Here is a 56354-nt window from a genome sequence, read left to right as displayed (position 1 = left end):
AGTACCCTGGCAAAGATGCTGCTCGGTTTGTTGCCGCCTACCAGCGGCGATGTGCTGGTCAATGGCAAACATCTGGCGGCGACTGATCGGAAGGAAATGTCCCGGCACATTCAGCCGATATTCCAGGACCCGTATTCCTCGCTGAACCCGCGCAAGACACTGCGCGAAATCGTTACCCTGCCGCTGATCGTGCATGACATCGGCAGCACCGCCGAGCGGCGCAAGAAGACCGAAGAGATGCTTGAGGTGGTCGGCCTGCCCAAACGGGTCATCGACAGCTATCCGAGCCAACTGTCCGGCGGCCAGCGGCAACGGGTGGCAATTGCCCGTGCGTTGATCATGCGCCCTGACGTGTTGATCTGCGACGAACCCACCTCTGCGCTGGACGTTTCGGTGCAAGCGCAGATTCTCAACCTGTTGCAAGACCTCAAGCGCGAATTCGGCCTGACCTATCTACTGATCAGCCATAACCTGGCGGTCATCGAACACCTCGCAGACCGGGTCGCGGTGATGTACCTGGGGCGCATTGTCGAGGAGCGCACGCGCGAGTCATTGTTCGCAGAGCCCGGTCATCCGTATACCCGCGCCTTGCTGGACTCGGTGCTCACCCCCGATCCGCGCCTGGGCATTCCCGACATCGGCCTGCACGGCACCTTCCCCAACCCCATGTCACCGCCGTCCGGTTGCGCTTTCCATCCGCGTTGCCCGAGTTGCTTCGCCCCCTGCAAAACGGCCTATCCGGCCAATGGTCCGCTTATCGGCGGCAACGTGCGTTGCCACCTTCACGACAATTCTGCCCAAACACTGGAGCTTGTCCACTCATGAGTCGTTCACTGGCCATCAGCAACACCACAGAGCAATTTGACAACGGCGAATTTTTCAATCTGCTCGAACGTAGCGTCGCCTTGCACACCGAAAGCCAGGCAGCGGACAGCCAGCCTGAGTTGTATCGCTACCTCAATGACTTCATCACCCCGCATGTCGAGGCGATGGGCTTCAGCGTCAAGATCTATGACAACCCGGTGGCAGAGCGCGGTCCCTTCATGATCGCCACACGCATTGAACATCCAGAACTGCCGACCGTTCTCAGTTACGGCCACGGCGACGTGGTGCGCGGCTATGAGGCGCAATGGCGTGAAGGCCTGTCGCCGTGGCAAGTCACGGTCGAAGGCGATCGCTGGTACGGCCGCGGAACGGCGGATAACAAAGGCCAGCATCTGATCAACCTGACCGCGCTTGAGCAAACGCTCAAGGCTCGCGACGGCAAGCTGGGTTTCAACGTCAAACTGCTGCTGGAAATGGGCGAAGAAGAAGGCTCGCCGGGCTTGAATGCATTTTGTGCCGCACACCGTGAAGAGCTCACGGCGGATGTGTTCATCGCGTCTGACGGCCCACGGCTGGCGGCATCACGACCGACGATTTTTCTCGGCTCGCGCGGGGTGTTCAATTTCGAGTTGATAGTCAACTTGCGCGAAGGCGCTCATCACTCTGGCAACTGGGGAGGGCTGCTGGCCAACCCCGGCATCATTCTGGCCAATGCCATCGCGAGCATGGTCGATGAACACGGCCGGGTGAAAGTGGCGGGGTTGATGCCGCAGGTACTGCCGGAAGCGGTTCGCCAGGCGCTGGCCGATATTGAAGTGGGTGGCGGGCCGGGCGATCCGGACATCGACGCCAACTGGGGTAACCCGCAGCTGTCGCTGAGCGAAAAAGTCTTTGGCTGGAACACCCTCGACGTCATCGCCTTCAAGACCGGCAATCCCGAGGCCCCGGTGCATGCAATCCCCGGCAAGGCCAACGCCCACTGCCATATCCGCTTCGTGGTGGACAGCGACTACACGACCTTTATCCCGGCAGTGCGCGCCCACCTGGATGCCCATGGTTTCAGTCATGTAGAGGTCAAGCAAAGCCGCATCGACGTGATGCACGCCACCCGGCTCGACCCGCAAAGCCCGTGGGTCAAATGGGCGCTCGACTCTCTGGCACAGACCACCGGTAAAAAACCTGCGCTGTTGCCTAACCTCGGCGGCTCGCTGCCCAACGACGTGTTCGCGGACGTGCTCGGTCTGCCAACATTGTGGGTGCCGCACTCTTACCCGGCCTGCTCGCAACATGCGCCGAACGAGCATTTGCTGGCGCCGGTGGTCAAGGAAAGCCTGCAAATCATGGCGGGGCTGTTCTGGGACCTGGGCAACGACGCAGCACGCCTGACTCATGAACATCAGTTACGGGGGCTGGGGCAATGAGCGCCACTCCCCAACAGGCGCTGGACTGGCTTGCCGGCCAGCGCCAAGCCATGGAATCGCTGCTGCAGCGTATCGTCGACACAGACTCCAACAGCTATGACAAGGCGGGCGTCGACGCTGTGGGCGCGCTGCTCGCGGCTGAACTGGAAGCCGACGGCATCCTGCTCAAGCGCATTCCGGTCGATGGTTTTGGCGACGTGATACTCGCCGAAGTGCCAGGCGAATCTGGAAAGCCGGTGCTGTTGCTGGGCCATCGCGACACGGTGTTCCCCAAAGGCACCACCACGACTCGCGGCTACAGCCGTGACGCCAACCTCGCCTATGGCCCCGGTGTCGCCGACATGAAAGGCGGCTTGGTGCTCAATTGCTTCGCCCTCATGGCACTCAAGCGCGCCGGTCAGTTGCCCTATCCGGTGCAGGTTCTGTACACCGGTGACGAAGAAATCGGCTCCGGCAGCGCCCGATCCCATATTGAAAGCGCCGCCCGTGCCGCCCGCGCCGTACTCAATACCGAGCCGGGCCGGGCCAGCGGCAATGTAGTCAGCGCCCGCAAAGGTGGCGCGACATTGATCATCGAGGTCAGCGGCCGTGCGGCGCATTCCGGGGTCAACCACGCTGATGGCGCCAGCGCCATCGAAGCGCTGGCACGCAAGATCATCAAGCTGCACGCCTTGACCGATTATTCGGCAGGTATCACCACCAACGTTGGCCTGATATCCGGTGGCACCTCCAGCAATACCGTCGCGCCCAGTGCCTCGGCCAAACTGGATGTTCGCTTTATTGAACTCAAACACTGGGAGCCGATATTGGCCAGGATCCAGGCCATCGTCGCCGAAGAGGAGTTGCCGGGCACCAGCGCCATTCTCAAGGAGGCGACGACCTTCTTACCAATGGAGGCGCGGCACAGCACTCGGCTGCTGCAGATCTATCAACAGCAGGCGCTGGCCCTGGGTTTCAGTGTCGAAGGTGAGTTCACCGGCGGTTGCGCCGACTCCGGATTCACCGCCAGCCTGGGCATTCCAACGCTGTGTGGCCTCGGGCCGGTGGGTGGCAAGGTCCACACCGATCGTGAATACCTGGAACTGGACACGCTGGTGCCTCGCGCTCTGGCCTTGGTGGCGACCATTCTGGCTGTCGGCGAGAGCAACTGAGGTAATGGGGCTCTACGAATCGCCGGGGATAGGGTGTTCACGCAGTCACGCCCCGGCGTTGAAGGTTGATGTCATCACCGGATGGCATACCACCGACGAGATGACATTCTACAAAACAAGCCTGCGGTAATCCGCCAGCACACTGCCCAGATAGGCATTGAAACGCCCGGCGGCGGCGCCATCGATCACGCGATGATCCCAGCTCAGGCTCAATGGCAGAATGTTCCGCGTGACAACCTGCCCATCCTCCAGGGCGAGTCTCTCGACACTTTTACCCACCCCCAGGATCGCCACTTCGGGCGCATTGATGATCGGCGTGAAATAAGTCCCGCCGATCCCGCCCAACGATGAGATGGAAAAGCACCCACCGCTCATATCGGCAACGCTCAACTTGCCCGCACGGGCCTTGGCCGCCAGTTCCGACATTTCCCGGGCAATCGCCAGCACGCCTTTCTGGTCTACATCCTTGATCACAGGGACTACCAACCCCTGCGGCGTATCGGCGGCAAACCCAATATGGAAGTAACGCTTAAACACCAGTTCGTCGCCATTGAGGCTGGCATTGAACTCCGGAAACTTTTTCAGCGCCGCCGCACAGGCTTTCATCAATAAGGCCAGCAACGTGATCTTTACTCCTCCTTGTGCTTTTTCCTGGTTCATCTGCACACGGAACTGTTCCAGCAATGTGATATCCGCATCGTCATGATTGGTAACGTGAGGAATCATCACCCAGTTGCGGTGCAAGTTGGCGCCACTGATTTTCTTGATCCGGGATAGCGCCTTATTTTCCACCGGCCCATATTTGGCGAAATCAACCACCGGCCAAGGTAATAAAGCACCCAACGGCTGAGCATTGGCCGCCGGCGCCTGGGCGGTCAGAGCCCCTTTTACATGGGCCAGGACATCATCCTTAGTGATGCGATGACGCGCTCCCGTGCCCTGAATGGCCTTGAGTGAAACACCCAGTTCCCGAGAGAACTTGCGCACCGAGGGCGATGCCAGCGGCAAGTCCGTTAGTGAACCATTGGTTTCGGTTGGCGATGGCGCCGCAACGACCCACTCGGGTTCGGCGCAGGTTGCAACGGCTTCGGCTACAGGTGCGACATCCGATTGTGGAAGCACCGACAATGGGCGATCAATCTCGATAAAGGCAATCGACGATCCTTCGCTGACCTTGTCATCCAGCTTGACCGCCAATGATTGCAACACGCCCGTTTGCGGCGAAGGAATCTCCATGGACGCCTTGTCGGTCTCGACGATGATCAGGGGCTGCCCTTCGACTACCGCATTGCCCACCTTGACCAGGATTTCAATGACACCGACATCCTTGGCATCGCCGATGTCGGGCATTCGAACTTCATGCACATTCTTCATAACCGTTTCCTGAAAATTCGACTCGACCTGAAGCCCCGGCTTCAAGCGTCCCAAGGGACTACTGCGTCAACGTCAATGGCGTAGCGCGCAATCGCCTCGGCACAGACACTGGCGTCCAGACGCCCCTCCTGCACCAGTGAGGTCAGCGCACTCAAGACAATCTGGTGGCGGTCCACTTCGAAGAACCTGCGCAACTGGTTGCGGGTATCACTGCGGCCAAAGCCGTCGGTGCCGAGCACGGTGTAACGGGCATCGAGATAACTGGCGATCAACTGGGGCAAAGCGCGCACGTAATCGGTGCAGGCAATGATCGGCGCCGAGTCGTCGAGGCATTCTTGAACATGACTGCATTTCGCAGGTTGTCCGGGATGCAGGCGATTCCAGCGCTCCACTTCCCGGGCATCTCGGGCCAGCTCGGTGAAGCTGGTGACGCTCCAGACCTGACTGTCGATGCTCCAGTCGCGGGCCAGCAACTCGGCGGCGGCAATGACTTCGCGTAGGATAGTGCCGGAGCCCAACAGCTGAACGCTGCCGCGCGCGTCTTCGACTTCATGCCGGGCGAACAAGTACATGCCTTTGATAACCGCCTGTTCGACACCTTCGGGAAGGTTGGGCTGCGGGTAGTTCTCGTTCATCAAGGTGACGTAGTAAAACTCGTCGACCTGGCGCTCCAGCATCTGGCGCATACCGTGATCCAGAATCACCGCAAACTCACCGGCGAACGCGGGATCGTAGGCGCGACAGTTGGGCACCATCGACGCCATCACGTGACTGTTACCGTCTTGGTGCTGCAAGCCTTCGCCGCCCAGGGTTGTGCGCCCCGCAGTCGCGCCGAGCAGGAACCCGCGAGCGCGCTGATCCGCCGCTGCCCAGATCAGGTCGCCGATGCGCTGGAAGCCGAACATCGAGTAATAGATGTAGAACGGCAACATCGGCAGGCCATGCACCGAGTAGCTGGTCGCGGCAGCCACCCAGGAACTGATGGCGCCGGCCTCGCTGATGCCCTCTTCGAGAATCTGCCCGTCCAGGGCTTCTCGATAACTCAGGATCGAACCAATGTCCTCCGGCTCATAACGCTGCCCCACGCTGGAGTAGATGCCGATCTGTTTGAACAGGCTGGCCATGCCGAAGGTACGCGCTTCATCCGCCACGATCGGTACGATGCGCGGCCCCAGTTGCTTGTCCCGCAGCAATCCGCTGAGCATCCGCACGAAGGCCATGGTGGTGGACATTTCCTTGCCTTCGGCGGCGATGGCAAACACGGCGTAGCTGTCTACATCGGGTACGGCCAATGACTCGCAGGTCGAAGGTCGCGTAGGCATGTAACCGCCCAACGCACGGCGGCGTTCATGCAGGTAGCGCATTTCGGCACTGTCGTCGCCCGGTTTGAAGAAGCTCAGAGAGATGGCCTGTTCATCGGTCAACGGCAGGTTGAAACGGTTGCGAAATGCGATCAACGCCTCATTATCGAGTTTCTTCTGCTGGTGCACGGTCATCTTGCCCTGCCCGGCGTCGCCCATGCCGAAGCCCTTCTTGGTCTGGGCTAGGATGACCGTAGGCTTCTTACCCTCGAGCATTGCGCTTTGATACGCGGCAAAGATTTTCACCAGGTCATGACCACCGCGCTTGAGGCGGTCGATCTGCTCGTCGGTCAGGCCTTGGGCCAAATGCGCCAGGGCTTCGTCCTGGCCGAAGAAATGCTCGCGGTTGAAGCGCCCATCCTTGGCCGCGAACGTCTGGAACTGGCCATCGACCGTAGCCGACAATGCCCGGACCAGCGCGCCGTCTTTATCCCGGGCAAACAATCCGTCCCAGTCGGAGCCCCAGACCAGTTTGATGACGTTCCAGCCGGCCCCGCCGAACAGCGACTCCAGCTCATCGATGATGCGACCGTTGCCACGCACCGGACCGTCTAGGCGCTGAAGGTTGCAGTTGACCACCCACACCAGATTATCCAGCCCTTCACGCGCCGCCAGGGTCAGTGCCGACATGCTTTCCGGCTCATCCATTTCACCGTCGCCAAACACCCCCCAGACGGTTCGCCCCGAGGTATTTTGCAGGCCGCGGTGCTCCAGATAACGCATGAAACGCGCCTGGTAGATCGAGCTTATCGGACCGATGCCCATCGAGCCGGTCGGGAACTGCCAGAAGTCCGGCATCAACCACGGGTGCGGGTAACTCGACAAACCCCGAGCGCCATTGGCACGTGCGCTGATCTCTTGCCGATAATGTTGCAGATCCTGTTCCTCGAGGCGCCCTTCCAGAAAGGCCCGCGCATAAACGCCCGGTGCCGAGTGCGGCTGGTAAAACACCAGATCACCGCCGCGAGTGTCGGTGCGCGCCTTAAAAAAATGGTTGAAGCCCACTTCAAACAAATCGGCGGCGCTGGCGTAACTGGCGATGTGGCCACCCAGTTCCCCATAGGTCTGGTTGGCCCTGGCGACCATGACCAGCGCGTTCCAGCGCATGATCGACGCCAGTCGCTCTTCCAGCGCCAAGTCGCCCGGAAACACCGGCTGCTGCTCGACGCTGATCGTATTGATATAGGGCGTGCCGTGGCTGGGCCGCCAACCGATCTCGGAAGTGCTGGCCACGGCCACCAGCATGTCGAGGATCTGTTTTGCCCGGACCGTGCCGCCGTGGGCGATGACGGACAGCAACGCCTCCTGCCACTCGGCCATTTCCTGTGCATCTTCAGCTGTCTGGCCCGGCAATTGGGTCTGGATATCGGATGGGCTCATGAGCAACTCCTGCAGGTGTCGGGTAACACTTCAAGGTGGTGCGAACGGTTCACTCGGGCGAGGCTTTTCACCTGTTCTACCGCCGCAATGACCGAACGTTCGGCCGCCCCGTCTGAAGCAATCGGGTAGATGCAGGGCTGACCAATGGAAAGGTCGTGCAATAAACGCTCATCCAGTTCACCGAGCACTACAAAACAGTAGTCACCCTTGGCCACTCGCACTTCAGCGAGCTGGCCAGGCACCGTGTTCACAGCATCGACATGGATCAGTGCGACATTGTCAAAACAGCTGAAACCCTGATGGATCAAGTCAATATGATCGCTATCAAGCCCGCACGCGATGACCACGATACGTGTGCAATTTGAAGGCTCGCGCATCCACTTCAGGGCGGTGGTACGACAGTCGGCAGCTTGGCTCATAGGCGTTGCCTTTGTTGTTTGGGGGGTGGATTCAACAGGCGAATTGGCGCGGACACTGGCTAAATGACGCCGCGCGCCTGCAGCACGCTTTTCGCCAGACAGCGGGTCGCCGAAAGCACTTTTTCAACCTGTTGATCCATCGCTGCGGTGGATGAGGCTATCGTTCCCAGTTCGACGACGCGCAACGGGTGACCGCGCACGGACCCCAGCCAGGTCAAGCCGGGAACCGTGCCGACTTCGACATCCAGTAAAAAACTTCCGTGGGAGACAGAGCGCAACAGTTGGCTGGCATAACATGCGTAGCCCCCAGCAGATTGCTCCGGGCTAGACCCGACCAGCAACCAGTCGACCATCAACTCCTCGGATTGCTTGACGGCTAGATAAGCCACCTGGTCCCAGTCATCTATCGCCACGTGCAGCTTGTCGATCATGTATTTGGGCAACGCGGCGCTGGTAACGATGACCACTCCGGCATCCGCCGAAGGTTCCTTGATCCAGACTGCGGATTGCGATATCGCATGCATGGCGGTACTCCCGGCGGTTTGGTAGGAGCAGCTTGCTCCGGGCGGCGATCCGACGATGTGGCCTGACATTCAACATTGATGCCGACTAACCCACCGCTTCGTGAGCAAGCTCGCTCCACAGGTTATTGGCGTTAATCAGCCGTTGCGGAACAGGAAACTGTAGGCGTTCAGCGCAGGTGCCCCGCCCAGGTGTGCGTAAAGCACTTTCGAGCCTTCGGGGAACTCGCCACGGCGGACCATTTCGATCATCCCGTGCATGGATTTGCCTTCATACACTGGGTCGGTCAACACACCTTCAAGGCTGCCGCACAGACGAATGGCTTCCAGCGTACCTTCGTTGGGCAAACCATATTCCGGGTAGGCGAAGCGTGTATCGAGCACCACGTCGTCTTCGGTGATCTCACGACCCAGTTCCACCAGCTCAGCGGTGTGCCGGGCGATACGCAGGATCTGTGCCTTGGTTTTCTCTGGCTTGGCCGAGGCATCAATGCCGATAACGTTCTTCGAACGGCCGTCCGCGGCGAAACCAACGACCATGCCGGCCTGGGTACTGCCGGTCACGGAGCAGACCACGATGTAGTCGAACTTGAACCCCAGTTGTTTTTCCTGCTCCCGCACTTCCTCGGCAAAGCCGACAAACCCGAGGCCGCCGTAGGGATGTTCGGAACAACCCGCCGGTATCGGGAACGGCTTGCCACCCCGCTCCACCACATCGTTCATGGCCTTCTCCCAACTGGGCCGGATGCCGATGTCGAACCCGGCGGCGTCCAGTCGTACATCCGCGCCCATGATGCGAGACATCTCGATATTGCCAACGCGGTCATACACCGCATCGGAGTAGTTCACCCAGTTTTCCTGAACCAGCACGCACTTCATGCCCAGATGTGCGGCGACGGCAGCGACCTGGCGGGTCTGGTTTGACTGGATCCCGCCGATGGACACCAGGGTGTCGCAGCCCTGTTCGAGTGCCTCGGGAATCAGGTATTCGAGCTTGCGCGTCTTGTTGCCGCCGAAGGCCAGGCCACTGTTGCAATCTTCACGTTTGGCATACAGCTCGACCTTGCCACCCAGATGTTCACTGAGGCGTTTCAAGGGAGTGATGGGAGAAGGACCGAAGGTCAACGGATAACGTTTAAAACGATTCAGGTTCATGACTCTGCTCCTTGATTATCGGATATCCAAGCGCCAGACCGAAAGGCAAAGGCTGCATTCCAGCCTCTTTCAGGGAGGGCTTCGATGAGTTCAATATTAAGAAGAATTCGAAAAATATGTGTTGCAAGTTTTCATTATCTAAAGAACTATTATTTGACACCAATTAAACAAAACATATTTTTATTGCGTAGAAATCATTATGAGCGCAACAAATACTCACAAGAAAACCGGCACCGCAGGCGCGGAGCCACACCCGCTTGATCGGACCGACCGCGCCATTCTCAAGAACCTGCAGCGGGATGCTTCCATCTCCAACGTGGCGCTTGCCGAGAAGGTGAAACTGAGCGCGCCAGCGTGTTTGAGGCGTGTGGAGCGTCTCAAGCAGGTCGGCCTGATCAAAGGCATCGTCGCCCTGCTGGACAATGAAGCGCTGGATGCGGGAATGGTGGTCTTGATCGGCGTGGTGCTGGACCGCTCCACACCGGAATCCTTCGCAGCCTTCGAAGCCGCGGCGCAAAAGGTGTTCGGCTGCATGGAATGCCATGTGGTGACGGGGGAATTCGACTACTTCATGTTGATACGAACCAAGGACAGCAACAGTTTCAACCGGCTCCACGCGGAGCAATTGCTTTACCTGCCTGGGGTTCGCCAGATTCGTTCGTTCATGGGGTTGCGCCAGGTCTTGTCGACAACCCACATCCCCCTTTGAGGCTCAAATTAGCCCGAGCAGGCGTCGGTCTGCAATCCGGTGTCCCAGAAACATCAGCATCCATCAAAGAACGACGTGATGTCCGCATCCAATAGCAGGGTCAGTTGTTCGATCCTCTGCCAAAGACGACACATAAAGAAGCCCGCAGATGCGGCAGGTAGCAGTGCTCATAATGCTGATTCCCTTGTAAACGTTGACGCGAAAGTGGTCCTCTCTTACGGGCTTAGCCCGCGCATTGGCGGGCATGCCGTGGAGCGGCTTTTACGGCCTATTTACGTTGGTTGTTCAACCAGGTCAAAACGGTTCCATCGACACGAGTCAGCGTAAAGCCACCTACGTGACCGACCACATGATCAGGGAAATGGGTTGTGACGATATCGTTATCAACGAAGCTCACCAAGAGTGGGATTTCCCTAGAGCGTCAACCACTCTCTCCACCAAAGATCGAAGGACCACATTAGCTGAAATCCTTGAACTACCCACTGTGTGGATACCGCACTCCTATCCAGCGTGCTCGCAACACGCGGCCAACGAACATTTGCTCGGTAGCGTCGCACGCGAAGCCTTGCAACTGATGGCAGGTGTTCTGTGGGATCTGGGCGATGACTTCGAGCGATTGAACGCCCAGTAAGTCGACACCATAAGCCAAATGTTTTGGAGATAGATATGGACCACCCTTTCAAAGCCCAACGAGCCTTGTTTCCATCTTTGGAAACTAAAGTACAACTCTCCAGTTGCTCACAGAGTGCGCTAGCAGTTCCGGTCCGCAAGGCCGTGGTCGATTACCTAGACAGCCTTGTAGAACGCGGTATGGACTGGGGGCTTTGGATGGGTAAAGTCGCCGCCGCGAAAGCTGAATTCGCCAGACTCATCAATGCGGACGCCGATGAAATTGCCGTGTGTGCCAGCGTAACCGATGCTGCCGCCAGTGTTGCCAGCGCTCTGGATTTCAGTGGCCCGCGCAATCGTATCGTGGTCGGGGAACTCGACTTTCCTTCAGTTGGCCAGCTGTGGCATGCCCAGCGCCGTAACGGCGCAGAAGTACACTTCGTCGATGCCATTGATCATTGTGTCGGTGCTCAAGCCTACCTTTCTGCAATTGACGAGCGCACCAAGCTGGTTTCGGTGTCACAAGTAGGTTTTTACAACGGCTATCGTCAGGACGTACTAGCTATTACTCAACACGCCCATCAGCAAGGCGCGTTAGTGTTCGTTGATGCCTACCAGTCAGCCGGCAGTGAGCCTATAGATGTCAAAGCCAGCGGCGTGGATATGCTGGCCAGCGGCATGCAGAAGTATCTGCTGGGCGTGCCGGGCATCGCCTTCCTCTATATATGCGGTCAGTGATGGACGAATCTGTATCGCCGCGATCAATGAGCTGAATTTCGAACGCGTAGCATGCGCTCTGCAAGGGGTTTGCGAGAAATAGAACGCGGCAATGACAACTAAATAACGCTTGGGCATACTTGCTCTGATACTCCAACACTCAAAGCAGTGGCCATTATTGCCCCCCGCAATGCGACCCTGGCCGGGCCGTTCGAGCTGAGGACTGAAGTTTCTGGGCCCCTCAACTGATCGACTCCAGTCAGGGCCGATCAGTCCGCTTTGAGCCGACTGCACCCCGTCTCGCACAACGGCCATCCTAAGCCTCCAACAATGGAGGCTTAGACATGAACGTATCAAACATTTCCTCGTACCAGCCTTGGAGCAAAGGCAAACTGGTCGGTCAGAAATCACCGCTTCGTCTGCGTGACATCTGGGGCATCAGGATCAGACTTGAGCTTTCTGAAAACGTGAGAGATCTAGCGCTTTTCGATCTGGCAATCGAGAGCAAACTCCGTGCATGCGATCTGACTAAGTTACGTGTTCGTGATGTCGCGCATGGAAGTCACGTGTCAGCGCGGGCCATCGTCATGCAGCAAAAGACTCAACTGCCTGTGCAATTCGAGATCACTGCACACACCCGACTCGCCGTGGAGGAATGGATACAACAGGCCCGCCTCAGGAATGAGGACTTCTTGTTTCCAAGTCGGATACGCACCTCGGACCACCTTTCCACGCGGCAATATTCACGCATTGTAAAAGCGTGGGTAGATGACTTGGCCGGACGGATACCCAGCGGCTAGTTTTTCGAATGCTCGCTTGCCGCTACACTCCTGAAGTACCCATTAAGACTCAGCTCCTGCAGGAAGCGCCGAGACAAAAGTAACTATCTTGATCTCGTCCTCAGCAAACCCCAAAAAATTACGTACTTCAAGCCGGTGACCAAAGACATACCGTGGCATAGTCGCCATATTGTGAAGCTAACTCATGGCGGGACGGACGCGGCGGCCAATTTTGAGATCTACCACCTGCGCTGCCCGAGGGAGGTGCAATTTGCCTATGCCAATGATGTGCAACCGGGTGCCTAGAGGTGCCTTAGCAGAGGCTTGAGCCGTGTGCTGGGGAACTCGCATGCACGGTTCTTAGGGGGCTGGACGCGAGCAACCGCGTCTGACTACCCGACCAGCAGATCCGGCCATGGGCTCTTGGACGCAAGAACTGGTTCTTCGCAGGATCGTTGCGCAGTGGCAAACGCGCGGCGGCGCTGATAAGCCTGATCCAGTCGGCCAAACTCAACGGGCATGACCCATATGCTTACTTAAAAGACGTTCTGGCGCGACTGCCAATGCAGCGAGCAAGTGAGATTGCCGAGTTGTTGCCGCATAACTGGATGTCGTTGCGCAACTTGTGATCCCCGTTCGTTTACGACCGATCACCTTCTTGACGGATTCGGGATATTAGGAAGGGCAGTGTCACCGGGCCGTTGATGGAAGGTAGCCACCTATTTCTGGGATTATTTCAGGCAACTGAAGCGTGAAGCAAACCGATCAGGGACTTGTCAGAACTCCTGGATCAATGTGGACTTACGAGGCCCACTCCACACCCACCTCGGTCGCCAGAAACTGCGCGGCGAACAGATCCAGATGCGCCCCACCAGCATTTTTGAACAGCGTCACCTGCCCTGCCTCAAGGTTAGGTATTTCAAACCCTTGGCACAACTCGAACAGATCGGCACGCACATCGGCCCAACTGATCAAACCGCTGACGACCGGTTGCAACAGGTCACCACTGTGCCGGCTGACCTCGCGCGAATCGACATAAATCTGCGCCCGTGCAATCGTCGCGTCGTCGGCCTCGCGCATATCTTCCTGCCAACTGCCAACCAGATTGACATGGGCGCCGGCCTTGAGCAACGCGCCCTTGATCAGCGGTTGCTGGCTCATGGTCGCACTGCAGACCACATCAGCTAACGGTAGGGCTTGATCCAGGTCAGTGACCACCTGGCAGTCGATACCGGACGCCTGTAGGCGCGCAGCTAGTGCTTCGGCGCGCGGCATCGTACGGTTCCACAGCAAGACCCGCGTCAGTGACGGCCGTATTTGGATGAAGGCCTCGACCAAGGGTCCGGCCATGTCACCTGCGCCGATCATCAGTAGCGTCGAGACGTTGACAGGCGCCAGCAGCTCCAGCCCCAGTGCCGAGTCGGCGGCGGTCTTGCGCAACGTCAGCGCGGCACCGTCGGCAATGAACAAGGGCGTACCGGTGCGCCCGTCGAAGGCAGCGTAAATGCCTTGCACCGTGGGCAACGGCACCCGAGCCCGAACGTTGTCCGGGAACACCGAGAGCAGCTTGACCCCCATCATGCGCTGCCCACTCCAGGCCGGGAGCAGCAAAAAATTATTACCGCTCCCCGCACCCGGTTCATCCATGCAGACGTCTTCACTGATCGGCATAGGCTGCAGATGCGCCTCGCGCAGCGCCTGCACCAGGCGGCGATAGTCCAGCAGACGGTGGACCCGCTGCGCATCGATCCACAGCAGCGTACTAGCTTCACTCATAAAACCAATCCCAGACGCATCGCATCAAGCATGGCGGCGTGCACATTACGACTGCTCAGTGCATCGCCGATACGGTACAGCGCAAACCCGTCGCGCCCCCCCATAGGCTGCGGCTTAAGTTGCAGAAATTGAGGGATCTCCAACACCCCATCGTTGCAGGACATTCCCCGAAGCCCTTCAAACACTTCGTCCAGTGGGGCGGTACCCCGTTCCACCACCACCTTGTCGGCGCGCCGCTCAAGCAATGTGCCCGTCAACTCATGACGAAACGTCGCCATCAGGCCACCTTCGGCATGACGGCTGACTCGGATCAGATGGTGATCACCTGTCACGTCGATGCCGTGCTGGGCATATTGCTTGCGATAGATCGCCCGGGACGAATACTCCATTTCCATCGCCAGACTTTCGTCGATTCCCACCAGTGATACCTTCGCGCCTTGCTCGGCAAGGTGCAGCGCCGTGGACACGCCTTCATGGCGGCCGCTGCCGTCGTACAACAGATAATGCCCGCTGACCGGTGCCGTGCTCGCCAGCACGTCCCAAATGCTGAGACAGTGTTCAGCACCTTCCAGCCAGTCAAGATCCGGTAGTCCACCGGTGGCGACAATCACGACCTCGGGCGATTCGGCCACGACCTCTTCGACGCCGGCATAGACGTCATAGCGCACCTCTACACCCAGGCGTTGCAATTCAGCCACACGCCAGTCGACGATGCCGATCAGATCACGCCGCCAGGTAGCCCGAACCGCCAATAGCAGTTGCCCGCCCGCCTGGCTACCGGCTTCCAGCACCAGCACTCGATGTCCACGTTCGGCCGCCACCCGTGCGGCCTCAAGTCCCGCTGGCCCGGCGCCTATCACCAGAACTTTGCGCGATGGCTGTGAGGACCGCTCGATCACCTGAGGCAACTGCGTCTCGCGCCCTGAAGCCGGGTTGTGGATGCAGTTGACCTTCTTGTGCATGCAGTACGAAGCGCCCACGCAGGGGCGGATATTGGCCTCTTCGCCGCGCATCAGTTTGTTGACCAGTTGCGGGTCGGCCATGTGCGCGCGAGTCATGGCAACCATGTCCAGCAATCCCTCACCGATGGCGTAACGCGCCGTAGCCAGGTCGGCAATACGCGCGGCATGGAACACCGGCAGGCAGACCTCGCGACGAAACGCGCCAACGTTGTGCAGGAACGGTGCGCTGGGCGAAGCCATGCCCGGCATGTTCTGTTCGGCGAGGGCGATGACGGTGTCCATGCGCCCGAAGATGCAGTTGAAATAGTCCACCAGCCCTTCACGCTGGAACAGTTGGGCCAAGGCTATGCCTTCTTCAAAACCGAGGCCATCGTCGATACCTTCATCGATGACAAAGCGGATGCCGACGATCATCTTCTCGCCGACCTGCCGGCGAATTTCCTCGTAGACCATCAGCCCGAAGCGCGCACGGTTCTCCAACGAACCGCCGAAACGGTCATGGCGCTGATTGGTACGCGGCGAAAAAAACTGTCCCAGCAGGTGCCCGCCGGTCAGGGTTTCCAACCCATCCAGGCCGCCCTCCAGGCAACGCTTTGCAGCAGCCCCGTAAGCCTTGACGATGCGCCGGATGTCGTGCTCGTCCATTTCACGGGAAAACGCCCGGTGCTGGGTCTCCCGGGAGCGCGATGGTGCAATGCTGGGCAACCAGTTATACGACGTGGCATCGGCCCGCCGCCCCAAGTGAGAAATCTGGCACATCAACGCGGCGCCATGCCGATGGATACGCTCGGAAAACTGCTGGAATGGCGCAATAATCCCATCGCTGGACAAGTCCAGCTGTCCGCTGCCACCCCAACTGGAGTCGGCATCTACCATTGACGAACCACCGAACATAGTCAGTGCGATGCCGCCTTTGGCCTTTTCCTCGTGATAGCGCTGGTAACGCTCCAGCGGCAACCCGCCCTCCTCCAGAAAGGGCGCGTGGCTGGTGCTCATGATGCGGTTGCGCAGAGTCAAGTGTTTGAGTTGCAAAGGCGCGAGCAAGGGGTCCTGCTTGCGGCCCGGAACAATCAACGGCGAACTGGACATCGACCACCTCGTGGCGATTAGCGGGCGTATTTTTCGGCAGCGTGCAGCAAGCTTGCGCGCAGGATCTCGATCATGCTATCGATCTGCTCGCGGGTGATAATCAGCGGCGGCGACAGCACACACATGCTGCCAATGGGCCGCACGATCAGACCCAGTTCATAGCATTGGCGGTCGACGTACTGGGCGATCTCGCGGTCCAGTTCCGTAGCCGCCGGCGTGGTTTCGCCCGCAGCGCACTCGATGCAGCCGAGCAGGCCGATGCTGCGCACATCACCCACCAGCGCCAAGCCGGCCAGGCTCTGCAGGCGCTCCTGAAAATACGGAATGATGTCCCGGACATGTTCCAGCAGATGGTCGTCGTCGAACACCTGCATGTTGGCCAGTGCTGCCGCGCAGCTGACCGGGTGCCCGCTGAAGGTATAGCCGTTGCTGTAGCAACTGCCGTTAGCATTGTCGCCACTCACACGATCAAGCACTGCGTCGCTAATCACAAAGCCCCCCAGCGGCACATAGCCGGAGGTGACGCCTTTGGCGAAGGTGATGATATCCGGGGTGATGTCGAACAACTCTTGCGAGGCGAACCAGTGCCCGCAACGACCGAAGCCGGTGACCACCTCATCACTGATGTAGAGGATGTCGTGACGCCGGCAGATATCCAGAATGCGACGGTGGTAGCCCTTGGGCGGGATCAGGATGCCGCCAGAGGCCAGCACCGGCTCGGCAATGAAAGCGCCGATATTGTCCACGCCAATGGACGCAAGGCGGTCTTCGAACTCAGCCAGTAACTGCTCGAGAAATTGGGCCTCAGAGGTGCCCGCCGGCTGGCGATACAGGTTCGGCGCGCTGAGAAACGAAAGCTCCGGCAGTGCCAGGTCAAAATTCGGTCGATTACCGGCGCGCCCCGAGCAAGCAGCAGTCAGATGCGTGCTGCCATGGTAGCCGTCGATGCGACACAGAATGCCCTTCTTGTTCGGCCGGCCCAGCACATTGTTGTAGAACTGCACGAAGCGCAGCGCCGAATCCACCGCCGTCGAGCCGCCGGTGGTAAAGAACACCCGGTTCAGATCGCCCGGCGCCACTTCGGCGATACGCTGGGCAAGCTCTGCCGAGGGGCCGTTCATGGAGTACCAGGGCGTGTTGTAGCACAACTGCATCGCCTGCTGCGCCAGGGCGTCAGCGATTTCCTTGCGCTGGTAGCCGATCTGCGTACACCACATGCCAGCCGGGCCGTCGATCAGCTTGTGGCCCTGAGCGTCGAACACGTAGACGCCCTCACCCTTCATCAGCAAAGGCCGGGTGCTCCGACCCAGCTCGGTCATGTCTTCGGCGGGCACCAGCAGATGTTGGCGAGCGGCCTGACGCAGTTGAGTGGCGTCAAGCGGGAGATTGAGGCGTTCAGACATGGCGAAACTCCTTTAAGGGCAGAACGATCGGGGCGCATCTAGGGCGCGGGCAATGAGAATTCGTCAGGAAAAAAACCGGCCATGTAGGCGTAGCAAAGCCTGCGCGACGCCTCTCGCTGGGCAGGTCCCGTCTCGCCGGTGACATGGTTGAACGTCCAGCAGCCGTCGCTCAGGGCATACAGGCCAAAAGCGATTTGCGCAGCCGGCAGGTCCAGTTGTCTATCAACGGCCAGCGCCTCAACCAGTTCGGTTATGGAGGCCAGCGAGCGCCGCTTGAGCTCACCGCAACGTGCCCGATAAGCCGATACCCGCGAGGTCTCGGCCCAGAAGGCCATCCACACGGCGACGTTTTTGGGTTTGGCGATGCGCTTGTCAAAGTCCAGGTCGATGACTAACCGCAGGCGTTCGGCCACGGTGGCAGTATTGGGTGCCAGAATCTTGTCCCAGAGCACTTCGTATTCCTTGACCAGCATATCGAGCGCCGCCAGCAGCAGGCGCTCCTTACTCTTGAAATGGAACGCGACCACACCGTAGCTGCAACCCGCTTCTACGGCGATGTCATTCATGGTGATACCCGACAGGCCCTTGCGAGCGATGACCGTGACTGTCGCCGCGAGCAATTGCTCCTGGCGCTCAGCGACCTGATCGAATTTGTTGGCAGGCTTTGCAGTGACTTTAACCAATCTATTTCCCCCAGCATTGTAGTGGGCCGTCAGCAGCCCCAGTTGCCATGTGCCAGAGAAGATAGACTGACTGGACAATCAATATCAAGTGGTTGACTAATCAATCAACGACGAATAGTTTGAGTGGCACGCAGGTCAGCTGCGTCAGGGGTTCGAGAAAACAGCCATGCATTTTTTCGGGGATGATCAGATGACGCACAGCAAAGACCCAGATGACACCTGCAACGGTTTTTCACGCCGACGCTTTCTGGAAGTGGCCACGGTTCTGGGTGCCAGTGCCGCCATGGCTTCAGCATTACAACCGGGCATGGCGTTCGCTGCCCCCGCGACGCCCAAGGCTGGCGGCCACGCCCGCTTCGCCATCAACGACGGCGCACCCAGCGATAGCTACGACCCTGCTGGCTGGTTGACCTCTTTTGCTCAGGCTGCATTTGGCGGCACCCTCACCAATGGCCTGACGGAACTGGCGGTCGACGGTTCGATCGTGGCGGCACTCGCCGAGAGCTATCAGGCCAATGGCGACCTGACGGTGTGGACCTTCACCCTTCGCCCGGGCCTGGTGTTCCATGACGGCCGCCCGGTCACCCCCAATGATGTGATTGCCTCGTATCGTCACCACATGAGCAAGGACTCCACCTCCGGGGTCAAAGCCTCACTCGATACCCTCACCGACATCAGCGCCAAGGGCGAGCACGATGTGGTGTTTACCCTCAGTGGTGGCAACGCCGACTTCCCGTACACCGTGTCCGATAACCACCTGGCGATCATGCCAGCCAACGCTGACGGCACCCTGGACTGGCAAAAGGGCGTCGCCACCGGTCCGTACATGGTCGAAAGCTTTCAGCCAGGCACCGTGCTAAAAATGAAGCGCAACCCGCACTATTTCAAGAAAGGCCTACCCTGGTTCGATTCAGTTGAGTTCGTCAGCATTGCCGACGTGGCGGCGCGCACCAATGCCCTGGTTACGGGCGAAGTCGACTACATGGTTGACGCCGATATCAAGACCCTGGCCATGCTGGAACGCAACCCCAAAGTTCACGTTTTACGCACCGCTGGCGTGCGGCACTTCAGCTTCGACATGAACGCCAAAGTCGCGCCCTTCGACAAGCCTGAGGTGCGCCTGGCCATGAAGTACGCCATGGACCGTGAGGCCATTCTCAAGAAGGTTTTCCTGGGCAACGCCAAAATCGCTGACGACAACCCCATCGCACCGCAGATCAAGTTCGCCACACAACCCAAACCGCTGCACACCTATAACCCGGACAAAGCTCGCGCCCTGCTCAAACAGGCGGGCCTGGACAGCATTGAAGTGGATCTATCGGTCGCCGATACCGCTTTCCCCGGCGCTGTCGATGCCGCGCTGTTGTACAAGGACTCGGCGGCCAAGGCTGGCATCACCATCAATGTGATCCGCGAGGCAGATGACAGCTACTGGGACAAAATCTGGCAGCACAAGCCGTTTGTCGCCTGCGACTGGCTGGGTAAACCGACCCTGGACGCCATGTTCACCACGTCCTATGCCAGCAACGGACCATGGAACGACACTGGCTGGGCCAATCCGACTTTTGACCAGTTACTGGTACAAGGCCGCGGCGAGTCCGATCCGGTAAAACGCCAGGCCATTTATGCGCAGATGCAGCAAATCTTGCATGACGATGGCGGGGCCATTGTGATGGTGTACGCACAATTCATCGACGCCGTGTCGGACAAGATCGCCCATGGCCCGCTGGGCAATATGTTGCAGTGCGACAACTTCCGCATGGCCGAGCGCTGGTGGATGGCCTGAGTCGACTGCGCACCCTGTACTGACACACTGCACGGCATGGGGCCGTGCGGCTGGCAAACTCGGGAAATAACCATGGACAGTGCGCTTTCAAACCCGGTATTGCGAACCACTGTGCAACGCCTGGGCATGGGCCTGGCAACGCTGGCGGCGGTATCGCTGCTGGTGTTTTCAGCGGTATTGCTGCTGCCCGGCGACTTCGCTAAGGCTACCCTCGGCCGCTCCGCCACCCCTGAAACGGTGGCGGCCCTCCAACGCCAACTGGGCTTGGACCAACCGTACAGCGAACGTTACCTGCACTGGGTGGGCGGCGCGCTGACCGGCGACTTCGGCCTATCGTTCACTTCCCGCGCCGGTGAGCCACGTCCGGTCATGGGCATCGTCGCACCCCGCCTGAAAAACACCCTGTTGCTGGCCGGCATCACAGCACTGGTGGCGGTTCCGCTGGCGCTGCTGCTCGGTATTCTTGCCGCAATCAAGCGTAACAGCTGGCTCGACCGGTTGTTCAACCTGACGACGCTGGTGAGTATTTCGTTTCCAGAATTCTTCGTGGCCTACACGCTGATGCTTTTGTTTGCGGTCAAGCTGCCGTGGTTCTACTCACTGGCTCGCATTACTCCCGGCATGAGCGTCGGCGACATCGCCTTGCACCTTGCGCTCCCGGTGCTGACCCTGACTCTGGGCATTGTCGCGCACATGATGCGCATGACCCGCTCAGCCATCGTCAGCCTGCTGACCAGCCCCTATATAGAGATGGCCACGCTCAAGGGCATTGCCCCATGGAGGATCATTCTGCGCCATGCCTTACCCAATGCCTGGGCACCGATCAGCGCGGTGGTGGCCTTCAACCTCGCTTATCTGGTGGTCGGCGTGGTCGTCGTGGAAGTGGTGTTCGTCTACCCCGGTGTCGGTCAGACCATGGTCGACGCAGTACGCTCGCGAGACATTCCAGTGGTGCAGGCCTGCGCGCTGATCTTCGCCGCCACCTACATCGCCCTCAACCTGGTGGCCGACATCGTTGCCATCACCACCAACCCACGGTTGCTGCACCCGCGATGACAGACGAGACCCCACCCATGACGGTACTTTATACGGCCCCGATCGAACGTGTGACGGTCAGTCGCTGGCAGCGCTTGAAGCGCAAACCCTGGATGGTCTACCTGTGTGCGGCGATCGTTATCGGCTACCTGCTGGTGGCGTTGTTGGCGCCCTGGCTTGCGCCCCACGGCGAAGCAGAGGTCATCAGCGACCAACCGTATGCTCCCTGGAGCAGCGAGTTCTGGCTGGGTACCGACCAGATCGGTCGCGACGTGCTCAGCCGCCTGATCTACGGCACACGCAACTCGGTGGGCATCGCGGTGCTCACCACCCTGCTGGCGTTTGCCGTCGGTGCCAGCCTGGGCGTGTTCGCCGCGATTCGTGGCGGCTGGATAGATAACCTGCTGTCCGCCGCCATCGAAACCTTGATGGCGATACCGCAACTGATTCTGGCCCTGATTCTGCTGGCAGCGCTTGGTCCGTCGATTCCCAATATCGTACTGATCATCGCCGTGATCAACGCCACGCAAATCTACAGGCTGGCACGCACCACTGCACGCAACGTGGTGGTGATGGATTTTGTCGAGGCCGCACGGCTGCGCGGTGAAGGCACAGCATGGATACTGCGCCGTGAGATCCTCCCCAATATCCTGCCGGCTCTGATCGCCGAGTTCGGCCTGCGCTTCTGTTTTGCCTTCCTTACCATCTCGACCCTGTCATTCCTGGGTCTGGGCATCCAGCCGCCCTCTGCCGACTGGGGCACCATGGTGCGCGAAGGCGCGACCTTCATCAGCTACGGCGACATCACTCCGCTGATTCCGGCCGGTGCCATCGCCCTGCTGACCCTGGCGGTGAACGTGGTGGTCGACCATTTCCTCGACCCGACCGACGAGCACCGACCATGAGCACCGAGCTGCTGCGCATCTGCAACCTGACCCTGGACGCACGTAACGGTAACGACTGGCAGCCCATCGTGCAGGAAATCGACCTGACTCTGGCGCGTGGCGAGGTACTGGGCCTGATAGGCGAGTCCGGCGCTGGCAAATCCAGCCTGGGCCTGGCAGCCGCCGGATTTACCCGCGCCGGCTGCCGGGTGCGTACAGGCGAGGTCTGGTTCGACGGTGTCGATCTGATCAAGGCCGGCGACAAGCACTGCCAGCAACTGCGCGGGCGACGTATCGCCTATGTCGCGCAGAGCGCCGCCGCTGCTTTCAACCCGGCACGGCGCCTGCTCGACCAGACCATCGAAAGCGCCCTGCTGCACGGCATACCCCGTGACGAAGCCGAAGCCACCGCACGGCAGCTATACCGCCAACTCAGTCTGCCTGACCCGGATCACTTCGGTGGGCGCTATCCGCACCAGGCCTCCGGTGGTCAGTTGCAGCGAGCGATGACCGCCATGGCGATGATCTGCAAACCCGATCTGATCATCTTCGACGAACCGACCACTGCGCTCGACGTCACCACCCAGGTCGACGTACTGACGGCAATCCGCAACGCTATTGCGCAGTCTGGGAGTGCCGCTCTGTACATCACCCATGATCTGGCTGTGGTGGCGCAAATGGCCCAACGCATCATGGTACTCAAGCGCGGCAAACTGGTGGAACAGGCGCCCACCCGGCAAATGCTTGAAGCCCCGACCCAGGCTTACACGCGCAGCCTGTGGGCGGTGCGCCAGTTGACCAAGGCAGTGGAGCCTGAGGCAAGCTCCCAGATCTTGCGCATCGAACGACTCAGCGCTCACTACGGACACGTGAAGGTGCTCGACGACATAAACATTGATGTGCCCCAGGGTCGCACCACCGCAATCATCGGCGAGTCTGGCTCAGGAAAGTCCACACTCGCCCGCTGCATCACCGGCTTACTGGCGGTGAGCGGCGGGACGGTGCAGTTTGCCGGGCACCCCCTGACAGCGCGTTACGCTGAACGGCCGCTGGAGCAATTGCGGCAGATCCAGTTGGTTTACCAAAGCGCCGACACTGCCCTGAACCCGAAACAGACCGTGCGTGAATTGCTCGGGCGGCCATTGGCGTTTTATCACGCCCTGGGCGGGGCAGCGCTGCAGCAGCGTCTGCGCGAACTGATGGAGATGATCGAGCTGAGCCCCGATCACCTCTCGCGCCTGCCCGGCGAACTCTCGGGCGGACAAAAGCAGCGCGTGGCGATTGCCCGTGCCCTGGCGGCCGAGCCACGCCTGATCATCTGCGACGAAGTGACCTCGGCATTGGACAAGCTGATCCAGCAAGGCATCATCAACCTGCTGTTGCGCCTACAGAAGGAACTGGGGGTGTCGTACCTGTTTATCACCCACGACATTGCGACCGTACGCGCGATTGCCGACCGCATTGTGGTAATGCACCAAGGCCAGGTGGTGGAACAAGGCACCCGCGAACAGGTGCTCAACCCGCCTCATCCAGCCTATACCGAGCATTTGCTGGCGTGTGAACCGCAGATGACCGAAGGATGGCTGGATGCGCGGATCTGAGGGGCACGCCCGTTGTTATTAGCCAGCAGATCTAAAGCTTAGATAAGAGCGTGATTTTCGTTCTGATGCACATATTTGATTACGCAACCAACCAAAATGCGCGACTGGCACACAGCTTCATATGCGAGACCTGGATGCGTCGGAACAGGCCACCGATCGGCAGACCTTCTTCGCTCCAGTCGAATTGAAAGGCCTCACCGAGTGCAAACGTCAGCGGTACAAAGGCCCGTAAAGACTTGCCTTGCTCGCCGCGCCACGCGCGTATGAAGGCGGTGAGCTCGCTGTAGCCGCCGTCGTAACCCTCCGCCTTGATCTGTTCGAAGAGTGCTTTGACGCTCCTGCGGTTGTGCTTTGCCCGAAACGAATCGGCCTTGAGCGCCTGCTCCAGCGTCTGGTGAAATGGATTGAGTTTGTTGAAGGCTGCGCACCGCTGGTACGCCGGCTGAGTGGCTTCGGGCGCTCTGACCCATTTTCGAATGGTGTTTCTCGACAGCCCGGTACGCTTGGCTATCTGATGCAGCGACAGCTTGTCGCGAAAGTACATGCGCCGAATTTTCCCCAACATTTCCATGCTGATCACCCTGTGTTCTCCTGCTCGGAAAGTGAGCAAATACGTGTCGCTACCGTCCGAACACAGCACCTCAGCTTGAGCTCAAGGCATTGCAAACAATCCGTATTGTCACGTCAAAATTCTCCTCAGTGAGTGCATCGATTGGAGAACGATCTTTTAGTCGGTCGCAGGGTGTGCAAAGAGCACTATAAAGCCTCCATGTATCCGCAGCCTGAGACTGCATTAGCAACGTAAAAACCAGCTTTTGCCGCAATGGATCGAGCTGCCAATCCGGCACTCGCAACCCACGATCACCCAGACCGATCGCCAACAGCCGACCCGCCTTGATCTCCCGACTCACCTGCTCACGCGACATACCCGCCAGCCGCGCAAAATCAGGCACCGTCAGATTAGTCGGCGCCTCATATGCAGCTAGCATGGCAAGACGCTTGCGTTGTATTTCCGAAACCGCCGGTTCAACTACTACCTTCTCCGGGGCGACCAGCTGCGCAGCAACATCAGACGAAGAATCAATTCTCTTACGCGTGGCGGCCACGTCATAACGCAACGAACTGCCGACCGCCCCCACCGCCTCTGGCAATGACGCCGCCCCCTCTAACCGAATGGTCAGCGGCGAACTCGCCGCTTCATGCTTGCCCCGCGCCCACAGGTCCAAACGATTGGCCCAATCCTGCATCATGGTTCGCCGCTGCTCGACGTACCTGGCATGGTTATAGGTCGCACTGACTTGGTCAGGGTCAGCATGGGAAAGTTGGGCGTCAATCCAGTTCTTGGGGTAGCCAATCTCATTCAGCGCCGTGGAGATAGTCGCTCGCATTCCATGGCCGGTGAGTTGGTCAGCGTATCCCATTCGATGCAGGGCATAATTCAAGGTGTTTTCACTAATGCGTAACTGGAGATTGCTGCGATGAGAGAACAAAAATCGCTGTGCGGGCACGACCTGATCCAAAAGATGGCGAACGATTTCCAGCGCCTGTACAGAGAGCGGGACAATATAGGGTGGTATTTCACCTCCTGCCTTATCGCACTTGCGCATCTTTAGTTGGAGCTGCTTGACCACCTCCGGCGGAACGACCCACAGCTGCTTCTCCAAGTCGAACTGATCCGGCGTGGCATAACGCAGCTCACCCGTTCTAACACCTGTCAGCAGCAACAAACGTAACCCGAGTGTCGTCTGAAGTTGACCGCCGTAATTTCGCATCTTCGATAGCAACTCCGGCAGCTGCTCCATACGCAAATAAGGGTTGTTAGCCACGGGAGGCTTGGGATGCGCCACGACGTCTAGGTCCGAGGCAGGATTCAGCTCCAGCCCTCCGACTTTTACCAGAGAGTAGCGAAACATCTGGTTGAACCAGGTCCGGCATTTTTCAGCCATGGTGAAGGCTTTGCGTTGCTCGATGGTGCTGAGGATGCCCAGCAGGTCGTGCCGGGTGATGCTTTTGATTGGACGCTCACCCAAGGTGGGCAAGACGTCTTTTTTGAAGACCCTGAGGATCTGCGATAGCGTGCTCTGGCGCCCCTCCTTCAGGCTCAGGCGACGGAAGTCGATCCACTCGTTGTAGACCGCCAGGAAGGTTTGTTTTACTTCGGCTTCGGCCTCAATACGCCGCCACTTGCGGTGGTCACACGGGTTTATGTTCTGGGCAATGAGCTTGCGCGCTTCGTCACGGCGCTCACGCGCTTGTTCAGGCTGACTTCGGGGTAGGCGCCGAAGGACATGCGCTGCTGGCGCCCTCCCCAGTAGTAGCGAAACAACCACCGCTTATTACCGATCGCGGTCACCATCAGTGACAGGCCATCAAAGTCGCCGAGCGTGTAGTTTTTACCCGTAGCTCGGGCGTGTCGAATGGTGAATTCTGATAGAGGCATGGTGAGCTCCTGTGAGAGAGTCAGCACCTGATGCTCGTCTGGTGACCTGAGAGGATCCAGCAACAATACGAATTCGAGTCTGTCCGTTAGACAGTACTTAAAACGATACTTAAACGTACCGGATTGCGTTGGATTTCAGTGGTTTCCCGCGGAAACGAAAAAAGACGCCTAAGCGTCTATTTCGTGGATCCCAGCGCCCATTGGACATCTGCGGATCAAATTTTGGAGCGGGAAACGAGACTCGAACTCGCGACCCCGACCTTGGCAAGGTCGTGCTCTACCAACTGAGCTATTCCCGCATCTTGGTGACGGGGCCATTCTATAGATTCAAATAGCCGCGTCAACCCTTTGATTCAAAACTTATTTTTTATCTGTGGTGGTTCTCAGATGAGGCCAGGCCGCTCTCATGTATTGCACCATTGACCACAATGTCAGGCCGGCTGCCAGCAACAGCAAGACGTAGCCCACGATCACCCAAAAAGTAAACGCCGGTGGATTGGCCAGGAGGATGACCAGCGCCAGCATTTGCGCGGCGGTCTTCCATTTACCCAGGTTGGAGACCGCAACCTGCGCCCTCGCCCCCAGTTCAGCCATCCATTCGCGCAGTGCAGAGATCACGATCTCGCGACCGATAATCACCGCAGCCGGCAGCGTCAGCCACAGATTGGCGTGTGCCTGAACCAGCAACACCAGCGCGACCGCGACCATCAATTTATCTGCAACCGGGTCGAGAAACGCACCAAACGGGGTGCTTTGCTCAAGACGCCGGGCCAGATATCCATCGAGCCAATCCGTTGCCGCCGCAAAAGCGAAGACCGAACTGGCCGCCATGTAGCTCCAGTGATAAGGCAGATAAAACAGCAAAATGAAGATCGGAATCAGGAGGACACGTAGAACGGTGATCAGATTAGGAATATTCATCGGCACAACTGGCTACGAGGTGAGCGGGCATTCTACTCGCTGTGCAGGTTTGCATAAATCGACTCTGCGAGCTTTTTACTGATTCCGGGCGCTTTGGCTATTTCTTCGATGCTTGCGCGTGACAATTCCTGTAACCCTCCGAAGTGTTTGAGCAGGTCCCGACGGCGCGTAGGCCCAACCCCGGCGACGCCTTCAAGCGTCGACGTACGCCGGGTTTTACCACGTCGCGCGCGGTGTCCGGTGATCGCAAAACGGTGGGCTTCATCCCGAATCTGCTGAATAAGGTGCAATGCTGGCGAATCCCCCGGCAAGGTGAACTCGTGCGCCGCATCGTTGAGGTACAGAGTTTCGAAACCGGCTTTGCGCGTCGCACCTTTGGCCACGCCTAGAAGAATCAGGTCAGGAACCGCCAATTCATTGAGCACGTCCCGCGCCATGGACAGCTGGCCTTTGCCGCCATCGACCAACAGGATATCAGGCAACTTGCCCTCGCCGTCCTTGAGTCGGCTGAAGCGTCGGGTCAGCGCCTGGTGCATGGCGGCATAATCGTCTCCAGCGGTGATGCCTTCAATGTTGTAGCGTCGATAATCTGACTTGATCGGCCCTTCAGGACCAAATACCACGCACGATGCGACCGTTGCCTCGCCACTTGAATGGCTGATGTCGTAGCACTCAAGGCGCAGCGGCGGCTCGTCGAGCTTCAACACCTTCGCCAATGCATCGAAGCGGGCCGCGACATGCTGGCGATTGGCAAGCCGTGCCGACAAGGCCTGTTCTGCGTTGGTAACAGCCATCTGCTGCCAGCGCGCGCGCGTACCGCGAACACGATGACTGATGATCAGTTCGCGACCACGAGACTCTTCGATCGCATCAATCAGTGTCGGGAAATCATCGTGAAGCACATTGACGATGACTTCGCCGGGAAGCTCGCGATCCACACCGCCCAGGAAATATTGCGAAAGGAACGCAGACATGACCTCGCCCACCTCCTCCTCGATACCCACCTGAGGAAAGAAATTCTTGCTGCCCAGAACGCGCCCACCGCGCACGCTGATCAGATGTACACAGGCGCCGCCGGGATTGACGAAAGCAGCCACTACATCCACATCGCCAGTGCCGCCCTCCATGCTTTGCTGATCCTGCACACGCCGCAGCAGTGCGATCTGATCGCGCAATTCAGCTGCCCGCTCAAAGTCCAGGCTCATGGCAGCCTTTTCCATCAACGTGTTCAGCTCGTCGGTCAACGTGTTACTGCGACCTTCGAGGAACATCACGGAGTGACGAACATCTTCGGCGTAGACCTGCGGCTCCACCAGGCCGACACACGGGCCCTTGCAGCGCTTGATCTGGTATTGAAGGCACGGACGCGTGCGGTTCTTGTAGTAGCTGTCTTCGCACTGGCGAACCAGAAAGGTCTTCTGCATCAAGCTCAGGCTTTCGCGAACGGCACCCGCGCTCGGGTACGGACCGAAATAGCGACCTTTGGTTTTTTTCGCGCCCCGGTGAATGCTCAGGCGCGGAAAGTCGCCGTCCGACAAGTACACATAGGGATAGGATTTGTCATCGCGCAGCAGGATGTTATAGGGCGGTCGCCACTCTTTGATGAGTGTCTGCTCAAGCAGCAACGCCTCGGTTTCATTGGCGGTAATCGTTGTCTCGATCTGGGCAATACGAGCAACGAGCGCGCTGGTCTTGGGGGCGTGGCCGGTTTTGCGGAAATAACTGGCGAGGCGGTTCTTAAGATTCTTGGCCTTGCCCACATAAAGCAGGCGTGCCTCGGCATCGAACATGCGATACACGCCAGGGCGGCCGCTGCAGGTAGAAAGAAAAGCACTGGGATCGAACGGTTGGTTCATTTCAGGCGCTGGCATCGACCATGCCGTGACGTACTGCCAATAAAGCCAGTTCAACATCGCTGCTGATCGAAAGCTTCTCAAAGATACGGTAACGGTAGGTATTGACGGTTTTAGGTGACAGACATAGTTTGTCGGAGATCACCTGAACTTTCTGACAACCCACGATCATCAAGGCGATCTGTATTTCACGCTCAGAGAGCAAATCGAACGGAGAATTATTCACTTGCGGCTGGAATGACTTGATCGCCAACTGCTGGGCTATCTGCGGGCTGATATAGCGCTGACCGGCAAATACAAGACGAATGGCCTGGACCATTTCGGCCAGGCCGGCGCCTTTGGTCATGTAACCGGCGGCACCTGCCTGGAGCAAACGCGTAGGGAATGGATCGTCCTCACAAACGGTTACCGCGACGACTTTTATTTCCGGATGGCTGCGCAGCATTTTGCGGGTAGCCTCAAGGCCTCCGATGCCGGGCATCTTCACGTCCATCAGAACCACATCGGGTTTGAGCTCACGCGCCTTCTTCAGCGACTCCTCTCCAGAGTCAGCCTGACCGACGACCTGCAGACCATCTATATCGGCCAGCATGCGTGTGATGCCTGTCCGAACAAGATCATGGTCATCGACAACTAGCACCTTAATCAAGCAGACACCTCGCGAAACGGACATGACGAATGCTCGTCACCATAGCAAAAACAGCGAGTCAGACCTAGCTTAAAGCGAAGTCTGACTCATATAGAGGTGGTAACGGCAGATATAGCTTTTTGCTACTTATACGGTTGAACGACTTGATTTCCCAGCTTCACCCCGTAATCACGGGGAAAGACTCAATTGCTGTCACGATTTCCGGGCTTGGCATGAATTGCATAGGACGCCGACAGCTCGGCCATGGTCGTGGTCAAACGTCGAATGGCATCCTGATCTTCCTTGAGTAGTGATCTGTAACTCCCTAGTACCTTCTCCTCGGCATTGCTCAAATTATCGACAGGGATGGGTGTCGGCGTGCCAGTCAGGACGTAAAGCACATCAACGCCTTTGGCCGCGACTGCTGCGAGGTAGTCGGCCTTGGGAGCACGATCGCCGCTTTCGTATTTGCCTTGAGCGTTCGCTTCGACACCACCGATTTCTCCGAAGGCACGCTGAGAAAGCCCCAGTCGTTCTCTTTCTTTTCTAAGCCGGTAACCAATTCCACTCATTTGAATGCATAATCCTGTTGACCCCATCCTTACGAATGGTAGAATCTAGATAAATTAAACTGATTTGAACGGTTTTGAACTATGCCCGGAATACGTACCGCTGCACAAGCCAAGGCCTGGCTAGAACAACAAGGTAAATCTGTTCAAGAGTTTGCGCGCGAGAACAGCATCGACCCTGCGACCACCTACCAAGTGCTGGCGGGACGCAAGAAAGGCCGACGTGGGGAAGCCCACAAAGTCGCGGTATTACTCGGGATGAAGATCGGCAGTATCCCCACGGCTGTCGAGGCGCAGCCTCAGCAAATGGCTGACTGATTGCAAATTGCCGTACGGTCATGCGGTAGTGATGCCTGGACGTCCGGGGCTATTGAATAGATAGCGCCTCTGGGCTCGATTGGATTTTCTGATTGAATCCACACCGCAGGCTGCAGTAAGCTTGCAGCACTTTAACGGAGATGCTTCATGTCCCAGCCAATCTCATCGATGCACCACTCTGCCAGCGTAGATCGCTCGGTGGCGTGCTTCATCGAGTGCCGCGGCTTGAACAGCATTGATCTCCCGAACAGCTTTTATTTTGGGTATTGGTATAGCCACTGGCGCGCCTGATACCTACCTGGCGCCCACACTAACGGGGACGCCAACCAGAGAAATCTCTACCCCCGGTCGGCTACCCGATCGGGGGTTTTGTTTTTCAGCCCCTGAACTTTTGCCCCAGAACATTGAATCCATCGAGGAATACGACATGACTTACAACACTTATTACCGTTACGACAGCCGCTTCGCCTGGCGATTTAGCAACCTCCGTTCGGGACAGCCAGCCGCCTCCGATCGGTCACTTACAGGTGGCAGCCAGTTGCACACAGCCAATACGGCAAATTGTCGAACACATCAGTAGGACCTGAGCGGGAACGCCCGCCAGTCCAGGAAGCCCTATATGAACTCTTCTGTCTCAGTCAAATCATCCGATCTGTCGCCGAGCAATCTCACCGTACTCGACAGCGTCCCGGCGCCCCGGCGCCTGCCCAGCCCCCTACAGCTCAAGTCTCAATTGCCGCTGGATCTTGCCCTGACGGAGCAAGTCTCTGCTCACCGTCGAGCAATACGCGCGATTCTCAACGGTGATGATTCGCGCCTGCTGGTAATCGTTGGCCCCTGCTCTATTCATGACCCGCACTCAGCTCTGGAATACGCGCAGCGCCTGGCCGATCTGGCCGCGCAAGTCAGTGACCAGATGCTGCTGGTGATGCGTGCCTACGTGGAAAAACCACGCACAACTGTGGGCTGGAAAGGCCTGGCCTACGACCCGCAGCTGGATGGCAGTGATGATATGGCGGGCGGTTTGACGCTGTCCCGGCAACTGATGCGGGAAATGTTGCGCCTGGGACTGCCCATTGCGACGGAAATCCTGCAACCCATGGCAGCCGGCTATTTCGACGATTTGCTCGGCTGGGTGGCAATCGGCGCCCGCACCACCGAATCGCAGATTCACCGGGAAATGGCCAGTGGCCTGCCAATGCCTGTGGGCTTCAAGAACGGGACTGATGGCGGAGTTGCCGTCGCCAGCGACGCCATGCGCTCTGCGGCTCACCCACACCGCCATTTCGGTATGGACCGCCAAGGCCATCCGGCGATTATCGAGACCCAGGGCAACCGCGACACACACATTGTCCTGCGCGGAGGCCATGGCGGACCGAACTACGACAGTCAAAGCGTCGCCAGAATACGCGGCAGCCTCGAAAAAAATGCGCTCAGCGCCCGCATCATGGTTGATTGCAGCCACGCCAACAGTGGCAAGGATCCGCTGCGCCAGCCTCAAGTCTTCCGCGACGTGCTGGCTCAACGCCTGCAAGGCGATACATCGCTGGTGGGCATGATGCTGGAAAGCCATTTGTTTGAGGGTTGCCAGCCGTTGAGCGAATCCCTGCGTTACGGCGTTTCGGTTACCGACGGCTGCCTAGGCTGGGACGACACCGAGCACCTGCTCCGCGACGCCGTGGACAAACTGCGTTACAGGTAAAAAAGCAAAAATCGCAGGCTTGATCTGACACTGGTTTTGGCGTGCCGCGCGGTGATGCGGCCGCGCACCCACGGGGCTTTTTTGGCAAGTCGGGCGTAACAATCGGGCGCCGATGGTCACGTGCCCTGTAACACCTTCGGAACTTTTAGCGGGAAAAGCGTCCCTTAATCCGGTAGGCTTTCACTTTTTTTAACAGGAGCAATTTCCCATGGCTAAAGCCACTGCCCGCCACATCCTTGTTGCCAGCGAAGAAAAATGCAACGAACTCAAGGCGCAAATCGAAGGCGGCGCTGATTTTGCAGAAGTTGCAAAGTCCAACTCAAGCTGCCCTTCCAGCCGTCAAGGCGGTGATCTGGGTTCGTTCGGTCCTGGCCAAATGGTCAAGGAATTCGACACCGTAGTTTTCAGTGCTCCAGTGAACGTCGTACAAGGTCCGGTCAAGACCCAGTTCGGCTATCACTTGCTGGAAGTCACCAGCCGCCAGGACTGATCGTCCTGTTGCGCGATGATTGAAAAACGGCCCGCCTCTAGCGGGCCGTTTTTATTTGTGCCGATCATTCCTGGTCCATTGTTTCCTCTGGCCGGCTAATACCCTCCTTCCCCACCCCGCAAAACGGCAAGCAAATTGCTATGTTTTGGCCGATTACTCGTTTGTGTTACTGCTCCCGGCGGTGCCATCGTGTTGCCGCTGCCACTGACGCATCATCTGGTTACAAAGGTGCTCGGTATCCGGTACCTTGAGCGCAGCGGTATTTACCTGTAGATACCTGTGCCGCGCCGGACAACGTATAAGACATTTCGTCGATCATGACCCTTAACTCTGATGTCCGCCTGCGGAGGTCAGTCCAGGATTCGAGTAATGCGTTTTGTTTTTTCATCGCTGATCGTTGCAACGCTGACCTTGCTGTCCGGCCTTCAAATTTCGTCCGCCGCTCCCCTGCACGCCCTGACTGTCTACGGTGAAGCGCCGCGCTATCCTGCTGATTTCAAACACTTCGACTACGTGAATCCAGATGCGCCAAAAGGGGGCAGCATGCGCCGCTCGGCGCAGGAAATCGGTCAGTTCGATCACTTGATGCCCTATCTCGACAAAGGCACCGGTGTTTCGCAGCTCAACGGCATGGTGTACTCACCCCTGGCCGTGAAATCCCTCGACGAACCCAATACGGTGTACGGCCTTGTGGCGCAAAGAATGGAGCGCGGCGACGACGGCCTGTCCTTGAGGTTCTTCCTGAATCCCAAGGCCCGCTTCGCCGATGGCACGCCAATCACCGCCGAAGATGTGCGCTATACCTACGATTTGCTGATGACCCAAGGCAGCATGTCATACCGCACGGAATTTGAGGACGTAAAGGCCGTTGAGGTGGAATCGCCGACCCAGATCCGCTTCGATTTCAAAAGTGCCGAGAACCGCAGCCTGCCTCTGGACCTGGCGTCGCTGCCGGTTTTCCCTGAGCACTGGTGGAAAAGCCGTGACTTCGCGGGCGGCGGCGGGTTTGAAATCCCCCTCGGCAGCGGGCCTTACAAAGTCGCCAAGGTTGATCCGGGCCGCAGCATCACCTTTGCCCGCGATCCGGACTGGTGGGGCAAGGATCTGCCGGTCAACAAGGGCTTTTACAACTTTGATTCGTTCAGCGTGGAGTATTTCGGCGACACCGACGTAGCGCGGCAGGTGCTCAAAGGCGGCGCCTACGATTACAACCGTGAATATTCAGCCACCGCCTACTCGATTCTTTACGACAGCCCGGCGCTGGATGAGGGTCGCCTGCAGAAAGCGCATCTGGCCAAAGGTGCCGTGCAGAGTTCCCAGGGTTTTGTGTTCAATCTGGACCGCCCAATGTTTCAGGACCGCCGCGTGCGTCAGGCGCTGGCCATGCTCTGGGACTTCGAGTGGACCAACCGGCAGATGATGCGCAACATGTACATCCGCCAGAACAGTTACTTTTCCAACTCGCCCCTGGCCGCGACGCAATTGCCCAGCAAATCCGAGCTGGAGATTCTTGAACCGCTGCGCGGCAAGATTCCTCCAGAGGTATTCAGTGAGGTGTTCCGCACCCCGAAAACCGATGGCACGGGTTTTATCCGTGACAAACAGCTTCAGGCCCTGGCGCTTCTGGAGGAAGCTGGCTGGATGCCCAAGGGCGATCAGCTGGTCAATGCCAAGGGCGAACCGCTCAGTTTCACCTTCCTCAACGGTCAGGCCGGTTTCGAGAAAATCCTGCTGCCTTACAAGCGCAACCTGGCGCAGATCGGCGTCACTTTCGAGATTCGCCGCATCGACGCCGCGCAATACCTGAACCGGGTCATGGCCCGGGACTACGACATGATTGTCACCGGCTATTCAGTATCCTCGTCTCCCGGCATGGAGCTGTACAACAACTTCGGTTCCAAGGGCGCCCGCGATCCCGGCTCCAGCAACTATATGGTCTTGCAGGACCCGGCCATCGACAGCTTGATCGAAGGTGTGGTCAAGGCTGACAACAAAGCGACGATGGTCGATTACGCACATTGTCTGGATCGCGTCCTGCAATGGGGCTATTACTGGATTCCCAATTATTATCCGCCGGGCGCATCGACCCTTTGGTGGAACCGCTTCGGCATTCCGAAAGTTCAGGCCAGCAACGCTGAAGCCATCGACACCTGGTGGGAAATCAGCCCGACCCCGCTGACCAACGAGCAATTCGCGGCAAAACGCGGTGTTTCAGCCATTGCCTCGGAGATGAAGTGAATGCTCGGCTATTTATTGCGACGCCTGCTGCTGATCATTCCAACCTTACTGTGCATTCTGCTGGTCAATTTTTTCATCGTTCAGGCCGCCCCGGGTGGACCGGTTGAACAAGCCATCGCCCGCCTGCAAGGCATTGGCGGCGCCAACGCCAGTGTTGGCAGTGCGCCAGCTGAATCGATCAGCGCCAATCAATCCCAATCTCGTGCTTCGCGGGGCCTTGACCCGAAGCTGATCAAGGACATCGAACGCCAGTACGGCTTCGACAAACCTTTGCATGAACGCATGTGGCTGATGCTCAAGAGCTATGCGCAGCTGGACTTCGGCAACAGTTTCTTCCGTGGCGCCAAAGTTACCGACCTGATTCTGCAGAAGATGCCGGTTTCGATTTCCCTGGGGTTATGGGCAACGCTGCTGACGTATCTGATTTCCATCCCGCTGGGCATTCGCAAGGCCGTCAAGCACGGCAGCCAATTCGACATCTGGAGCAGCACCGCCATCATCATTGGCTACGCCATGCCGGCGTTTCTGTTCGCGATGCTGTTGGTGGTGGTCTTCGCTGGAGGAACGTCGCTGAACTGGTTTCCGGTGCGCGGGCTGGTGTCGGAAAACTTCGCTGAAATGAGTACCGTGGGCAAGATCGCCGATTACTTCTGGCATCTGGTACTGCCCGTGTCGTCGCTGGTAATCGGCGGGTTCGCCACTCTGACGATTCTGACCAAAAACTCATTCCTCAATGAGATCACCCGCCAATACGTGGTCACGGCCCGCGCCAAGGGGCTCAGCGAACGCCGGGTGTTGTATGGCCACGTGTTCCGCAATGCAATGTTGTTGGTGGTGGCCGGTATCCCTCAGGCCTTCATCAGCGTGTTTTTCGCCGGCTCGCTGCTGATCGAGGTGATTTTTTCCCTCGATGGCCTTGGGCGCATGAGTTACGAAGCCGCCGTGTCACGGGATTATCCCGTCGTCTTCGGCTCGCTGTTCATCTTCACGTTGTTTGGCCTGCTGATAAAACTGGTCGGAGACATCTGTTACACCGTGGTCGATCCGCGAATCGACTTCAGCGCGAGGAATGCCTGATGAACAGACTTTCTCCGCTGGCCCAGCGTCGCCTGGACCGTTTTCGCAATAATCGTCGCGGCTGGTGGTCGCTGTGGCTGTTTTGCGGGTTGTTCCTGCTGAGCTTGGGCGGTGAAATCATCGCCAACGACAAACCGTTGCTGCTCAGCTATCAGCACAGCTTGTATTTTCCGGCCTTCAAGCGCTACACCGAACAGGAATTTGGCGGCCAACTGCCCTTCCAACCTGATTACCGCAGCGACTACGTGCGTGAGCTGATCAAAAAAGGCGATGGCTGGATGGTCTTTCCGCCGATTCCCTTCAGCGATGACACACCCAATTACGACCTGAACCGCCCTGCCCCCAGCCCGCCGAGCGAAACCAACTGGCTGGGTACGGACGATCAGGCCCGGGATGTGCTGGCGCGGGTAATCTTTGGAGCGCGGGTATCGATTCTGTTTGCCCTGGCACTGACCGTCATCAGTGCGCTGATCGGCATCGCCGCCGGTGCCTTGCAAGGTTATTACGGCGGCTGGGTGGATCTGATCGGGCAACGCTTGCTGGAGGTCTGGTCCGGCTTGCCAGTGCTTTATCTGTTGATCATTCTGTCGGGTTTTGTCGAACCCAATTTCTGGTGGCTGCTGGGCATCATGGCGTTGTTTTCGTGGCTGGCCCTGGTGGATGTGGTGCGCGCCGAGTTCCTGCGCGGGCGCAACCTGGAATATGTCAAAGCCGCACGGGCGCTGGGCCTGGACGACCGCAAGGTGATTCTGCGGCACATTCTGCCCAACGCCATGAATGCGACGCTGAGCTACTTGCCGTTCATTCTGACCGGGGCAATTTCGACCTTGACCGCTCTGGATTTTCTCGGCTTCGGCATGCCCGCCGGCAGCGCTTCCCTGGGCGAGCTGATCGCCCAGGGCAAACAGAACCTGCAAGCTCCGTGGTTGGGCCTCACAGCCTTCTTTACCCTGGCGCTGATCCTCTCGCTGTTGGTTTTCATTGGCGAGGCGCTGCGTGATGCCTTCGACCCGAGGTCTTGAAATGACAGACAACCTGATCGAAATCCGTGACCTCAGCGTCGCGTTCAATGGCCAGACCGTGGTAAAGAACCTGTGTCTGGATGTCCGCGCCGGTGAATGCCTGGCGTTGGTCGGCGAGTCGGGATCGGGCAAATCGGTAACGGCGCACTCCATCCTGCAATTACTGCCCACCAGCGGCACGGTCAGCACCGGCAGTATTCTTTATCGCGGACAGCAACTGCTCGGCGCCGACAGTAAAACGCTGCGCCAACTGCGCGGCAATCAGATCGCCATGATCTTTCAGGAGCCGATGACCTCGCTCAACCCGTTGCATACGGTGTCCAAACAGATCGGCGAAACCTTGTTGCTGCACAAAGGCTTGAGTGGCCGCGCGGCGCAAAAGCGTATCCTCGAACTGCTTGAACTGGTGGGCATTCAGCACCCACAAAAGCGCCTCAAGGCTTACCCTCACGAACTCTCCGGCGGACAACGGCAACGGGTGATGATCGCCATGGCGTTGGCTTGCGAGCCAGAACTGTTGATTGCCGACGAACCGACCACCGCGCTGGATGTAACGGTGCAGCGCAAAATCCTCTTGTTGCTCAAGGAGCTGCAACAGCGCCTGAACATGTCGCTGCTGTTGATCAGCCATGACTTGAACCTTGTGCACAGCGTGGCCCAGCGGGTTTGCGTGATGCGTGCCGGGGAAATCGTCGAGCAGTCCAATTGCCAGACGCTGTTCAAAGCACCGCAACATCCGTACAGCAAACTGTTACTCGATGCCGAACCCGCTGGCGAACCGCTGCCGCGCGATAGCCGTGAAAAAGTCCTGCAAGTCGACAATCTGCGCGTGTGGTTTTCCCTGGGCGGCGGCATCCTGCGTCGGCACAAGGAATACCTCAAGGCGGTGGATGACATCAGCTTGAGCATCGAGCGGGGTAAAACCCTTGGAATCGTTGGTGAGTCTGGCTCGGGAAAATCGACACTTGGTCAGGCAATCCTGCGCTTGCTGGAATCGCGTGGCAGTATTCGTTTTCAGGGCCAGGCACTGGACGGACTCACTCAGAAGCAGATGCGCCCTTGGCGCAAACAGATGCAGGTGGTGTTTCAGGACCCTTACGGCAGTCTCAGCCCGCGCATGTCGGTGGCGCAGATCATCAGCGAAGGTCTTGAAGTCCATAGCGAGCTTGATCCGCTGCAATGTGAAGTCGAGGTGATTCGGGTACTGGAAGAGGTCGGGATCGATCCGCAAAGCCGTCATCGCTACCCCCACGAGTTTTCCGGAGGGCAGCGTCAGCGTATCGCCATCGCCCGAGCCCTGGTGCTCAAGCCCGCTTTGATTCTGCTGGACGAGCCGACTTCGGCGCTGGACCGAACGGTACAGAAACAGGTGGTGGCGTTATTGCGCCAGTTACAGGAAAAACACGGACTGACTTATCTGTTTATCAGTCATGACCTTGCAGTGGTCAGGGCGCTCGCCCATGACCTGATTGTGGTCAAGGACGGCAAAGTGGTGGAACGTGGCGCCAGCCATGATGTATTCGATGCGCCTCAGCACCCTTACACCAAGGAATTGCTGGCAGCGGCGCATCCGGGTTTCAATTAAAAACGGGCATTCTGTGCGGCCAGACGCCGGATACAAACAACGGAACACCCCATGAAAGACAGCGACAGCCTCCACGATTATCGGCGGGTACGACAACTGGCGATCCGTTCGCTGTTTGAAATCATCGAGCAATCCAGCGAAGGCACTGTGATCGTCGACAAGGACGCGCGCATTGTCTGGATCAACGAACGCTACGCGCGGCGTTTCGGCCTTGAAGACCCCAGCGCGGCGCTGGGCCAACCCTGTGAAAAGGTCATCCCCGGCAGCCTGTTGCGACAGGTCGCAACCAATGGCCGCCCGATTCTGCTGGACATGATGGACACCGCCAAAGACCCGTTGGTGGTCATGCGCTTGCCCATTCACGATGTTTCCGGCGATCTGATCGGCGCCATCGGTTTTGCCTTGTTCGATGAGTTGCACGCCCTGACGCCGCTGCTCAAGCGCTACCTGAGCATGCAGGAAGAACTGGCCTCCACTCGCTCGCTGTTGCGGGCGCGTCAGGCCAAATACAGTTTCGCCCATTTCATCGGCACCAGTGCGGCCAGCCTGGAGGTCAAGCGTCGAGCCCGGCGTAGCGCCGGTGCCGACTCGCCAGTGTTGTTGCTCGGCGAGACCGGCACTGGCAAAGAGCTGCTTGCCCATGCGATCCACAGCGCGTCACCTCGGGCGCATAAAGCCTTTGTCAGCATCAACAGCGCGGCGATCCCGGAAACCTTGCTGGAGGCCGAGTTCTTCGGCACCGCGCCGGGGGCCTTCACCGGCGCGGATCGTAAAGGCCGACCGGGCAAGCTGCAAATTGCCCAGGGCGGTACATTGTTTCTCGATGAAATCGGCGACATGCCGCTCGCGCTGCAAAGCAAGCTGCTCAGGGTGTTGCAGGAGAAGGAATACGAGCCGGTAGGCTCCAACGACGTCATTCAGAGCGATATTCGCCTGATTGCCGCCACCTCGATTGATCTCGAAGCGGCCATCAAGCGCGGGGAGTTTCGCGCCGACCTGTATTACCGCTTGAGCGTTCTGCCGATTCGGGTTCCACCCTTGCGGGAGCGCCTGGACGATTTACCGTCCCTCAGTGAAGCGATTCTTGAGGAGTTGCACAGCCAGCACGAACTGGACAGCGGCGCATTGAACTTGCTCGCGCAGCACGCCTGGCCTGGAAATATCCGGGAACTGCGCAATGTGCTGGAACGCGCCGCCTTGCTCAGCGATGAACTGGTGCTCAATGCCCGAGATATTCGCGCTGCAATTGGTCAGATCATTCCCTTGCGTCCCTGCTTTAGCGCCGCAGGGCCATCGGCTTTCGAGACGTTCAGCCAGGCACGCCAGCGGTTCGATCGGCAATTGATCGAACAGGCCTTGATGAATTGTTCGGGCAGTGTGGTTGAAGCTGCCAACCAGTTGGGCCTGGGCCGTTCCACGCTGTACAAGAAAATGGCCGCCTTGGGGATTGCCGAGTCTCAGTAAGGAGACTTGATCTCCTTATTGAGACTTCGGCCGAACCCAGCCTTCGCGAAGTGTTCACTGACATTCCAGCCAGTCAGGGCGGAATCTTGCTCACTATTTGTCTCTTTATAGAGACCGGAATAGTCGACCTCATACGCTATTTCGTAAATTATCGATATAAAACAATTACTTAGCGATATGGCATGAAACCCGCTATACCCATTACGCGGCCCTCGCCGCTGCCGAAAACAATAACAATATGCCGACCGGATTCAGCGATCCATGCAGAGCGCCCTCGGCAGCCTCTGAGTTCGTTGTAGTCCCAGGCCAGGAGACACTCAATGAGTGTGATCATTGCCTTGGCAGCCCTCGCGCTGTTGATGCTCGCTGCGTACCGTGGTTATAGCGTTATCCTGTTCGCCCCCATCGCCGCCATGGGTGCGGTATTACTCACCGACCCTTCGGCCGTAGCTCCAGCGTTTACCGGGGTGTTCATGGACAAGATGGTCGGCTTCGTCAAGTTGTACTTCCCTGTGTTCCTGTTAGGCGCCGTGTTCGGCAAGCTCATCGAGCTGTCTGGCTTTTCCCGGGCCATCGTTGCCGCTGCCATCGGGGTTCTCGGTACTCGGCAAGCGATGCTGGTGATCGTGCTGGTCTGCGCATTGCTCACCTACGGCGGCGTTTCGCTGTTCGTGGTGGTGTTCGCGGTCTATCCGTTTGCTGCAGAAATGTTTCGCCAGAGCGATATTCCCAAACGGCTGATACCGGCGACCATCGCGCTCGGCGCGTTTTCCTTCACCATGGACGCCCTGCCCGGCACCCCGCAGATCCAGAACATCATCCCCACGACCTTCTTCAACACCACCGCATGGGCTGCGCCCTGGCTAGGTTTGATCGGCACGATTTTCGTGTTTTGCGCCGGCATGCTCTATCTGCAGCGTCAGCGCAACAAAGCGCAAAAGGCCGGCGAAGGTTATGGCATTGAACTGCGCAACGAGCCGGAAACCGCCGAAGACATCAAGCTGCCGCATCCGCTGATTGCCCTGTCGCCACTGCTTCTGGTGGGCTTGGCGAACCTGTTGTTCACCTGGTGGATTCCCCAGCTGTATGGCAAAACCCACACCCTGGCACTGCCGGGCATGGCTACGCCGATCCAGACCGAGATCGCCAAACTGACCGCGATCTGGGCAGTGGAAGCCGCGCTGCTGATGGGCATCCTGATGGTGCTGGTGTGTGGCTTCGCGGCGATACGCAGTCGTCTGGCCGAAGGCAGCAAAAGCGCGGTCAGTGGCGCGTTGCTCGCCGCCATGAACACTGCATCGGAATATGGCTTCGGCGCGGTCATCGCCTCGTTGCCAGGCTTTCTGGTGCTGGCGGGCTGGCTGAAAAGCATTCCCAACCCGCTGGTCAACGAAGCAATCACCGTCACCTTGCTCGCGGGCATTACCGGGTCGGCTTCGGGTGGCATGAGCATCGCATTGGCGGCCATGTCCGAGAGTTTCATCAATGCCGCCCACGCCGCCAATATCCCGCTGGAAGTGCTGCACCGCGTGGCTTCCATGGCCAGTGGCGGCATGGACACCCTGCCGCACAACGGCGCGGTGATCACCTTGCTGGCGGTCACGGGCCTTACGCACCGCGAAGCGTATCGGGATATTTTCGGCATCACCATTATCAAGACCCTGGCCGTGTTCGTCGTCATCGGCACGTTCTACGCCACGGGCATCGTTTGAGGAACACAACATGAGTCTGCAAGGTAAAACGGCACTGGTCACCGGTTCCACCAGCGGCATTGGCCTGGGTATCGCCATGAGTCTGGCCAAGGCTGGCGCGAACCTGATCCTCAACGGCTTCGGCGATGTCACTGCGGTGATCGCCGAGGTCGAACAATTCGGCGGCAAGGTGGGCCATCATCCGGCAGACGTCAGCAAACCCGAACAGATCGCGGACATGGTTGCCTACGCGCAGCGTGAGTTCGGCGGCGTCGACATTCTGGTCAACAATGCCGGGATACAACACGTCGATTCTGTGGAGGATTTCCCGATTGAACGCTGGGACTCGATCATTGCGATCAACTTGTCCTCGGTGTTCCACAGCACTCGCCTGTGCCTGCCAGGCATGCGCGACAAAGACTGGGGGCGCATCGTCAATATCGCGTCGGTGCACGGGCTTGTCGGCTCCACCGGCAAAGCCGCCTACGTCGCCGCCAAACATGGCGTTATCGGCCTGACCAAAGTCGTGGGCCTGGAAACCGCGACCAGCAACATTACCTGTAACGCCATCTGCCCCGGCTGGGTATTGACCCCGCTGGTGCAGCAGCAAATCGATGATCGTGCCGCAGCCAGCGGTGACGCGCAGCAGGCCAGGCACGATCTGCTGGCCGAAAAACAACCGTCGCTGGAGTTCGTCACACCGTCACAGCTCGGTGAGCTGGTGCTGTTCCTGTGCAGCGACGCCGCCATTCAAGTGCGCGGCGCGGCGTGGAATGTCGACGGTGGCTGGCTGGCGCGCTGAGTCAGGCGCCCGGTTTGCCTTCGTTACGCTCATCCACCAATCCCCAATCCGCCACCTTGACGCTGACTGCCGGCGTCGGTGGCGGTGGTGGCGTGGTCAGTTGACCGGTAACGCCGCCTTCCCCATGCAGCTTGAGGCGCAGGCGCACGTTGTTCAGTGAGTCGGCGTGCTTGAGCGCCTCTTCTTCGCTGATGACCCCCTCGATCGCCAACTCGTAAAGTGCGGTATCAAAGGTCTGCATGCCCAGGCCGCCGGACTTTTCCATGATGCCTTTGAGTTCGTTCAGCTCATTGCGCTGGATCAGGTCGCGAATGGTCGGCGTGCCCATCATCACCTCTACCGCCGCGCGACGCTTGCCGTCGGTGGTCCTGACCAGCCGCTGGGAGACGAACGCCTTGAGGTTGTTGCCCAGATCGTGAAGCAGTTGGTGGCGACGCTCTTCAGGGAAGAAGTTGATGATGCGGTCCAGCGCCTGGTTGGCATTGTTGGCGTGCAGCGTTGAAATCGCCAAATGGCCGGTGTCGGCGAATGCCAGGGCATGCTCCATGGTTTCCCGGTCGCGGATCTCACCGATGAGAATCACGTCCGGTGCCTGGCGCAGGGTATTTTTCAAGGCGGAATGGAAACTGCGCGTGTCGACGCCCACTTCGCGCTGATTGATGATCGATTTTTTGTGGCGATGGATGAACTCCACCGGATCTTCAATAGTGATGATGTGGCCGCTGGCGTGGCGATTGCGGTAATCGATCAGCGCCGCCAATGACGTCGACTTGCCCGAGCCCGTGCCGCCTACAAACAGCACCAGCCCGTGTTTTTCCATGATCACATCGAGCAGCACCGGCGGCAGGAACAGATCCTCGAAGCGCGGAATATCCAGTTTGATGTTGCGCGCCACGATGGAAACTTCGTTGCGTTGCATGAAAATGTTGATCCGGAACCGGCCGATACCGGCCATGGAAACCGCCAGGTTCATCTCCAGCTCACGATGGAATTCCAGCTTTTGCTCGGCATCCATGATGCCTTGCGCAACAGCGGCAATTTCACCCGGCTTCAGGGTTTCGGTGCCCAACGGCTTGAGTACGCCGTTGAACTTGGCGCACGGCGGCGCACCGGTGGAAAGATAAAGGTCCGATCCATCCTGGCTGGCCAGAATCTTCAACAACGCCGGAAAATCCATAATCAGCACCGCACGAAATAAGGTAAATGAGGATGGGTCACTTGCATGCGACGCTTGCCCCGAACAACAGTTCATCGATAGAAGGGGTGTAGCTTGGCCGCAGAAGGCTACCGGACGCAATCACTGATGCGTCAGGTTTCGAAAAACCGTTTCGCTTGATGTGTGATAATGACCGCCGTTTTTTCTTCAGGCGTCCGTCACATGAAAGCCCAAGCCCGTCACATTCTGGTGAAGACCGCCGAAGAGGCCGAGCAACTCAAGGTGCGTATCGACAAGGGTGAAGCCTTCGATGTACTGGCAAAAAAACACTCGACCTGCCCGTCCGGCAAGCGCGGCGGCGATCTGGGTGAAGTCAGACCCGGCCAAATGGTGGGAGCCATCGACCAGGTCATTTTCAAAAAGCCGTTGCGCGTGGTGCATGGCCCGATCAAAAGCAAGTTCGGGTATCACCTGGTCCAGGTCTTTTATCGGGATTGAGCGGATCAGAGACTCGGCATGACGCTCGCGGGAACCAACGCCCCAGGATGCTGAATCACCAGACTGGCCAAATGATGCCCTGCATTGGCCGCTTCCACTGGGCTCGCGCCGCGCAGGCGCATCACCAGATAACCTGCGCTGAATGAATCTCCCGCCGCCGTGGTGTCCACCACCCGGCTGACCGGATGCGCAGCCACTTCGAAGCGCTCGCCGCCCGATTCCACCAGACAACTCCGCGCACCGCGCTTGACCACCACTTCACTGATGCCCAGTTCGCGATAGGCCGTCAGCAGCGCTTCGCTGTCGGCATAACCGTACAGCGCCTGCTCGTCGTCCTCGGTCAAGAGTGCCAGATCAACGCAGGCCATGCAGGCGCGATACGCCTCACGCGCCTGATCGACATTTTCCCACAAGCGCGGTCGATAATTGTTGTCGAACACCACCCGAACGCCCCGCGCCCGAACTTGCGCAAGCCTGGACAGCAACCGCTCGCGGCCATGCTCGCCGAGCACCGCCAGGGTTATGCCGCTGAGGTACACAACGTCGTAGTTTTGCAGCTCGTTGAGGATGGCGTCGGACTCGGGGGTGTTGAAGCAATCGCGCACCGCCGCCTCGTTGCGCCAATACAGAAAACGCCGCTCGCCATTGGCATCGGTCTGGATGCAATACAAACCCGGCAAACGCCCCGGCAGGCGCTGCACCTTGCTCAAGCCAATGCCTTCCTGTTCCCAGACGCGGCACATGGCGTCGCTGAAGCTGTCGTCGCCCAGCGCGGTGACATAGTCCACCTGAGCAGTGCGCCCCAACAGGCGCGCGATATACACCGCCGTATTCAGCGTATCGCCGCCAAAACTCTGTTGCAGGCTGCCGTTAGCGTGCTGTTGCAACTCGATCATGCACTCGCCGATCAGGGCGATGCGCGGATGACTGTGGCTGACCAGTTCGCTCATGTTCAGGTTCTCCCGGTCATCAAAAGCAGGTATCGAAGGTTTCGATGACTTGCAGTTGTTCATCGACCAGGCAACCGTTGCGCCACTTATCGAAGGTCAGGCATGGATGCGAAGTGCCGAAGGAAATGATATCGCCAACCTTCAGCTCGCAACCGGGCGCAATGGTCATGAACGCGTGCTGGTCCATTACCGCTGTGACCTTGCAGGCGCTAACGTCATCGCCGTGGGCGGGCAACTCGCCAGCCTTGTAGCGCTTGATTGGATTGGGCAGGCCTGCGTCAAAAGCCACATCACGCTTACCCATGGCGACCACGGCAAAGCCCGGTTCAGGCAGCGATTGCACATGCGCCCAGACTTCCAGGGCCGGACGCAACCCTTCCGTCAGTTCGCTGCGCCGGTCGAGTACGCAGCATTGCGCGTCTTTGTAAATACCGTGGTCATGCACCACGTAACTGCCGGGACGCAGCACGCCGAGAAAACGTTCGCGCACCTGACGTTCGTCGAACGCCTCGGCGATCAAGTCGTACCAGGCCGAGCCGGATGCCGTGACAATCGGTCGATCCAGGGCAAAAGCGCCTTTGTCCTGCAGCTCCACGGCCAGTCGTACCAGCGACGCGGCAAAGGCGCGGATGTCATTAACCGCCTTATCGCCATGGATCACACCTTCGTAACCCTCGATACCGGTCAACGCCAGAGACGGTTGCGCCGCGATGGCATCGGCGAGGTCCAGAACCTCCTGCTCAGTTCGACAGCCGCAGCGCCCGCCCGGCACGCCGTATTCGATCATCACGTTCAGGCGCAGCCCCCGCGACGCGAAAAACTCGCCTAGCGCCGCGACGTTATCCGGGTGATCAACCATGCAGTGGAAATCGAACATCGAGTCGCCGAGCAAATCAGCGATCAGCGCCATGTTCGGCGTGCCGACCAGTTGGTTGGCCATCAGCACCCGCCGCACGCCATGGGCATACGCAGCATGGGTCTGCACGGCCGTGGCCAGGGTCATGCCCCACGCGCCCTCCTCCAGCTGGCGCCGAAACAAGGCCGGGACCATGCTGGTCTTGCCATGGGGCGCCAGTTCCGCGCCGCTGTTGCTGACGAATGCCTGCATCCAGCGAATGTTGTGGTCCAGCGCCTCGCGGTGGATGACCAGCGCGGGAAGGCTGACGTCGCGAACCAGATGATCGCCCGGCGCGGCGGCGCCCTTTTCTACCACTGCAATGCCCATGAGAATTCTCCAGGGTTTTATTCGTTGATTCGGCGAGCGAGGCCATTGGCACTGGCAATCAGCACTCGACGATAGTCGTTGTAATTGTTTTTCGCGTCGGCCCGAGGCGCGACGATACACAGCGTGGCAATGCACACACCCTTGTCGTCTTTGACGGGAGCCGCAAAGCAATGGGTGAAGGTGTCGGCGACGCTGTCGAAGGAAAAGAAACCCTCCTGCCCGGCCTGACGGATCTCGGCCAGAAACCTGTCCATGGGCAGGCGCTCACCGTCCGGCAGGATGAAATCCTCCGGATCGATCAGATCGGCAATTTCCTGGTCGCTCAGATGGCACAGCAAAAGCCGGCCCGACGCGGTCCAGGGAATCGGCGCGTTTTCGCCAATGTCAGAGGAAATGCGAAAATGCCGTTCACCCTCTTTCATCAGCGCCACGGTGTACTTGCGGCCATTGAGCAGGCACATCTGCGCCGTTTCCCGGGTCTGGCTGACGATGTCAGTCAAACAGCTCTCCGCTTCCCGGGTGAAATCAAAATGCCGCAGGTGCGCCTGACCAAGAAAGTACAACTGCCGCCCCAGGTAGACATGACCTTCCTTGCCGACCGCTTCGAGAATGCGCCGCTCAAGCAGTGAGCCGACCAGTTCATAGACCGTCGATTTCGGGCTGCCGATGCCACTGGCGATTTCATTGGGGCGCAGTGGCGTGCCCTTTTCCTTGAGGAAATCAAGAATATCGAACGCCCGGTCCAGGCCGCGGGCCCTGCGTTTGATCGTATCTTCACTCATGTTTGGCTCGTCCGTGGCGCATTCAAGCGCAGTAAAAGGTGAAGCAGTCTCAAGCCACGAGCTTCAAGCTGCAAGGATCGCAACATCCGCCTGCAACTTTGCGCTTCACTTTTTCTTGTAAGCAATACAATCGATCTCGACCTTGCAATCAACCATCATACTGGCCTGCACACAGGCGCGAGCCGGGGCGTGTTCGGGGGTGAAGTATTCGCCGAAGACTTTATTGAAACTCCAGAAGTCGCGCGGATCTTCCAGCCACACGCCAACGCGCACCACGTCTTCGAGGCCATAACCGGCTTCGGTGAGAATCGCTACCAGGTTGTCCATGGTCTTGCGGGTCTGTTCGACAATGCCGCCGACGATGATTTCGCCATCTTCGGCCGGCACCTGGCCGGACACATGCAGCCAGCCATCAGCCTCGACGGCGCGAGCAAAGGGGCGCGGCTGACCGCCACCGGCGACGCTGCCTGCGCCGTAACGAGTAATACTCATGATGTTTCTCCTTTCTTGACGTGGTTATTACTTAAAAGCGGATGTTCTTCAGGAATTCGCCCAGGCGCGCCGACTTTGGCTGCTCGAACAATTGCTTGGGCGGACCTTGCTCCTCGATGCGTCCCTGGTTCATGAACACGATCTGATCCGATACTTCGTAAGCAAAGCGCATTTCATGGGTCACCAGCAGCATGGTCATGCCATCTTCCGCCAGGCCCTTGATGACGCTGAGCACTTCGCCGACCAGTTCCGGATCGAGTGCCGACGTCACTTCATCGAACAACATCAGGCTGGGATTCATCGCGATGGCGCGGGCAATCGCCACGCGCTGCTGCTGACCGCCGGAAAGCTGCCCCGGGAAGTGATTGCGCCGCTCCAGCAGACCGACGCGATCCAGCCATTTTTCGGCCAGCGCCACGGCCTGATCCTTGGGTAGCTTCTTGACCTTGAGCAAGCCCAGCGTCACGTTCTGCAACGCGCTCAGGTGCGGGAACAGGTTGAACTGCTGGAACGCCATGCCGGTCATTGCCCGATGGCTGGCAATGACTTTTTCCGGGTGCCGCACGCGCTTGCCGTTGATGTCGCTATAACCGATGTCCTGGCCTTCAAGGCGAATATGTCCGCCCTGAAACTCTTCGAGCAGATTGACGCAACGCAGCAGCGTGGTCTTGCCGGAGCCACTGGAGCCGATCAGCGTCACCACGTTGCCCTTTTGCATGCGCAGATCCACGCCTTTGAGCACTTCTACGGCGCCGTAGGATTTATGCAGCCCTTCGATGCTCAGCAACGCTGGCTCGTTGATCGCTGTTTGAGTCTGTGTCATGGCAAGGCCACCCGTTTTTCGATTTGCCGTCCAAGAAGCTCGATGGCGTAGTTGATGACGAAGAAGAGAAAACCAGCGAACAGATAAAACTCCAGGGTCATGAAAGTCCGGGCGATCACCTGTTGAGTACTGAGCAGCAGTTCGGCTACGCCGATCACCGACAGCAGCGTCGAGGCCTTGACGATCTCGGTGGACGAGTTCACCCAAGTCGGCAAAATCTGCCGCAATGCCTGAGGCAACAGCACGTACATCAAGGACTGGGGAAATGTCAGCCCGATGGCTTTGCCGGCTTCCAGTTGACCTCGCGCAATGGCCTGCAATGCGCCGCGCACGATTTCCGCGACGTGGGAACCGCAGAACAGTGTCAGGCCCAGAGCCCCGGCCTGGAACGCGGTAATGGGCCAGCCCAGTGCGGGTGCCATGTAAAACACCGCCAGCACCAGCACGAACACCGGCGTGCCGCGAATCAGATCGACATAGATGCGAAACGGCAGCCGCGCCCAGATATTGCCGTAGGTCAGGATCAGCCCGGCAAACACCCCGATGACGGTGCCGCAGACGATGGCCAGCGCCGAGCACTGCACGCTGGTCAGGAACCCGGCCCACAAGGTTTCCCGGGCAATCCACAATTCATGCAGCCAGGAAGGTTGTTCGTACATGAGTCAGGCCTCCTAGCGGCGAATGGCCAAGCGTTGTTCGAGGTAGCGCAAGAGCATGGCAATTACATAACAGGCCACCACATACAGTCCGGTGGTGACCAGCCAGGTTTCAATGACCCGATAACTCTCGACATTGATCTTGCGCGCGTAATACGTCAGTTCCGGCACCGCGATGGCAGCCGCCAGCGACGTGTCCTTGAACAGCGAAATGAAGTTATTGGACAAGGCTGGCAACACATTGCGCAGCATGACCGGCACAACGATGTAAGCCTTGACCTGCCATTCACCAAGACCGATTGCCAGGCCAGCTTCACGCTGGCCTTTGTGAATGCTCAACAACCCTGCGCGGAACACTTCGGTCAGGTAAGCCCCGGCATACAGCGACAGGGTCACGATGAACGACGCCAGTTTGTCCAGGCGGATGCCCAGGCCTGGCAGCGCGAAGTAGATCAGCAGGATCAGCACCAGAATCGGCGTGTTGCGGATCACCGTTATATACACCGAAGCGACAACGCGCAGCGCGCGATACCGGGACAGCAACGCGAACGCCGTCATCAGGCCGATCACGCAACCGATGGCGATGGAAATCAGGGCCAGTTCCAGCCCCAATCCCAGGCCCGCCAGCAGGCTGGGAAAATCACGCCAGACCGCTGCAAAATTCAATTGATAATTCATGGTCAGCAATACCTGGAACGGGACGACTGCCTTGTCATCCCTGCCCCGTCAGTCAGGTTCTGATTACTTGTATTCCATCGGAAAGCCAATCGACGGCGTTGGCAGATCCACCCCAAACCACTGCTTGAACGACGCCGCATACGTCGGGAACTCAACACCGGTCATGGCTTCATGCAGGGCGGTATTGACGAAGTTCAGCCAATCCTGATCGCCGCGCTTGACCGCACAGGCGTAGGTTTGCGGACTCCAGGCAAAAGCCGGCGAGCGATAACGGCCAGGGTTTTGCACCATCAGGTATTTCACCGAGGACTGATCGGTGGCAGCTGCATCGGCACGCCCGGAATTGATCGCCTGGTACATCAAATCAACGCTGTCGTATTGATCGACCTTGGCTTGCGGCAATGCCTGGTGCACCAGTTCTTCGGCATACACGTTTTGCAGGACGGCGACGATGACGCCGGTCCCGGCCGATTTCAGGTCGTCGATTTCCTTGTACTTGCTGTTGGTCGGCAGCAGGAGCGCCACGCCTTCGCGGTAATACGGCAGCGTGAATGCCACTTGCTGGGCGCGACTGGCGGTAACAGTGATGAACTGGCAGCTGATATCAACCTTGTCGGTCAGCAGGTTGGGAATTCGCGCGTCCGAGGACTGCACAACGAATTCGACTTTGCTTGGGTCATTGAACAACCCTTTGGCAATGATGCGGCCGATGTCGATATCAAAGCCCTGCAACTTGCCGTCCGCGCCCTGAAAGTGCCAAGGCGCATTGGTGCTGCCTGTGCCCACTACCAGCTTGCCGCGCTGCAACACGCTGTCCAGTTTGCTGGCATCCGCTGCTTGCGCCGCGCCAACCAGCACGGCCATCGTCGCAACGACACATGCACACGTTTTTAAAGAGAAAAGTCCGCTACCCATGACAAGAACTCCACTGAAGAATGAGCTTGTTCCGCTATAGCGGAACTCAGTATGTAACAACGGAATTGACAGCAGGAAGTGTGCCACGGCTGGCGATGAAAAAACATGGGTAGAGAAATTCCATCGGGATCATGGAGATAGCTTCGTGAAGCAGCTGCTGGATGCAGTTACCATGCGCAATTGATTTGCTACTGTTGGCAACACCCGGGTAGCAAGGCCTCAATGCAGTGCACGACGCGCTACAACAGCACACGACACTGATCCGCCTTGGCTGAACGACGCTTGCTCCCGGTTTCCGCGATTTGCCTCTTTTGGAGCCTGCATGACTCAAACCGAACATCCACACCAGATTGCCCTGACCCGATTCCTCGCTGCTCATCCGCAACTTCAGGATGAACTCGAACACCTCAATCCTCTTGCCGCTCAGGCAGCAGGCGTCACCGCGCAGCAATATCGTGAAGAGCGCCTGCACGAAGCCTTCGAGGAAGAGGCCCAGCGCCTGGGTTTCTTCGCCTGGGAATTGACCTTGCAACTCACAGCCGAGTCGCCTGAAGAATTCGAGAGTCAGCGTCGCGAGGTTCACAAGGAAGTTGCCGAAATGGCCGGCATGGAATGGTCGCAATACTGCGAACTGCACGGGATCGAGCCCTGAAGCGATGCAACGCGGATGACCGTTCGTCGCAGCTCAGGGCACAATGGGGCGGGTAAGATTGACCAATATCAGGTAACGCTCATAACCAGGAGACGTACCCATGATGAAGTCAAAGATGACTAGCCTTGTTTTGACCGGCCTGCTTTCCATCTCTTGCATGTCCGCATTCGCGGCGTCAGGCGAGTCGAATACCGGGCCAGCCAAACCTGAAACCGGCGGTGCTACCCAAAGCGGTTCAGCCATGCCGCCCGGCACCCACCCAAGCGCACCAACCGGCAGCAAAGATGCCGATGCCTATGGCCGCGGCACGGGGACCGGCGCAGGTAAATCCGTTGATGGCGGTGATACCGGCAGCGGCGTTGGCAAGACCGGCGGCCCGAACAAGAATGGCCCCAATGGCACCGGTGGTGGTGCGTCAGGTTCTGACGACAACTGACAGCCTTGCAGCGAAAAATGGCCCGGGATTATCCCGGGCCATTTTTTTGGTGCATTGGCTGGTGCGTACTACAGGCAAGTCGCCAAGGCCGCACCGCGTCGATCAGCCGGCATGGTGTCTGGCGCAGCGTAGAAGTTAAGAACGGTCTTGCCGCTCTGCGGCTTCACATCGACAAAGTATTCGGCACCGGTTGTGTAGACGGTGAAGCCGTCAGCACTGGAGCGCATGAACGCTTCCGGGTCCGGACCCACCATGGCTGCGTCCTGCCAGGCATATTCCACACACTGTGCAACCACGTTGGCGGCCTTCTGCGTGGTGTAAACCTTATAAGGCCCGACAGCGCGGGCCTGATTTGACGGTGAGGTACAGCCAGCCAGCAGCACCGCCGCAACAGCCCCAATCAACAGCTTCATGGTATTCCTTGAAGGCGAAAAAAGCCGATTCTACACTTTCGTCGTCGCTGCATCGCTTGTCCGGCGAGCCTTGAACACGCTATCAGGCTTCAGCCAGCTGCTCTTCGTATTCTTTTACATACTGCCCGGCCAATGATTCCTTCTGTTTGTCATCCAGAAGCTTGCCAGCCATCTGGAAGAACTTCTGCTCTTCTTCTTTCAAGTGGTGATGCACTTTCTCGGAAAGCTTCTTGGCCGTGGCCAGCCAGCTCGGGCTGGACATCTCGGTTTCGTCCAGCTCTTCCATCAGCTCATCCATCGCGTGATGCTCGGAAATCGCATGGCGACTCAGATCCACGCCATTGTCGTGGGCCATCAGCGGTATATAAAAGAAGCGTTCTTCAGCCGTTTCATGCGCCTGCAGTTCAGCCTTGAGTTGCTTGTACGCGTCCACACGCTCTTGGCTGTCGCCACTGGTACGGACCAGATTCTCGGCATAACCACGCTGGCGATCATGACTTTCACGCAAGGCTTCAAAAATATTCAATGGCGCTACTCCAGACTGGCTTCCCAAGGGTGGAAGCGATATGCACTAGACATCCACCCAAGATCAGCGTTCCACCCTCCGCCGCCACGAATCAGTAAACGCCAGGCGGAATTCCGTCTTTGTTGAAGTCTTTGAGCCGTTCTTTTTCTTCAGGTGTCGAGTGCGCCGGAGTGTTCTGCTTGGGTGCTACTTTAGGAGATTCCTTTGGTGCTTCTTTCTTTTGCTCGCTCATCAGCGGATCCTCGTTTAATGGCAGGTATTCATGAGGCCGCGACGACTGGATTGAGTTCCTTGCCATTGAAGCGAACGTGGAGAACGAACAACAAGGATGTGCAAGCAATGATCGAGGCAATAGGTGAAATTCTGCTGCGTGCGGTGTGTTACCCCGTGGGCTGGCTTTTTATGCGCGTGGTTACGCTGGGCAAATACCCGGCCCGGTGGGATTGGTTTGGCGAAACAGTCATCGCGCAATGGACGCTGGGGATTGGCTGCGCAGTGCTGGTTGTCACAATGATGGCTTCCTTGCATCAGTTTGTGTTGTGAGTTGACCCGTTCGCGCAAGAGCCCTCTGCCACAGGCCAGATGACTGCCCTTGAGGCGAAAGATAGAGGGTCACCTAAGCCCCAGTTGCCCAAGCAAATCTGCAAATCAGGCCACGTCGTCAGCCAATCCTTCGAACGGAGGCGGTCTAAATACACCTGCCTTCAGTATTTCTAACTGCCGTCCCCCGTGCAATAACCACCATTGCGAACTCTTGCACCCTATCCCCAGGCTTATATCGCCGCTTATGGTTTCTGCTCGCTGATGGCATTTGCAAATTCTTCGGGTGACGGGCTTTCCGGCCACTGCGCGACACCCGCTGGCAGCGAGATCCATGGTTGTTTACGCTTGACCCAAATGTGGGCCAGGGGCGTCAATCGCTCCGCGCCATTGAGCACGCTAGCCCGCAAGACGCGCATACCAGGGGCTTCGTCGGTTTCGTTGAATAGCCGTGTGAAACACGTGTCGCAGGCGTAATGGGTCGACGTATGCCCCTCTGTTGTATACGTGTAGGTGCGCATGTTTCCCGACACTTCAATCGCCTGTGCGGAGCAGAGCATGTGTAATGCGAGGGCGCTACCGCTCCACCGCTGGCAGTTCAGGCAGTGGCATGCATACAACGGCGGGAGCGTTTCAACCTGCAATTGAAGGTGGACTTGTCCGCATCGGCATTGACCGGTGAAACCCATGGTGTTGCTCCTTATACTGCTGCGCTACAAATGGGAGGTGCATCATCCCTGTTCCTCGCCCCCGCCAGAAGACAATAAACGGAGTAACCGTTGGTACGAAATAGATGAGCGGCCTTGAATGGGAAAGCCAAAGGGTGTTCCTGGCGGTACTGCGCAGCGGCAGCCTGTCGGGCGCTTCCCGGTTGCTGGGGATCGCGCAGGCAACGGCTCGCCGACGTCTGGAAAGCCTCGAAGCTGGGCTGGGCGTGAAGCTGTTTACCCGTACCCCCGCAGGGCTCGTGCCTACTGCATCGGCACGTGGGCTTGTTCACCATGTCGAGTCCATGGCGATGGCAGCCGAGGCGTTCAACCGCATGGCCAGTGGTGAAACGAATGTATCCTGCGGCACTGTGAGGCTCACCAGTAGCGCCTTTTTGGGCGTTGAGGTATTGCCGGGACTGATGCGCGAGTTTCATTACAAGCACCCGGAATTGAGGCTTGAAATCAGTATCAATGACTCGCTGGAAGACATCGCACACCAGGAATCAGATATCGCTGTGCGCCTGCTGCGTCCGAGCGAAGCCACAGTAGTCGCGCGCCGCACCGGCGTCTTGCGAGTCGGCCTGTACGCAAGTGCTGAGTGCCTTCATCGCTACGGCAAGCCTGAGAGTCTCGATGCATTACGACGCACTCCCTTGATTGGCCCTGATCGGAACTCCGCCGACCTGCACCGCCTGGTCGAGGTGGGCCTGTGCGAGGCAGACCAGACATTCACGGTCGCCACCGATAACCATCTTGCTCAACTCGCTGCACTCAAGGCTGGCCTCGGATTCGGTTTATGCCCGGCCACTGTGGCCGCGACCTATGGCCTGATCCAGGTTTTGCCTGGCAGCTTCGGCTTTGAAGTCGACGTGTGGATAGCCATGCACAACGACCTGCGCAAAGTCGGGCGTATCGCCAACACATTTGAAGTCCTGGGTGAGGAATTAACCCGATACCTGGCCGGTTGAGGAAGGCATGTCGGCGAAGGGAAGCCCGCTGGCACATGTGACCAAGGCATGTTGGCAATCCATGACCGCCGCCCACTTGTGCTGACGCCTGAGCTGGCCCGGGAGTGGGTGGGTGGGCATTGCGTTTCTCCTGATGGCGGTTCATGAATTCTCGATAGAGCCACGCACACAGTTCGCTTGCAGCGACGTGAGGGACAAGATAAGCTCCCTCCCATATTGGGAGGATCGTTTTTGAGAGTGATAGCGCGAGGGACTTTGCGGGCCTTCTGGGAGACCAGTCCGGCTTACTCATATGCCATGACACCACTGATTGAGTGGTACAGGCACATGGAAAAGGCGAGCTATCGCACACCTCAGGAGGTCAAAGCTGAACTGCGTTCTGCCAGCATCCTGAAAGGCGGGCGAATCGTTTTCAACATCGCCGGGAACAAGTATCGGGTGATCCTCGCCATTGACTATGAGCGGCAGATTGCATTCATTCGCTTTGTCGGAACACACGCCCAGTACGATCAAATCGACGCGGAGACCGTGTAATGAACATCAAACCTATTCGTACCGAAGCCGACCTTGCCGCCTCACTGACTCGGGTAGAGGAGCTATGGGGTGCGCCCTTGAATAGTCCTGAAGGCGATGAGCTGGAGGTGCTGGCGGTGCTGGTCGAGAAATTTGAGGCCGAGCACTTTCCCCTGCCGGCGTCCGATCCTATCGAGGCCATCAAATTCCGCATGGATCAGCAGGGCCTGACACCTAGTGATCTCGAACCCTACCTGGGCTCCAGCGGCCGGGTATCCGAGGTGCTGAACCGCAAGCGTAAGCTGAGCCTTGGGATGATCAAACGTCTGCATGACGGGTTGCGTATTCCTTATGAAAGCCTGCTGGCCGGAGTTTGAATTCGAGATTCAAATCAACGCGTTCATGACTCCTCCGTCTGATTCGGGTGATAAACACGTAGTGCTCTTTATCTGCGGTTACTTAGCAACTTACAGACCACCATACAACTGACACCCAGTCTGTGCGACAATGCGCGCCAAATTCGGCATGAATCCCGCATTCATTTGCAGCAGTCCGACACTCAAGTCGCAGATTGCTGAATAGATATGGCCCAAAGAAAGGCCTCAGACTCGGGTCAAACGCCCTGGGCAAAGACGGAAACGGGTATCAAATCGGTATCGGCTGCATTCAGCCAACTCCAAGTCATTGAAGGTAAGGTAATTGATCTCCACAGCAAACATCACGATGCAGTTCGGCGCGAAACCCTTGTTCGAGAACGTCTCGGTCAAGTTTGCTGCCGGTAACCGTTATGGCCTGATCGGCGCCAACGGCTGCGGTAAATCCACCTTCATGAAGATCCTCGGCGATGATCTGGAGCCTTCGGGTGGGCAGGTGATGCTGGAGCCGAACGTACGTCTGGGTAAATTGCGCCAGGACCAGTTCGCTTACGAAGAGTTTTCCGTTCTCGACACCGTGATCATGGGTCACGAAGAGCTATGGAAG

At 58.4% G+C, this 56354-nt stretch carries 53 protein-coding genes, 1 tRNA gene and 5 pseudogenes (2 of these 59 only partly in view); 30 read left to right on the top strand and 29 right to left on the bottom strand.

The features are described 5' to 3' along the window. The 3 genes in view from AFK24_RS29240 to AFK24_RS29230 are tightly spaced (each overlapping or abutting the next) and all read left to right on the top strand, a layout consistent with a single transcriptional unit that may run on beyond the window. Positions 1 to 825, top strand: partial view of an ABC transporter ATP-binding protein gene (locus AFK24_RS29240; protein WP_065836561.1) — the 3' portion only. Its footprint begins 165 nt before the window's first position; the window shows 825 of its 990 coding nt (coding positions 166-990); its start codon lies off the left edge, out of view; the stop codon is at positions 823 to 825. Beyond that, complete coding sequence (locus AFK24_RS29235) at positions 822 to 2246, top strand: M20 family metallopeptidase (protein ID WP_065836560.1); 1425 nt, start codon at positions 822 to 824, stop codon at positions 2244 to 2246. The genes AFK24_RS29240 and AFK24_RS29235 overlap by 4 nt, the downstream gene beginning before the upstream one ends. Beyond that, on the top strand, positions 2243 to 3397 hold the full coding sequence (locus tag AFK24_RS29230) for a M20 family metallopeptidase (RefSeq protein ID WP_065836559.1): 1155 nt from the start codon (positions 2243 to 2245) through the stop codon (positions 3395 to 3397). The genes AFK24_RS29235 and AFK24_RS29230 overlap by 4 nt, the downstream gene beginning before the upstream one ends. Positions 3398 to 3505: 108 nt before the next feature. Here AFK24_RS29230 and AFK24_RS29225 read toward each other — a convergent pair whose 3' ends face one another. The 5 genes from AFK24_RS29225 to AFK24_RS29205 all read right to left on the bottom strand — a co-directional run bounded on the left by AFK24_RS29225 (position 3506) and on the right by AFK24_RS29205 (position 9607). Continuing rightward, on the bottom strand, positions 3506 to 4771 hold the full coding sequence (locus AFK24_RS29225; protein WP_065836558.1) for a dihydrolipoyllysine-residue acetyltransferase: 1266 nt from the start codon (positions 4769 to 4771) through the stop codon (positions 3506 to 3508). Between the two features lie 41 nt (positions 4772 to 4812). Beyond that, positions 4813 to 7512: an alpha-ketoglutarate dehydrogenase gene (gene mdeB / locus AFK24_RS29220; protein WP_065836557.1), complete on the bottom strand. Its 2700-nt coding sequence runs from the start codon at positions 7510 to 7512 to the stop codon at positions 4813 to 4815. Further along, on the bottom strand, positions 7509 to 7931 hold the full coding sequence (locus tag AFK24_RS29215; protein ID WP_080482370.1) for a hypothetical protein: 423 nt from the start codon (positions 7929 to 7931) through the stop codon (positions 7509 to 7511). The genes mdeB and AFK24_RS29215 overlap by 4 nt, the downstream gene beginning before the upstream one ends. Before the next feature lie 59 nt (positions 7932 to 7990). Then, on the bottom strand, positions 7991 to 8455 hold the full coding sequence (locus AFK24_RS29210) for a transketolase (RefSeq protein ID WP_065836556.1): 465 nt from the start codon (positions 8453 to 8455) through the stop codon (positions 7991 to 7993). Between the two features lie 135 nt (positions 8456 to 8590). Then, positions 8591 to 9607 (bottom strand): 1-aminocyclopropane-1-carboxylate deaminase, encoded by a 1017-nt coding sequence (locus tag AFK24_RS29205; RefSeq protein ID WP_024077475.1) that lies wholly within the window; start codon positions 9605 to 9607, stop codon positions 8591 to 8593. Positions 9608 to 9806: 199 nt separating this feature from the next. On the opposite strand from AFK24_RS29205, the gene AFK24_RS29200 reads away from it, so the two are divergent. The 5 genes and pseudogenes from AFK24_RS29200 to AFK24_RS29180 all read left to right on the top strand — a co-directional run. Beyond that, positions 9807 to 10316, top strand: coding sequence for an Lrp/AsnC family transcriptional regulator (locus AFK24_RS29200; RefSeq protein ID WP_065836555.1), 510 nt, complete (start codon positions 9807 to 9809; stop codon positions 10314 to 10316). Positions 10317 to 10776: 460 nt separating this feature from the next. Beyond that, positions 10777 to 10947: pseudogene (locus AFK24_RS31080) on the top strand (M20 peptidase family dipeptidase); the annotation flags it as partial. Between the two features lie 35 nt (positions 10948 to 10982). Then, positions 10983 to 11663 carry an aminotransferase class V-fold PLP-dependent enzyme gene (locus tag AFK24_RS29190; protein ID WP_080482369.1) on the top strand — a complete coding sequence of 227 codons (681 nt, stop codon included), beginning with the start codon at positions 10983 to 10985 and terminating at the stop codon, positions 11661 to 11663. Between the two features lie 323 nt (positions 11664 to 11986). Further along, positions 11987 to 12409 (top strand): annotated as a pseudogene (locus AFK24_RS29185) (tyrosine-type recombinase/integrase); the annotation flags it as partial. A gap of 410 nt (positions 12410 to 12819) precedes the next feature. Then, a pseudogene (locus AFK24_RS29180) lies at positions 12820 to 13050 on the top strand (transposase domain-containing protein); the annotation flags it as partial. A 172-nt stretch (positions 13051 to 13222) separates the two neighbouring features. Here AFK24_RS29180 and AFK24_RS29175 read toward each other — a convergent pair. The 4 genes from AFK24_RS29175 to AFK24_RS29160 are packed head-to-tail and all read right to left on the bottom strand — an operon-like array spanning position 13223 to position 18334. After that, the gene (locus tag AFK24_RS29175) at positions 13223 to 14197 is read right to left on the bottom strand and encodes an ornithine cyclodeaminase family protein (RefSeq protein ID WP_065836552.1); all 975 of its coding nucleotides are present in this window, start codon (positions 14195 to 14197) and stop codon (positions 13223 to 13225) included. Next, a complete protein-coding gene (locus tag AFK24_RS29170) occupies positions 14194 to 16248 on the bottom strand; it encodes an FAD-dependent oxidoreductase (RefSeq protein WP_065836551.1) in 2055 nt (684 codons plus the stop codon). The genes AFK24_RS29175 and AFK24_RS29170 overlap by 4 nt, the downstream gene beginning before the upstream one ends. 17 nt (positions 16249 to 16265) lie before the next feature. Beyond that, positions 16266 to 17651 carry an aminotransferase gene (locus AFK24_RS29165; RefSeq protein WP_065836550.1) on the bottom strand — a complete coding sequence of 462 codons (1386 nt, stop codon included), beginning with the start codon at positions 17649 to 17651 and terminating at the stop codon, positions 16266 to 16268. Positions 17652 to 17689: 38 nt separating this feature from the next. After that, complete coding sequence (locus tag AFK24_RS29160) at positions 17690 to 18334, bottom strand: TetR family transcriptional regulator C-terminal domain-containing protein (RefSeq protein WP_065836549.1); 645 nt, start codon at positions 18332 to 18334, stop codon at positions 17690 to 17692. A gap of 190 nt (positions 18335 to 18524) precedes the next feature. Here AFK24_RS29160 and AFK24_RS29155 point away from each other — a divergent pair, with 190 nt between their 5' ends. The 4 genes from AFK24_RS29155 to AFK24_RS29140 all read left to right on the top strand — a co-directional run bounded on the left by AFK24_RS29155 (position 18525) and on the right by AFK24_RS29140 (position 23640). Continuing rightward, a complete protein-coding gene (locus AFK24_RS29155) occupies positions 18525 to 20120 on the top strand; it encodes an ABC transporter substrate-binding protein (RefSeq protein ID WP_065836629.1) in 1596 nt (531 codons plus the stop codon). 72 nt (positions 20121 to 20192) lie between these two features. Further along, complete coding sequence (locus AFK24_RS29150; protein WP_065836548.1) at positions 20193 to 21176, top strand: ABC transporter permease; 984 nt, start codon at positions 20193 to 20195, stop codon at positions 21174 to 21176. Between the two features lie 17 nt (positions 21177 to 21193). Further along, a complete protein-coding gene (locus AFK24_RS29145; protein WP_240500478.1) occupies positions 21194 to 22060 on the top strand; it encodes an ABC transporter permease in 867 nt (288 codons plus the stop codon). Further along, the gene (locus AFK24_RS29140) at positions 22057 to 23640 is read left to right on the top strand and encodes an ABC transporter ATP-binding protein (protein ID WP_065836546.1); all 1584 of its coding nucleotides are present in this window, start codon (positions 22057 to 22059) and stop codon (positions 23638 to 23640) included. The genes AFK24_RS29145 and AFK24_RS29140 overlap by 4 nt, the downstream gene beginning before the upstream one ends. Before the next feature lie 82 nt (positions 23641 to 23722). Here the strand turns inward: AFK24_RS29140 and AFK24_RS29135 are convergent. The 7 genes and pseudogenes from AFK24_RS29135 to AFK24_RS29105 form a co-directional block, all read right to left on the bottom strand. Next, positions 23723 to 24211 (bottom strand): annotated as a pseudogene (locus tag AFK24_RS29135) (IS21 family transposase); the annotation flags it as partial. Positions 24212 to 24281: 70 nt separating this feature from the next. Beyond that, positions 24282 to 26080, bottom strand: a pseudogene (locus AFK24_RS32185) (tyrosine-type recombinase/integrase). Between the two features lie 223 nt (positions 26081 to 26303). Then, positions 26304 to 26379: transfer RNA gene (locus tag AFK24_RS29125), tRNA-Gly, on the bottom strand. A 61-nt stretch (positions 26380 to 26440) separates the two neighbouring features. After that, on the bottom strand, positions 26441 to 27001 hold the full coding sequence (gene pgsA / locus AFK24_RS29120; RefSeq protein WP_020290071.1) for a CDP-diacylglycerol--glycerol-3-phosphate 3-phosphatidyltransferase: 561 nt from the start codon (positions 26999 to 27001) through the stop codon (positions 26441 to 26443). Positions 27002 to 27033: 32 nt separating this feature from the next. After that, positions 27034 to 28857 carry an excinuclease ABC subunit UvrC gene (gene uvrC / locus AFK24_RS29115; protein ID WP_065836628.1) on the bottom strand — a complete coding sequence of 608 codons (1824 nt, stop codon included), beginning with the start codon at positions 28855 to 28857 and terminating at the stop codon, positions 27034 to 27036. A gap of 1 nt (position 28858) precedes the next feature. Then, positions 28859 to 29503: a response regulator transcription factor GacA gene (gene gacA, locus AFK24_RS29110; RefSeq protein ID WP_020290069.1), complete on the bottom strand. Its 645-nt coding sequence runs from the start codon at positions 29501 to 29503 to the stop codon at positions 28859 to 28861. Positions 29504 to 29685: 182 nt separating this feature from the next. Next, a complete protein-coding gene (locus AFK24_RS29105) occupies positions 29686 to 30054 on the bottom strand; it encodes a helix-turn-helix domain-containing protein (RefSeq protein ID WP_065836544.1) in 369 nt (122 codons plus the stop codon). Between the two features lie 81 nt (positions 30055 to 30135). Between AFK24_RS29105 and AFK24_RS29100 the strand changes: the two genes are divergently transcribed. The 10 genes from AFK24_RS29100 (at position 30136) to AFK24_RS29055 (ending at position 42440) form a co-directional block, all read left to right on the top strand. After that, positions 30136 to 30369: a DNA-binding protein gene (locus tag AFK24_RS29100; RefSeq protein WP_065836543.1), complete on the top strand. Its 234-nt coding sequence runs from the start codon at positions 30136 to 30138 to the stop codon at positions 30367 to 30369. A gap of 619 nt (positions 30370 to 30988) precedes the next feature. Further along, entirely contained in the window at positions 30989 to 32071 is a 1083-nt protein-coding gene (locus AFK24_RS29095) for a 3-deoxy-7-phosphoheptulonate synthase (RefSeq protein ID WP_065836542.1), read from the top strand. A 208-nt stretch (positions 32072 to 32279) separates the two neighbouring features. Next, a complete protein-coding gene (locus AFK24_RS29090) occupies positions 32280 to 32561 on the top strand; it encodes a peptidylprolyl isomerase (RefSeq protein WP_065836541.1) in 282 nt (93 codons plus the stop codon). Between the two features lie 369 nt (positions 32562 to 32930). Continuing rightward, positions 32931 to 34799 (top strand): extracellular solute-binding protein, encoded by a 1869-nt coding sequence (locus AFK24_RS29085; RefSeq protein ID WP_065836540.1) that lies wholly within the window; start codon positions 32931 to 32933, stop codon positions 34797 to 34799. Then, the gene (locus tag AFK24_RS29080; RefSeq protein WP_065836539.1) at positions 34800 to 35876 is read left to right on the top strand and encodes a microcin C ABC transporter permease YejB; all 1077 of its coding nucleotides are present in this window, start codon (positions 34800 to 34802) and stop codon (positions 35874 to 35876) included. It begins immediately after the preceding gene. Continuing rightward, positions 35876 to 36898 carry an ABC transporter permease gene (locus tag AFK24_RS29075; RefSeq protein ID WP_065836538.1) on the top strand — a complete coding sequence of 341 codons (1023 nt, stop codon included), beginning with the start codon at positions 35876 to 35878 and terminating at the stop codon, positions 36896 to 36898. The genes AFK24_RS29080 and AFK24_RS29075 overlap by 1 nt, the downstream gene beginning before the upstream one ends. A gap of 1 nt (position 36899) precedes the next feature. Further along, positions 36900 to 38483 carry an ABC transporter ATP-binding protein gene (locus AFK24_RS29070; RefSeq protein ID WP_065836537.1) on the top strand — a complete coding sequence of 528 codons (1584 nt, stop codon included), beginning with the start codon at positions 36900 to 36902 and terminating at the stop codon, positions 38481 to 38483. A 51-nt stretch (positions 38484 to 38534) separates the two neighbouring features. Further along, complete coding sequence (locus AFK24_RS29065) at positions 38535 to 39947, top strand: sigma-54 interaction domain-containing protein (RefSeq protein WP_065836536.1); 1413 nt, start codon at positions 38535 to 38537, stop codon at positions 39945 to 39947. A 320-nt stretch (positions 39948 to 40267) separates the two neighbouring features. Next, the gene (locus tag AFK24_RS29060; protein ID WP_065836535.1) at positions 40268 to 41659 is read left to right on the top strand and encodes a GntP family permease; all 1392 of its coding nucleotides are present in this window, start codon (positions 40268 to 40270) and stop codon (positions 41657 to 41659) included. 10 nt (positions 41660 to 41669) lie between these two features. Beyond that, a complete protein-coding gene (locus AFK24_RS29055; protein ID WP_065836534.1) occupies positions 41670 to 42440 on the top strand; it encodes a 3-hydroxybutyrate dehydrogenase in 771 nt (256 codons plus the stop codon). A 1-nt stretch (position 42441) separates the two neighbouring features. Here the strand turns inward: AFK24_RS29055 and AFK24_RS29050 are convergent, their stop codons facing one another. Beyond that, positions 42442 to 43617, bottom strand: coding sequence for a PilT/PilU family type 4a pilus ATPase (locus AFK24_RS29050; RefSeq protein WP_065836533.1), 1176 nt, complete (start codon positions 43615 to 43617; stop codon positions 42442 to 42444). 201 nt (positions 43618 to 43818) lie between these two features. Between AFK24_RS29050 and AFK24_RS29045 the strand changes: the two genes are divergently transcribed. Further along, a complete protein-coding gene (locus AFK24_RS29045; protein ID WP_065836532.1) occupies positions 43819 to 44094 on the top strand; it encodes a peptidylprolyl isomerase in 276 nt (91 codons plus the stop codon). Between the two features lie 5 nt (positions 44095 to 44099). On the opposite strand, the gene AFK24_RS29040 is transcribed toward AFK24_RS29045, so the two are convergent. The 8 genes from AFK24_RS29040 to AFK24_RS29005 all read right to left on the bottom strand — a co-directional run bounded on the left by AFK24_RS29040 (position 44100) and on the right by AFK24_RS29005 (position 50615). Then, positions 44100 to 45044, bottom strand: a complete 945-nt coding sequence (locus AFK24_RS29040) for a sugar kinase (RefSeq protein ID WP_065836531.1) — start codon at positions 45042 to 45044, stop codon at positions 44100 to 44102. Between the two features lie 19 nt (positions 45045 to 45063). Continuing rightward, complete coding sequence (locus tag AFK24_RS29035) at positions 45064 to 46269, bottom strand: amino acid deaminase (RefSeq protein ID WP_065836530.1); 1206 nt, start codon at positions 46267 to 46269, stop codon at positions 45064 to 45066. Between the two features lie 17 nt (positions 46270 to 46286). Further along, positions 46287 to 47051 carry an IclR family transcriptional regulator gene (locus AFK24_RS29030; protein WP_065836529.1) on the bottom strand — a complete coding sequence of 255 codons (765 nt, stop codon included), beginning with the start codon at positions 47049 to 47051 and terminating at the stop codon, positions 46287 to 46289. Between the two features lie 105 nt (positions 47052 to 47156). After that, on the bottom strand, positions 47157 to 47543 hold the full coding sequence (locus AFK24_RS29025) for a RidA family protein (RefSeq protein ID WP_065836528.1): 387 nt from the start codon (positions 47541 to 47543) through the stop codon (positions 47157 to 47159). Between the two features lie 31 nt (positions 47544 to 47574). Then, positions 47575 to 48366: an amino acid ABC transporter ATP-binding protein gene (locus AFK24_RS29020; RefSeq protein WP_065836527.1), complete on the bottom strand. Its 792-nt coding sequence runs from the start codon at positions 48364 to 48366 to the stop codon at positions 47575 to 47577. Next, positions 48363 to 49025 carry an amino acid ABC transporter permease gene (locus AFK24_RS29015; RefSeq protein ID WP_065836526.1) on the bottom strand — a complete coding sequence of 221 codons (663 nt, stop codon included), beginning with the start codon at positions 49023 to 49025 and terminating at the stop codon, positions 48363 to 48365. Before AFK24_RS29015 ends, AFK24_RS29020 begins: the two co-directional genes overlap by 4 nt. A 12-nt stretch (positions 49026 to 49037) precedes the next feature. After that, positions 49038 to 49700, bottom strand: coding sequence for an amino acid ABC transporter permease (locus AFK24_RS29010; RefSeq protein ID WP_065836525.1), 663 nt, complete (start codon positions 49698 to 49700; stop codon positions 49038 to 49040). A gap of 63 nt (positions 49701 to 49763) precedes the next feature. Continuing rightward, positions 49764 to 50615, bottom strand: coding sequence for a transporter substrate-binding domain-containing protein (locus tag AFK24_RS29005; RefSeq protein WP_065836524.1), 852 nt, complete (start codon positions 50613 to 50615; stop codon positions 49764 to 49766). Between the two features lie 322 nt (positions 50616 to 50937). Between AFK24_RS29005 and AFK24_RS29000 the strand changes: the two genes are divergently transcribed. Then, positions 50938 to 51267 (top strand): DUF6388 family protein, encoded by a 330-nt coding sequence (locus tag AFK24_RS29000; RefSeq protein WP_065836523.1) that lies wholly within the window; start codon positions 50938 to 50940, stop codon positions 51265 to 51267. A 115-nt stretch (positions 51268 to 51382) separates the two neighbouring features. Next, positions 51383 to 51703 carry a hypothetical protein gene (locus tag AFK24_RS28995; RefSeq protein ID WP_139110594.1) on the top strand — a complete coding sequence of 107 codons (321 nt, stop codon included), beginning with the start codon at positions 51383 to 51385 and terminating at the stop codon, positions 51701 to 51703. A 68-nt stretch (positions 51704 to 51771) separates the two neighbouring features. On the opposite strand, the gene AFK24_RS28990 is transcribed toward AFK24_RS28995, so the two are convergent. The 3 genes from AFK24_RS28990 to AFK24_RS31305 form a co-directional block, all read right to left on the bottom strand. Continuing rightward, on the bottom strand, positions 51772 to 52116 hold the full coding sequence (locus tag AFK24_RS28990) for a hypothetical protein (RefSeq protein WP_065836521.1): 345 nt from the start codon (positions 52114 to 52116) through the stop codon (positions 51772 to 51774). An 82-nt stretch (positions 52117 to 52198) separates the two neighbouring features. Continuing rightward, entirely contained in the window at positions 52199 to 52642 is a 444-nt protein-coding gene (locus tag AFK24_RS28985; protein WP_065836520.1) for a hemerythrin domain-containing protein, read from the bottom strand. Between the two features lie 91 nt (positions 52643 to 52733). Further along, the gene (locus AFK24_RS31305; RefSeq protein WP_080482364.1) at positions 52734 to 52874 is read right to left on the bottom strand and encodes a hypothetical protein; all 141 of its coding nucleotides are present in this window, start codon (positions 52872 to 52874) and stop codon (positions 52734 to 52736) included. A 17-nt stretch (positions 52875 to 52891) separates the two neighbouring features. On the opposite strand from AFK24_RS31305, the gene AFK24_RS28980 reads away from it, so the two are divergent. Beyond that, entirely contained in the window at positions 52892 to 53185 is a 294-nt protein-coding gene (locus AFK24_RS28980) for a hypothetical protein (protein WP_240500476.1), read from the top strand. Between the two features lie 242 nt (positions 53186 to 53427). Here AFK24_RS28980 and AFK24_RS28975 read toward each other — a convergent pair whose 3' ends face one another. Then, positions 53428 to 53871, bottom strand: coding sequence for a GFA family protein (locus AFK24_RS28975; RefSeq protein ID WP_065836518.1), 444 nt, complete (start codon positions 53869 to 53871; stop codon positions 53428 to 53430). A 104-nt stretch (positions 53872 to 53975) separates the two neighbouring features. On the opposite strand from AFK24_RS28975, the gene AFK24_RS28970 reads away from it, so the two are divergent. The 4 genes from AFK24_RS28970 to AFK24_RS28955 form a co-directional block, all read left to right on the top strand. Further along, positions 53976 to 54860, top strand: coding sequence for a LysR family transcriptional regulator (locus tag AFK24_RS28970; protein ID WP_065836517.1), 885 nt, complete (start codon positions 53976 to 53978; stop codon positions 54858 to 54860). Between the two features lie 231 nt (positions 54861 to 55091). Beyond that, positions 55092 to 55394 (top strand): type II toxin-antitoxin system HigB family toxin, encoded by a 303-nt coding sequence (locus AFK24_RS28965; protein WP_065836516.1) that lies wholly within the window; start codon positions 55092 to 55094, stop codon positions 55392 to 55394. Then, the gene (locus tag AFK24_RS28960; protein WP_065836515.1) at positions 55394 to 55750 is read left to right on the top strand and encodes a helix-turn-helix domain-containing protein; all 357 of its coding nucleotides are present in this window, start codon (positions 55394 to 55396) and stop codon (positions 55748 to 55750) included. The genes AFK24_RS28965 and AFK24_RS28960 overlap by 1 nt, the downstream gene beginning before the upstream one ends. 322 nt (positions 55751 to 56072) lie before the next feature. Further along, on the top strand, positions 56073 to 56354 hold the start of the coding sequence (locus tag AFK24_RS28955) for an ABC-F family ATPase (RefSeq protein WP_080482363.1). It continues 1308 nt past the right edge of the window; only the first 282 of its 1590 coding nucleotides appear in the window; the start codon lies at positions 56073 to 56075; its stop codon lies beyond the right edge, outside the window.

The sequence above is a fragment of the Pseudomonas syringae genome (assembly GCF_001698815.1).
In the GTDB taxonomy this organism is placed as follows: domain Bacteria; phylum Pseudomonadota; class Gammaproteobacteria; order Pseudomonadales; family Pseudomonadaceae; genus Aquipseudomonas; species Aquipseudomonas syringae_A.
This window is presented reverse-complemented; position numbering and strand designations above follow the sequence as displayed.

Coding starts and splice junctions, on each gene's coding strand:
- AFK24_RS29200 (WP_065836555.1), top strand. CDS start 9,807: ATGAGCGCAACAAATACTCACAAGAAAACCGGCACCGCAGGCGCGGAG.
- AFK24_RS29060 (WP_065836535.1), top strand. CDS start 40,268: ATGAGTGTGATCATTGCCTTGGCAGCCCTCGCGCTGTTGATGCTCGCT.
- AFK24_RS28995 (WP_139110594.1), top strand. CDS start 51,383: ATGACTAGCCTTGTTTTGACCGGCCTGCTTTCCATCTCTTGCATGTCC.
- AFK24_RS29090 (WP_065836541.1), top strand. CDS start 32,280: ATGGCTAAAGCCACTGCCCGCCACATCCTTGTTGCCAGCGAAGAAAAA.
- AFK24_RS29070 (WP_065836537.1), top strand. CDS start 36,900: ATGACAGACAACCTGATCGAAATCCGTGACCTCAGCGTCGCGTTCAAT.
- AFK24_RS28970 (WP_065836517.1), top strand. CDS start 53,976: ATGAGCGGCCTTGAATGGGAAAGCCAAAGGGTGTTCCTGGCGGTACTG.
- AFK24_RS29000 (WP_065836523.1), top strand. CDS start 50,938: ATGACTCAAACCGAACATCCACACCAGATTGCCCTGACCCGATTCCTC.
- AFK24_RS29020 (WP_065836527.1), bottom strand. CDS start 48,366: ATGACACAGACTCAAACAGCGATCAACGAGCCAGCGTTGCTGAGCATC.
- AFK24_RS29015 (WP_065836526.1), bottom strand. CDS start 49,025: ATGTACGAACAACCTTCCTGGCTGCATGAATTGTGGATTGCCCGGGAA.
- AFK24_RS29065 (WP_065836536.1), top strand. CDS start 38,535: ATGAAAGACAGCGACAGCCTCCACGATTATCGGCGGGTACGACAACTG.
- AFK24_RS31305 (WP_080482364.1), bottom strand. CDS start 52,874: ATGAGCGAGCAAAAGAAAGAAGCACCAAAGGAATCTCCTAAAGTAGCA.
- AFK24_RS29085 (WP_065836540.1), top strand. CDS start 32,931: ATGCGTTTTGTTTTTTCATCGCTGATCGTTGCAACGCTGACCTTGCTG.
- AFK24_RS29100 (WP_065836543.1), top strand. CDS start 30,136: ATGCCCGGAATACGTACCGCTGCACAAGCCAAGGCCTGGCTAGAACAA.
- mdeB (WP_065836557.1), bottom strand. CDS start 7,512: ATGAGCCCATCCGATATCCAGACCCAATTGCCGGGCCAGACAGCTGAA.
- AFK24_RS29025 (WP_065836528.1), bottom strand. CDS start 47,543: ATGAGTATTACTCGTTACGGCGCAGGCAGCGTCGCCGGTGGCGGTCAG.
- AFK24_RS29040 (WP_065836531.1), bottom strand. CDS start 45,044: ATGAGCGAACTGGTCAGCCACAGTCATCCGCGCATCGCCCTGATCGGC.
- AFK24_RS28980 (WP_240500476.1), top strand. CDS start 52,892: ATGGCAGGTATTCATGAGGCCGCGACGACTGGATTGAGTTCCTTGCCA.
- AFK24_RS28975 (WP_065836518.1), bottom strand. CDS start 53,871: ATGGGTTTCACCGGTCAATGCCGATGCGGACAAGTCCACCTTCAATTG.
- AFK24_RS29050 (WP_065836533.1), bottom strand. CDS start 43,617: ATGGATTTTCCGGCGTTGTTGAAGATTCTGGCCAGCCAGGATGGATCG.
- AFK24_RS28990 (WP_065836521.1), bottom strand. CDS start 52,116: ATGAAGCTGTTGATTGGGGCTGTTGCGGCGGTGCTGCTGGCTGGCTGT.
- AFK24_RS29190 (WP_080482369.1), top strand. CDS start 10,983: ATGGACCACCCTTTCAAAGCCCAACGAGCCTTGTTTCCATCTTTGGAA.
- AFK24_RS29030 (WP_065836529.1), bottom strand. CDS start 47,051: ATGAGTGAAGATACGATCAAACGCAGGGCCCGCGGCCTGGACCGGGCG.
- AFK24_RS29005 (WP_065836524.1), bottom strand. CDS start 50,615: ATGGGTAGCGGACTTTTCTCTTTAAAAACGTGTGCATGTGTCGTTGCG.
- AFK24_RS29145 (WP_240500478.1), top strand. CDS start 21,194: ATGACGGTACTTTATACGGCCCCGATCGAACGTGTGACGGTCAGTCGC.
- AFK24_RS29175 (WP_065836552.1), bottom strand. CDS start 14,197: ATGAGTGAAGCTAGTACGCTGCTGTGGATCGATGCGCAGCGGGTCCAC.
- AFK24_RS29155 (WP_065836629.1), top strand. CDS start 18,525: ATGACGCACAGCAAAGACCCAGATGACACCTGCAACGGTTTTTCACGC.
- AFK24_RS29205 (WP_024077475.1), bottom strand. CDS start 9,607: ATGAACCTGAATCGTTTTAAACGTTATCCGTTGACCTTCGGTCCTTCT.
- AFK24_RS29080 (WP_065836539.1), top strand. CDS start 34,800: ATGCTCGGCTATTTATTGCGACGCCTGCTGCTGATCATTCCAACCTTA.
- AFK24_RS29035 (WP_065836530.1), bottom strand. CDS start 46,269: ATGGGCATTGCAGTGGTAGAAAAGGGCGCCGCCGCGCCGGGCGATCAT.
- AFK24_RS29230 (WP_065836559.1), top strand. CDS start 2,243: ATGAGCGCCACTCCCCAACAGGCGCTGGACTGGCTTGCCGGCCAGCGC.
- AFK24_RS29055 (WP_065836534.1), top strand. CDS start 41,670: ATGAGTCTGCAAGGTAAAACGGCACTGGTCACCGGTTCCACCAGCGGC.
- AFK24_RS29150 (WP_065836548.1), top strand. CDS start 20,193: ATGGACAGTGCGCTTTCAAACCCGGTATTGCGAACCACTGTGCAACGC.
- AFK24_RS29235 (WP_065836560.1), top strand. CDS start 822: ATGAGTCGTTCACTGGCCATCAGCAACACCACAGAGCAATTTGACAAC.
- AFK24_RS29095 (WP_065836542.1), top strand. CDS start 30,989: ATGAACTCTTCTGTCTCAGTCAAATCATCCGATCTGTCGCCGAGCAAT.
- AFK24_RS29075 (WP_065836538.1), top strand. CDS start 35,876: ATGAACAGACTTTCTCCGCTGGCCCAGCGTCGCCTGGACCGTTTTCGC.
- uvrC (WP_065836628.1), bottom strand. CDS start 28,857: ATGAACCAACCGTTCGATCCCAGTGCTTTTCTTTCTACCTGCAGCGGC.
- pgsA (WP_020290071.1), bottom strand. CDS start 27,001: ATGAATATTCCTAATCTGATCACCGTTCTACGTGTCCTCCTGATTCCG.
- AFK24_RS28960 (WP_065836515.1), top strand. CDS start 55,394: ATGAACATCAAACCTATTCGTACCGAAGCCGACCTTGCCGCCTCACTG.
- AFK24_RS29105 (WP_065836544.1), bottom strand. CDS start 30,054: ATGAGTGGAATTGGTTACCGGCTTAGAAAAGAAAGAGAACGACTGGGG.
- AFK24_RS29210 (WP_065836556.1), bottom strand. CDS start 8,455: ATGCATGCGATATCGCAATCCGCAGTCTGGATCAAGGAACCTTCGGCG.
- AFK24_RS29170 (WP_065836551.1), bottom strand. CDS start 16,248: ATGTCCAGTTCGCCGTTGATTGTTCCGGGCCGCAAGCAGGACCCCTTG.
- AFK24_RS29140 (WP_065836546.1), top strand. CDS start 22,057: ATGAGCACCGAGCTGCTGCGCATCTGCAACCTGACCCTGGACGCACGT.
- AFK24_RS29215 (WP_080482370.1), bottom strand. CDS start 7,931: ATGAGCCAAGCTGCCGACTGTCGTACCACCGCCCTGAAGTGGATGCGC.
- AFK24_RS29010 (WP_065836525.1), bottom strand. CDS start 49,700: ATGAATTATCAATTGAATTTTGCAGCGGTCTGGCGTGATTTTCCCAGC.
- AFK24_RS29165 (WP_065836550.1), bottom strand. CDS start 17,651: ATGTCTGAACGCCTCAATCTCCCGCTTGACGCCACTCAACTGCGTCAG.
- AFK24_RS29045 (WP_065836532.1), top strand. CDS start 43,819: ATGAAAGCCCAAGCCCGTCACATTCTGGTGAAGACCGCCGAAGAGGCC.
- AFK24_RS29225 (WP_065836558.1), bottom strand. CDS start 4,771: ATGAAGAATGTGCATGAAGTTCGAATGCCCGACATCGGCGATGCCAAG.